Annotated in this window: 54 protein-coding genes (1 of these 54 running past the window's edge); 39 read left to right on the forward strand and 15 right to left on the reverse strand. The window is 66.1% G+C overall.

Translation table 11 applies throughout. The features are described from left to right. Positions 1–56 precede the first annotated feature (56 nt). Complete coding sequence (locus RMO95_RS08330; RefSeq protein WP_310450150.1) at positions 57–854, reverse strand: IclR family transcriptional regulator; 798 nt, start codon at positions 852–854, stop codon at positions 57–59. Between the two features lie 132 nt (positions 855–986). Here RMO95_RS08330 and RMO95_RS08335 point away from each other — a divergent pair, with 132 nt between their 5' ends. The 4 genes from RMO95_RS08335 to RMO95_RS08350 are packed head-to-tail and all read left to right on the forward strand — an operon-like array spanning position 987 to position 4,804. Then, positions 987–1,721 carry a (Fe-S)-binding protein gene (locus RMO95_RS08335; RefSeq protein ID WP_310450151.1) on the forward strand — a complete coding sequence of 245 codons (735 nt, stop codon included), beginning with the start codon at positions 987–989 and terminating at the stop codon, positions 1,719–1,721. Further along, positions 1,721–3,145 carry a LutB/LldF family L-lactate oxidation iron-sulfur protein gene (locus RMO95_RS08340; RefSeq protein WP_310450152.1) on the forward strand — a complete coding sequence of 475 codons (1,425 nt, stop codon included), beginning with the start codon at positions 1,721–1,723 and terminating at the stop codon, positions 3,143–3,145. The genes RMO95_RS08335 and RMO95_RS08340 overlap by 1 nt, the downstream gene beginning before the upstream one ends. After that, positions 3,142–3,801, forward strand: a complete 660-nt coding sequence (locus tag RMO95_RS08345; RefSeq protein ID WP_310450153.1) for a lactate utilization protein C — start codon at positions 3,142–3,144, stop codon at positions 3,799–3,801. Before RMO95_RS08340 ends, RMO95_RS08345 begins: the two co-directional genes overlap by 4 nt. A 1-nt stretch (position 3,802) precedes the next feature. Beyond that, complete coding sequence (locus RMO95_RS08350) at positions 3,803–4,804, forward strand: thioredoxin family protein (RefSeq protein ID WP_310450154.1); 1,002 nt, start codon at positions 3,803–3,805, stop codon at positions 4,802–4,804. 58 nt (positions 4,805–4,862) lie between these two features. On the opposite strand, the gene RMO95_RS08355 is transcribed toward RMO95_RS08350, so the two are convergent. The 7 genes from RMO95_RS08355 to RMO95_RS08385 form a co-directional block, all read right to left on the reverse strand. Next, positions 4,863–7,616: an HAD-IC family P-type ATPase gene (locus RMO95_RS08355; RefSeq protein WP_310450155.1), complete on the reverse strand. Its 2,754-nt coding sequence runs from the start codon at positions 7,614–7,616 to the stop codon at positions 4,863–4,865. A 69-nt stretch (positions 7,617–7,685) separates the two neighbouring features. Then, positions 7,686–8,759 (reverse strand): ATP-binding protein, encoded by a 1,074-nt coding sequence (locus RMO95_RS08360; protein ID WP_310450156.1) that lies wholly within the window; start codon positions 8,757–8,759, stop codon positions 7,686–7,688. Next, entirely contained in the window at positions 8,756–9,463 is a 708-nt protein-coding gene (locus tag RMO95_RS08365; RefSeq protein ID WP_310450157.1) for a response regulator, read from the reverse strand. Before RMO95_RS08365 ends, RMO95_RS08360 begins: the two co-directional genes overlap by 4 nt. Further along, complete coding sequence (locus RMO95_RS08370; RefSeq protein WP_310450158.1) at positions 9,444–10,001, reverse strand: cytochrome b/b6 domain-containing protein; 558 nt, start codon at positions 9,999–10,001, stop codon at positions 9,444–9,446. The genes RMO95_RS08365 and RMO95_RS08370 overlap by 20 nt, the downstream gene beginning before the upstream one ends. Before the next feature lie 8 nt (positions 10,002–10,009). Further along, positions 10,010–10,468, reverse strand: coding sequence for a diheme cytochrome c (locus tag RMO95_RS08375; protein WP_310450159.1), 459 nt, complete (start codon positions 10,466–10,468; stop codon positions 10,010–10,012). Between the two features lie 13 nt (positions 10,469–10,481). Further along, positions 10,482–10,862, reverse strand: coding sequence for a DUF1924 domain-containing protein (locus tag RMO95_RS08380; protein ID WP_310450160.1), 381 nt, complete (start codon positions 10,860–10,862; stop codon positions 10,482–10,484). Between the two features lie 77 nt (positions 10,863–10,939). Continuing rightward, positions 10,940–12,658, reverse strand: coding sequence for a cation:proton antiporter (locus RMO95_RS08385; RefSeq protein ID WP_310450161.1), 1,719 nt, complete (start codon positions 12,656–12,658; stop codon positions 10,940–10,942). An 85-nt stretch (positions 12,659–12,743) separates the two neighbouring features. On the opposite strand from RMO95_RS08385, the gene RMO95_RS08390 reads away from it, so the two are divergent. The 3 genes from RMO95_RS08390 to RMO95_RS08400 are packed head-to-tail and all read left to right on the forward strand — an operon-like array spanning position 12,744 to position 15,176. Next, complete coding sequence (locus tag RMO95_RS08390; protein WP_310450162.1) at positions 12,744–14,462, forward strand: DUF1538 domain-containing protein; 1,719 nt, start codon at positions 12,744–12,746, stop codon at positions 14,460–14,462. Next, the gene (locus tag RMO95_RS08395; protein WP_310450163.1) at positions 14,459–14,830 is read left to right on the forward strand and encodes a P-II family nitrogen regulator; all 372 of its coding nucleotides are present in this window, start codon (positions 14,459–14,461) and stop codon (positions 14,828–14,830) included. Before RMO95_RS08390 ends, RMO95_RS08395 begins: the two co-directional genes overlap by 4 nt. After that, positions 14,823–15,176 carry a hypothetical protein gene (locus tag RMO95_RS08400; RefSeq protein WP_310450164.1) on the forward strand — a complete coding sequence of 118 codons (354 nt, stop codon included), beginning with the start codon at positions 14,823–14,825 and terminating at the stop codon, positions 15,174–15,176. Before RMO95_RS08395 ends, RMO95_RS08400 begins: the two co-directional genes overlap by 8 nt. A gap of 34 nt (positions 15,177–15,210) precedes the next feature. On the opposite strand, the gene RMO95_RS08405 is transcribed toward RMO95_RS08400, so the two are convergent. Further along, positions 15,211–15,633 (reverse strand): universal stress protein, encoded by a 423-nt coding sequence (locus tag RMO95_RS08405; RefSeq protein WP_310450165.1) that lies wholly within the window; start codon positions 15,631–15,633, stop codon positions 15,211–15,213. A 160-nt stretch (positions 15,634–15,793) separates the two neighbouring features. Between RMO95_RS08405 and RMO95_RS08410 the strand changes: the two genes are divergently transcribed. The 22 genes from RMO95_RS08410 (at position 15,794) to RMO95_RS08515 (ending at position 40,226) form a co-directional block, all read left to right on the forward strand. After that, entirely contained in the window at positions 15,794–17,248 is a 1,455-nt protein-coding gene (locus RMO95_RS08410; RefSeq protein WP_310450166.1) for a citrate transporter, read from the forward strand. Positions 17,249–17,384: 136 nt separating this feature from the next. Beyond that, on the forward strand, positions 17,385–18,266 hold the full coding sequence (gene htpX, locus RMO95_RS08415) for a protease HtpX (protein WP_310450167.1): 882 nt from the start codon (positions 17,385–17,387) through the stop codon (positions 18,264–18,266). Positions 18,267–18,358: 92 nt separating this feature from the next. Further along, positions 18,359–19,624: a cation:proton antiporter gene (locus RMO95_RS08420; RefSeq protein WP_310450168.1), complete on the forward strand. Its 1,266-nt coding sequence runs from the start codon at positions 18,359–18,361 to the stop codon at positions 19,622–19,624. Positions 19,625–19,687: 63 nt separating this feature from the next. After that, on the forward strand, positions 19,688–20,536 hold the full coding sequence (gene asd, locus RMO95_RS08425; RefSeq protein ID WP_310450169.1) for an archaetidylserine decarboxylase: 849 nt from the start codon (positions 19,688–19,690) through the stop codon (positions 20,534–20,536). Between the two features lie 350 nt (positions 20,537–20,886). Continuing rightward, positions 20,887–21,333, forward strand: a complete 447-nt coding sequence (gene mraZ / locus RMO95_RS08430; protein ID WP_310450170.1) for a division/cell wall cluster transcriptional repressor MraZ — start codon at positions 20,887–20,889, stop codon at positions 21,331–21,333. 9 nt (positions 21,334–21,342) lie between these two features. After that, positions 21,343–22,377 (forward strand): 16S rRNA (cytosine(1402)-N(4))-methyltransferase RsmH, encoded by a 1,035-nt coding sequence (rsmH, locus tag RMO95_RS08435; protein ID WP_310450171.1) that lies wholly within the window; start codon positions 21,343–21,345, stop codon positions 22,375–22,377. Next, positions 22,378–22,650: a cell division protein FtsL gene (ftsL, locus tag RMO95_RS08440; protein ID WP_310450172.1), complete on the forward strand. Its 273-nt coding sequence runs from the start codon at positions 22,378–22,380 to the stop codon at positions 22,648–22,650. Positions 22,651–22,657: 7 nt separating this feature from the next. After that, positions 22,658–24,391 (forward strand): penicillin-binding protein 2, encoded by a 1,734-nt coding sequence (locus tag RMO95_RS08445; protein WP_310450173.1) that lies wholly within the window; start codon positions 22,658–22,660, stop codon positions 24,389–24,391. A 5-nt stretch (positions 24,392–24,396) separates the two neighbouring features. Continuing rightward, positions 24,397–26,205 (forward strand): UDP-N-acetylmuramoyl-L-alanyl-D-glutamate--2,6-diaminopimelate ligase, encoded by a 1,809-nt coding sequence (locus RMO95_RS08450; protein WP_310450174.1) that lies wholly within the window; start codon positions 24,397–24,399, stop codon positions 26,203–26,205. Further along, the gene (murF, locus tag RMO95_RS08455) at positions 26,202–27,584 is read left to right on the forward strand and encodes a UDP-N-acetylmuramoyl-tripeptide--D-alanyl-D-alanine ligase (protein ID WP_310450175.1); all 1,383 of its coding nucleotides are present in this window, start codon (positions 26,202–26,204) and stop codon (positions 27,582–27,584) included. Before RMO95_RS08450 ends, murF begins: the two co-directional genes overlap by 4 nt. After that, positions 27,574–28,743: a phospho-N-acetylmuramoyl-pentapeptide-transferase gene (gene mraY, locus RMO95_RS08460; protein WP_310450176.1), complete on the forward strand. Its 1,170-nt coding sequence runs from the start codon at positions 27,574–27,576 to the stop codon at positions 28,741–28,743. Before murF ends, mraY begins: the two co-directional genes overlap by 11 nt. After that, positions 28,743–30,152, forward strand: a complete 1,410-nt coding sequence (murD, locus tag RMO95_RS08465) for a UDP-N-acetylmuramoyl-L-alanine--D-glutamate ligase (RefSeq protein WP_310450177.1) — start codon at positions 28,743–28,745, stop codon at positions 30,150–30,152. Before mraY ends, murD begins: the two co-directional genes overlap by 1 nt. Beyond that, positions 30,149–31,312, forward strand: a complete 1,164-nt coding sequence (gene ftsW / locus RMO95_RS08470; protein ID WP_310450178.1) for a putative lipid II flippase FtsW — start codon at positions 30,149–30,151, stop codon at positions 31,310–31,312. Before murD ends, ftsW begins: the two co-directional genes overlap by 4 nt. A gap of 79 nt (positions 31,313–31,391) precedes the next feature. Further along, a complete protein-coding gene (murG, locus tag RMO95_RS08475; RefSeq protein WP_310450324.1) occupies positions 31,392–32,444 on the forward strand; it encodes an undecaprenyldiphospho-muramoylpentapeptide beta-N-acetylglucosaminyltransferase in 1,053 nt (350 codons plus the stop codon). Then, complete coding sequence (gene murC / locus RMO95_RS08480; RefSeq protein ID WP_310450179.1) at positions 32,441–33,829, forward strand: UDP-N-acetylmuramate--L-alanine ligase; 1,389 nt, start codon at positions 32,441–32,443, stop codon at positions 33,827–33,829. The genes murG and murC overlap by 4 nt, the downstream gene beginning before the upstream one ends. Continuing rightward, on the forward strand, positions 33,822–34,745 hold the full coding sequence (murB, locus tag RMO95_RS08485) for a UDP-N-acetylmuramate dehydrogenase (protein ID WP_310450180.1): 924 nt from the start codon (positions 33,822–33,824) through the stop codon (positions 34,743–34,745). Before murC ends, murB begins: the two co-directional genes overlap by 8 nt. Next, positions 34,745–35,653, forward strand: a complete 909-nt coding sequence (locus RMO95_RS08490) for a D-alanine--D-alanine ligase (protein ID WP_310450181.1) — start codon at positions 34,745–34,747, stop codon at positions 35,651–35,653. Before murB ends, RMO95_RS08490 begins: the two co-directional genes overlap by 1 nt. Beyond that, entirely contained in the window at positions 35,646–36,437 is a 792-nt protein-coding gene (locus RMO95_RS08495; protein WP_310450182.1) for a cell division protein FtsQ/DivIB, read from the forward strand. Before RMO95_RS08490 ends, RMO95_RS08495 begins: the two co-directional genes overlap by 8 nt. A gap of 127 nt (positions 36,438–36,564) precedes the next feature. After that, positions 36,565–37,794, forward strand: coding sequence for a cell division protein FtsA (gene ftsA / locus RMO95_RS08500; protein WP_310450183.1), 1,230 nt, complete (start codon positions 36,565–36,567; stop codon positions 37,792–37,794). Between the two features lie 27 nt (positions 37,795–37,821). Continuing rightward, on the forward strand, positions 37,822–39,012 hold the full coding sequence (gene ftsZ / locus RMO95_RS08505) for a cell division protein FtsZ (protein ID WP_310450184.1): 1,191 nt from the start codon (positions 37,822–37,824) through the stop codon (positions 39,010–39,012). 102 nt (positions 39,013–39,114) lie between these two features. Further along, a complete protein-coding gene (gene lpxC / locus RMO95_RS08510; RefSeq protein ID WP_310450185.1) occupies positions 39,115–40,029 on the forward strand; it encodes a UDP-3-O-acyl-N-acetylglucosamine deacetylase in 915 nt (304 codons plus the stop codon). Positions 40,030–40,043: 14 nt separating this feature from the next. After that, positions 40,044–40,226: a hypothetical protein gene (locus tag RMO95_RS08515; protein WP_310450186.1), complete on the forward strand. Its 183-nt coding sequence runs from the start codon at positions 40,044–40,046 to the stop codon at positions 40,224–40,226. On the opposite strand, the gene RMO95_RS08520 is transcribed toward RMO95_RS08515, so the two are convergent. Then, positions 40,216–40,608, reverse strand: a complete 393-nt coding sequence (locus RMO95_RS08520; protein ID WP_310450187.1) for a DciA family protein — start codon at positions 40,606–40,608, stop codon at positions 40,216–40,218. The genes RMO95_RS08515 and RMO95_RS08520 overlap by 11 nt on opposite strands. 136 nt (positions 40,609–40,744) lie before the next feature. Between RMO95_RS08520 and RMO95_RS08525 the strand changes: the two genes are divergently transcribed. The 4 genes from RMO95_RS08525 to RMO95_RS08540 all read left to right on the forward strand — a co-directional run bounded on the left by RMO95_RS08525 (position 40,745) and on the right by RMO95_RS08540 (position 46,445). After that, positions 40,745–41,689 (forward strand): M23 family metallopeptidase, encoded by a 945-nt coding sequence (locus RMO95_RS08525; protein WP_310450188.1) that lies wholly within the window; start codon positions 40,745–40,747, stop codon positions 41,687–41,689. A 246-nt stretch (positions 41,690–41,935) separates the two neighbouring features. After that, complete coding sequence (secA, locus tag RMO95_RS08530; protein ID WP_310450325.1) at positions 41,936–44,659, forward strand: preprotein translocase subunit SecA; 2,724 nt, start codon at positions 41,936–41,938, stop codon at positions 44,657–44,659. A 20-nt stretch (positions 44,660–44,679) separates the two neighbouring features. Continuing rightward, positions 44,680–45,768, forward strand: coding sequence for an S-methyl-5-thioribose-1-phosphate isomerase (locus RMO95_RS08535; protein ID WP_409574937.1), 1,089 nt, complete (start codon positions 44,680–44,682; stop codon positions 45,766–45,768). Next, positions 45,765–46,445 carry a class II aldolase/adducin family protein gene (locus RMO95_RS08540; RefSeq protein ID WP_310450190.1) on the forward strand — a complete coding sequence of 227 codons (681 nt, stop codon included), beginning with the start codon at positions 45,765–45,767 and terminating at the stop codon, positions 46,443–46,445. Before RMO95_RS08535 ends, RMO95_RS08540 begins: the two co-directional genes overlap by 4 nt. 19 nt (positions 46,446–46,464) lie before the next feature. Here RMO95_RS08540 and RMO95_RS08545 read toward each other — a convergent pair whose 3' ends face one another. Further along, positions 46,465–47,463 carry a class 1 fructose-bisphosphatase gene (locus RMO95_RS08545; RefSeq protein WP_310450191.1) on the reverse strand — a complete coding sequence of 333 codons (999 nt, stop codon included), beginning with the start codon at positions 47,461–47,463 and terminating at the stop codon, positions 46,465–46,467. A gap of 151 nt (positions 47,464–47,614) precedes the next feature. Here RMO95_RS08545 and RMO95_RS08550 point away from each other — a divergent pair, with 151 nt between their 5' ends. The 3 genes from RMO95_RS08550 to RMO95_RS08560 all read left to right on the forward strand — a co-directional run bounded on the left by RMO95_RS08550 (position 47,615) and on the right by RMO95_RS08560 (position 52,054). Then, positions 47,615–51,241 carry a PAS domain S-box protein gene (locus tag RMO95_RS08550; RefSeq protein WP_310450192.1) on the forward strand — a complete coding sequence of 1,209 codons (3,627 nt, stop codon included), beginning with the start codon at positions 47,615–47,617 and terminating at the stop codon, positions 51,239–51,241. Between the two features lie 133 nt (positions 51,242–51,374). Continuing rightward, on the forward strand, positions 51,375–51,638 hold the full coding sequence (locus RMO95_RS08555; RefSeq protein ID WP_310450193.1) for an AbrB/MazE/SpoVT family DNA-binding domain-containing protein: 264 nt from the start codon (positions 51,375–51,377) through the stop codon (positions 51,636–51,638). Next, entirely contained in the window at positions 51,635–52,054 is a 420-nt protein-coding gene (locus RMO95_RS08560; protein ID WP_310450194.1) for a type II toxin-antitoxin system VapC family toxin, read from the forward strand. Before RMO95_RS08555 ends, RMO95_RS08560 begins: the two co-directional genes overlap by 4 nt. A 90-nt stretch (positions 52,055–52,144) precedes the next feature. Here the strand turns inward: RMO95_RS08560 and RMO95_RS08565 are convergent, their stop codons facing one another. The 4 genes from RMO95_RS08565 to RMO95_RS08580 form a co-directional block, all read right to left on the reverse strand. Continuing rightward, a complete protein-coding gene (locus RMO95_RS08565) occupies positions 52,145–52,435 on the reverse strand; it encodes a HigA family addiction module antitoxin (protein WP_310450195.1) in 291 nt (96 codons plus the stop codon). A gap of 12 nt (positions 52,436–52,447) precedes the next feature. Further along, the gene (locus tag RMO95_RS08570; protein WP_310450196.1) at positions 52,448–52,729 is read right to left on the reverse strand and encodes a type II toxin-antitoxin system RelE/ParE family toxin; all 282 of its coding nucleotides are present in this window, start codon (positions 52,727–52,729) and stop codon (positions 52,448–52,450) included. A gap of 122 nt (positions 52,730–52,851) precedes the next feature. Beyond that, positions 52,852–53,682: an orotidine-5'-phosphate decarboxylase gene (gene pyrF, locus RMO95_RS08575; protein ID WP_310450197.1), complete on the reverse strand. Its 831-nt coding sequence runs from the start codon at positions 53,680–53,682 to the stop codon at positions 52,852–52,854. Next, positions 53,679–55,475: a glutamine--tRNA ligase/YqeY domain fusion protein gene (locus RMO95_RS08580; RefSeq protein ID WP_310450198.1), complete on the reverse strand. Its 1,797-nt coding sequence runs from the start codon at positions 55,473–55,475 to the stop codon at positions 53,679–53,681. Before RMO95_RS08580 ends, pyrF begins: the two co-directional genes overlap by 4 nt. A 60-nt stretch (positions 55,476–55,535) precedes the next feature. Between RMO95_RS08580 and crcB the strand changes: the two genes are divergently transcribed. The 3 genes from crcB to RMO95_RS08595 form a co-directional block, all read left to right on the forward strand. Further along, positions 55,536–55,919, forward strand: a complete 384-nt coding sequence (crcB, locus tag RMO95_RS08585) for a fluoride efflux transporter CrcB (RefSeq protein WP_310450199.1) — start codon at positions 55,536–55,538, stop codon at positions 55,917–55,919. Positions 55,920–55,994: 75 nt separating this feature from the next. Next, positions 55,995–56,216, forward strand: coding sequence for an addiction module protein (locus tag RMO95_RS08590; RefSeq protein WP_310450200.1), 222 nt, complete (start codon positions 55,995–55,997; stop codon positions 56,214–56,216). Beyond that, positions 56,213–56,270: the 5' end (the start) of a type II toxin-antitoxin system RelE/ParE family toxin gene (locus tag RMO95_RS08595; RefSeq protein WP_310450201.1), read on the forward strand. The gene runs 239 nt beyond the window's last position; 58 of the gene's 297 nt are visible here — the first part of the coding sequence; it begins with the start codon at positions 56,213–56,215; its stop codon lies beyond the right edge, outside the window. Before RMO95_RS08590 ends, RMO95_RS08595 begins: the two co-directional genes overlap by 4 nt.

A 56,270-nucleotide genomic window follows, 5' to 3' on the forward strand; every position in this document is an offset into this window, starting at 1 on the left:
AGAAATTCAACGTCAAAACCGATCGCTCAGACTCAAACCTGGATTGGAATGGACTATTATTGGCGTCCGGCGGCCGGCGTGTAGCCTATGGCCAGCGAAATGGCGTCGGCGGTTTCCTTGACCAGCGCGGCCCAGTCCGCGCTGTGGCGCTCGGCCGGGGCCGAAACCGAGAGCCCGGCGACCAGTTCGCCGGCATCGTCGCGCACCGGCGCGGCGATGCAGCGCAGGCCCTGTTCGATTTCCTCGTTGTCGAAGGCCACGCCGTGGCGACGCGCGCGCTCGACTTCGCGTTCCAGCGCGCCGAGCGTGGTCAGCGAGGTCGGCGTATAGCCGGGCAGGCCGGTGCGCTTGGCGTACTCGCGCAGTTTTTGCGGGCCGTCTTCGGCCAGATAGAGTTTGCCCACGGCCGTGACATGCAGCGGCGCGCGGGCGCCGACCAGATGTACCACGCGCACCGAGGAGCGGCCGCTGGAGGTGCGTTCCACATAGACGATTTCGTCGCCCTGGCGCACGCCCAGATTCACGCTTTCCCCGAGTTGCTGGTGCAGGCGCTGCATCAGCGGCATGGCAGCCTGGCCGATGCTGATGCGCGACTTGACCACGTTGCCCAGTTCCAGCAGGCGGATGCCGAGCCGGTAGGTGCCGGGATCGGCGCGTTCGACGAAACCCGACGTGGCCATGGCGGCCAGGATGCGATGTGCGGTAGATGGATGCAGACCCGTCTCCAGCGCCAACTGCTTGAGGCTGACCGGATCGTGATGATAGGAAAGGACATCGAGCAGTTTCATCATGCGCTCGATGACCTGGATACCGCTGCGGGCTTCCGGCGCGGCATCTGCAGGCTTATGCGGCACGGCATTCTCTTCTTGGGAACGGGACTTCGGATACTATAACAAATGCCTTCGTTGGCGATCGGCGACTATTTGCTTTGCATGCCTGGGATCCCGCTTCGGAGGCAGGCGACAACAACATAACGGAGTGAGTCCATGGCAAGGGTGCGCGTAGGGCTGTTTGTGACCTGTCTGGTGGATCTGATGCGCCCGCGCATCGGCTTTGCCGCCCTGAAACTGCTGGAGACTGCCGGCTGCGAGGTGATCGTGCCGGAGAGCCAGACCTGCTGCGGCCAGCCGGCATGGAATTCGGGCGATGCGCCGGGGGCCGTGGCGCTGGCGAAGAAGACCATCGCCGAATTCGAGGGTTTCGACTATGTCGTCTCGCCTTCCGGCTCCTGCGGCGACCACATTCGTACCGAATACCCGACCCTGCTGGCCGCCGAACCCGAATGGCGCGACCGTGCCACGGCGCTCGCCAGCCGCACTTATGAACTGACCGATTTCCTGGTCACGGTGCTGAAGGTGGGCAGCGTGCCGGGCGACCATGAAGGCAGCATCACTTATCACGATTCCTGCACCGGCCTGCGCAGCATGGGCATCAAGCAACAGCCGCGTGCGTTGCTGGCGACGATGAAAGGCGTCGAACTCAGGGAGATGAACGGCTGCGAGGAATGCTGCGGTTTCGGCGGCACTTTCTCGGTCAAGTTCGGCGAGGTCTCGGCGGCGATCGCCGAGCGCAAGTGCGACAACGTGCTGGCCAGCGGCGCCAGGGCCGTGGTCGGCGGCGACCTCGGTTGCCTGCTGAACATCGAGGGCAAGCTGCGGCGCATGGGTGACGAGAACACCAAGGTGCTGCATGTGGCGGAAATCCTGGCGGGAGACGCGTAATGGAAATCAAGTCCATGCGCTTCAAGGCCAATGCCGCGGGTTCCTTGGCCAACGTAGTGCTGCAGGGCAACCTGAAAAATGCCAAAGGCAAGTTCGTGACCAAGCGCGCCGAGGCGCTCAAGGATCTCGACGATTTCGAGGGCACACGCGACGCGGCGGTGGCGATCCGCAACAAGGTCATCGACAACCTCGACCTGTGGCTGGAGCGCTTCGAACAGAAGGCGCAGGAGACCGGCGCCACGGTCATGTGGGCCAAGGACGGCGCCGAGGTCTGCCGCCTGGTGACGGAAATCGCCCGCAAGCACGGCGTGACCAAGGTCACCAAGTCGAAGTCGATGCTCTCGGAAGAGGCCGGGCTCAACCAGGCGCTCGAAGCGGCCGGCATCCAGCCGGTGGAGACCGATCTCGGCGAATACATCCTGCAGGTCGACAACAACGAGCCGCCCAGCCACATCATCGCGCCGGCGGTGCACAAGAGCCTCGACGACGTCGCCGACCTGTTCCACAAGGTCCATGGCACGCCGCGCAAGACCGAGATCCCGGCGCTGACGCGCGAAGCCCGCGAAGTGCTGCGCGGACATTTCCTGTCGGCCGAGATGGGCCTCTCGGGCGGCAATTTCCTGGTTGCCGAGACCGGCTCGGTGGCGCTGGTGACCAACGAGGGCAATGGCCGCATGGTCACGACGATGCCCAAGGTGCATGTGGTCATCACCGGCATCGAGAAGGTGATTCCCACCCTGGAGGACTTGTCGACCCTGATGCGGCTCTTGCCGCGTTCGGCCACCGGGCAGTCGATCTCCAACTACTTCTCGATCCTGACCGGGGTCAAGAAGCCGGACGAACACGACGGACCCGAGCACCTGTATTTCGTGCTGGTCGACAGCGGCCGTGCCGACGTGGTGGGCACTGACTTCCACGCCATGCTGCGCTGCATCCGCTGCGGCGCCTGCATGAACCATTGCCCCGTGTATCAGACCATCGGCGGCCACGCCTACGGCTGGGTCTATCCGGGGCCGATGGGCTCGGTGCTGACGCCGCTGTATGCGGGCATGGAGAATTCGATCGACCTGCCCCATGCGGCGACGCTGTGCAACCAGTGCGGCGTTGTCTGTCCAGTGAAAATTCCGCTGCCCGACCTGTTGCGCAAGTTGCGCGAAAAGCAGACCGAGCGCGGGCTGCGGCCGCTGACCGAGCGCATCGGCCTGCGCCTGTGGGCCTGGGTCGCGCAACGGCCGAAGCTCTATGCGCTGGGGGCGAGCCTTGGCGCACGCTACCTGAAATGGCTGGCCGGCGATGCGGATCGCATTCGCCTGTTGTCGACAGCGCCGGAATGGACCCTGGGGCGCGATTTTCCGGCGCCGCAGGGCAAGACCTTCCGCGAGCTTTATGCGGCGCGGCAGAAGACGGCAAAGGAGTCGACATGAGTTCCCGCGAAGACATTCTCGGCCGCGTGCGTGCCGGGCTCCAGCGCAACGCCGGCAATGCCGCGGTCGGCCGCGAGGTGATGGCCGCTGCCCTGTCCGGCCGTGTCCAGGGGCCGAAGCCGGCCATGGACACCACGCCGCAGGCGCTGCTGGAGCGCTTCCGCGTCAAGTCGGAAGCGCAGTCGAGCACCGTCGATATCGTTGCTGCGGTGGACGATGTGCCGGCCGCGATCGCGCGTTATCTGACGGCCATGAATCTGCCGACAACGGCGGTCGCCCAGCCTGCGCTGGCGACGCTGGACTGGGCGGCAGCGGGGCTCTCGGTCGAGGCGCGCGGCGCGCGCGATGCCGATATGGTGGGCATCACCGGCTGTTTCTGCGCCGTCGCCGAAACCGGCACGCTGATGATGTGTTCCTCGCCCGCTACGCCCGCTGCCGTCAGCCTGCTGCCGGAAACCCACATCGCGATCGTGCATGCTACGCGCATCCTGCCCTACATGGAGGATGCCTGGGATCTGGCGCGCAAGGAACTCGGCACACTGCCGCGCGCCGTGAATTTCATCTCCGGGCCGTCGCGCACCGGCGACATCGAGCAGACCATCGTGCTCGGCGCGCACGGGCCCTACCGCGTGCATCTGGTGATCGTGGAGGCCTGAGATGCGCAGGCTGCTGATTCTTGTTGCCCTGTTTTTCGCCGTGGCGCCAGCGCCAACTCTTGCCCAGATCGGCGATGAAGTCCTTCCACCGGTATTTGTCGAAACCCTGCTCGAACTGCCCGACGATGCGGCGCAGGCCGCCAAGTCGGGCAAGCGCTTGTTGCTCTACTTCGGCCAGGTCGGCTGTCCCTACTGCAAGGAGCTGATGCAGACCAGCTTCACGCAGAAGGCCATCGTGGACAAGGTGGCCAAGCACTTCCTGCCGATCGCCTTCAACCTGTTCGGCGACCGCGAAGTGACCTGGTTCGACGGCAAGGTCCGCAGCGAAAAGGAGTTCGCCAAATTCCTCAAGGTGCAATTCACGCCGACGCTGCTGCTGCTCGACGAGAAGGGCAACATCATTGCGCGCATCAACGGCTATTACCCGCCGCATCGCTTCTCCGCCGCGCTCGACTATTCGGTGAAACGTCTGGAAGGCAAGTTGCCCTTCGCCGAGCACATGCAGGCTGTGCCGCAGAAAGGCGCCAGCGCCACGCTCAACGAGCAGCCCTTTTTCATGAAGCCGCCCTTCGATCTCGCGCGCAAGACGGGCGGCAAGCCGCTGGCGGTGCTGTTCGAAACGCGCCACTGCGCGCCCTGCGATGAATTGCACAAGGAAGGCTTCAAGCGCGCCAAGACGCAGGCGGCGCTGTCGCGCTTCGATGTCGCGCGCTTTTCGCTGTCCGGTCGCGAGACGCTGGTCACGCCTGACGGGCGCAGCACGACGGCAGAAGCCTGGGGCAAGGAACTCAAGATCAGTTACACGCCAAGCGTGGTGTTCTTCGATGACCGCGGCCGCGAAGTGTTTCGCCTCGAAGCCTACCTGCGGCCCTTCCACTTCACCTCGTCCTTCGAGTACGTCTCCAGCGGCGCCTACAAGAAGGAGCCCGAGTTCCAGCGCTTCCTGCAGAACAAGGCCGAGCACATGAAGCAGGCCGGCGAAAAGCTGGACTTGTGGAAGTAGGAGCGAGCTCGCTCGCGATCAGCGCTGATCGCCAGCAAGCTGGCTCCTACGGGTTCGATCAGCGCCGCCGCAGGCGCTTTTCGATCTCGATGATCAGCATCGCCACCAGTGCGATGACGGCGATCTCGCCCCAGGCGCGGGCGTCGATCGGCGCGGTGGCGAAGGCGGCATTGAGCGGCGCCCAGTAGGTGATCGCCAGCTGCAGCGCGAGCTGCAGGCCGGCGCCGGCCCATATCCACGGATTCGAGAAGGCGGCGACGGCGGTGACCGGCAGGCGCAGCGAGCGGCAGTTGAACAGATAGACGGTTTCGATCGCGACGAACACGTTCATCGCGATGGTGCGCGCTTCGGCCATGGACTGGCCGCGCTCGCCGGCCAGCAGGAACATGCCGAAGGAGCCGGCCAGCATCAGGCTGCCGACCAGCACGATGCGCCCTATCAGCACGCCATCGAGCACCGGCGATCCCGGCGGCCGCGGCGGCCGGTGCATGATGCCGCGCTCGGCCGGCTCGAAGGCCAGCGGCAGTCCGAGCAACACCGCGGTGGTCATGTTGATCCAGAGGATCTGCAGCGGCGTGATCGGCAGCGTGACGCCGGCGACGATGGCGGCGAGGATCACCAGGCCCTCGCCGAAGTTGGTCGGCAGGGTCCAGGTGATGAACTTCACCAGGTTGTCGTAGATGCCGCGGCCTTCCTCGACCGCCGCCTCGATGGTGGCGAAGTTGTCGTCGGTCAGCACCATGGCCGCCGCCTCCTTGGCCACGTCGGTGCCGCCCAGACCCATGGCGATGCCGATATCGGCCTGCTTCAGCGCAGGTGCGTCATTGATGCCGTCGCCGGTCATCGCCACCACCTCGCCCTGCGCCTGCAGCGCGCGCACCAGGCGCAGCTTCTGTTCCGGTTCGACGCGGGCGAAGACATCGACCCTGAGCGCCGCCGCCTTGAGCGCCTGATCGTCCAGGCGCGCCAGGTCGCGACCGGTCAGCACCTCGGCGCTATGGGCGTCCTTGACGATGCCGATCTGCGCGGCAATCGAGCGCGCCGTTTCGGCGTGATCGCCGGTGATCATTTTCACCACGATGCCGGCTGCATGGCAGGTGCGCACTGCGCTGATGGCGCGCGCGCGCGGTGGGTCGATCATGCCGACCAGGCCGAGAAATACCAGGTCGTTGCCGATCGCCGCTTCGTTCAGGCGTTCACCGGCGGCCAGATGGCGTCGCGCCAGGGCCAGCACGCGCAGACCGCGCGCCGCCATCAACGCGCTGACGGCTTCCAGTGCCGCGGTTTCCAGCGCCGTTTCGCTGCCGTCGGCGGCGAGCATGGCGCGGCAGGCGGGCAGCAGCTTTTCGATGGCGCCCTTGACGTAGGCCACCGCCTGGCCCTCGATCTCGTGCAGCGTCGCCATGGTCTGTCGCGCCGAGTCGAAGGGCAGTTCGTCGCGGCGGGGAAACACGCTGCGCAATGTCGCCTCGTCCAGCCCCCCCTTCTTCGCCACCACCAGCAACGCCGCCTCGGTCGGGTCGCCGGTGATTTGCCATTGTCGATGCTCGTGATACAGCGCCGCGTCGTTGCACAGCACTCCGGCCAGCAAGGTTTCGTGCAAGGCCATCTCAAGAGTTGTGTCGCCGGCTGAGCCGGAGACGGTATCCCTTGCGGATGGCGCTGGCGCTACGGCGCTGCCCCCGTGGTGCAGCAACTCGCCTTCCGGCTTGTAGCCCTGGCCACTGGCGATAAAGGCTTCGCCACCGGCCCACAGCTCGGTGACGGTCATCGCGTTTTCGGTCAGCGTGCCGGTCTTGTCCGAGCAGATCACCGTGGTGCTGCCCAGGGCTTCCACGGCGGGCAGATGGCGGATGATGGCGCGCCGCTTGGCCATGCGGCCGACGCCGATCGCCAGGGTGATGCTCATCGCGGCCGGCAGGCCCTCGGGAATCGCGCCGACGGCCAGCGCCACGGCCGCCATCAACATATCGGTCATCATCTGGCCTCTGGCCACGCCGATGACGAAGGTGAGTGCGGCCAGGCCGAGTATCACCCACAGCAGCAGCCCGGCGAACTCGCCCATTTTCTTCGTCAGCGGTGTGGCGATTTCCGGCGCGCTGGCGATCAGGCCGGAGATGCGGCCGGTCTCCGTGGCGTCGGCGGTGGCGACCACCAGGCCGTGGCCCTGGCCGGCCACCACCGTGGTTCCGGCATAGGCCATGTTGCGGCGATCGGCGAGCGCAGTGTCTTCCGGCAGTTCCTCATGATGCTTGTCGATCGGCGCGGCCTCGCCGGTGAGCTGGGCCTCGACGGTGCGCAGCTGCTTGCCTGAAATGATGCGCAGATCGGCCGGCACCTTGTCGCCGGCGGTGAGCCAGACCACGTCGCCCGGCACCAGGTGCACTGCGTCGATGCGCCGTCGGCGACCCGCACGCAACACCGTGACCTCGGTCGCCAGAGCCTGCGCCAGCGCCGCCAGGGCGGCCTCGGCCTTGCTCTCCTGCAGATAGCCGATCACCGCGTTGATCACCACCACGCCGAAGATGACCGAGCTGTCGACCCATTCGCCGAGCATGGAAGTGACGATGCCGGAGCCGATCAGCACCAGTACCAGCGGCTCTTTCAATTGGGCGAGGAAGCGCGTCAGAGCACTGCGTCCCGGCTGCTGGCTGGGACGGTTGGGGCCGTGGCGCAGCAGGCGCTCCGCCGCCTCCGCTTCGCCCAGGCCATGTTCCGGGGCCACACCATGCTGGACCAGGGCTTCGGTGGCCGGCAGGGCGTGCCACTGCAACCTGTCGCGTTCCGTCGACGGCGAGGGAGATGTCATCATCGATTCAATTATGCACCGATGATTCGACCGGGGCGCTTGCGGCCGGCCGCCGCAGGCGGCCCGGGCTGGCTAAACGACCGGCAGCAGCACCCGCAGCGCGGTACCCGTGTCGGCCGGCCCAGGACCGATGTCGAGCGTGCCGCCATGAAGTTCGGCGATGCGTGCGACGATGGACAGCCCGAGTCCGCTGCCCGAAGAGTTGGTGCTGGCACTACGGTAAAAGCGTTGCCGCACCCGCTCGCGCTGGTCGGCGGCAATGCCGCAGCCGTTGTCGCTGACGGTCAGCGCGGCGCGTTTGTCCGCGGCCTCGATGGACACTTCGACGCGCGTGGCGCCGCTGTGGCGCAAGGCATTGTCCACCAGGTTGCGCAGCAGCACTTCGAGCAGCAGCGCATCGCCCTGCACGCGCGCGTCGCCCTCGCGCAGCGAGAGTTCGCAGCCGCGTTCGATGGCTTCGCCCGCGCTCATGGCGAGGACGGCTTCGGCGATCGGCCGCAGCGCCACTTCCTGCATCGTTTGCGGCGTGCCGGCGTCCAGCCGCGCCAGGGTGAGCAACTGCGCCACCAGGTGGGTGGCACGGTCGCAGCCGGCGATGATCTGCTCCAGGGCATGCCGCCTTTCGGCGTGATCGACGGCAGCCAGCGCGACCTGCGCCTGCGCCTTCAGCGCGGCCAGCGGCGTGCGCAGTTCGTGGGAAGCGTCGGCGGTGAAGCGGCGTTCGTTGTCGAGCGCCCGCACGATGTCGGCAAACAGGCGGTTGAGCCGGGTCACCAGCGGAGCGACCTCGGCGGGAAGGCTGGCGTCGGGCAGCGGATCGAGCCGGTCGGCGGCGCGCGCCTCGACGTCGCGCGCGAGCTGGCGCAGGGGCGCCAGCGCATAGCCGATGGCAATCACCAGCAGTAGCGCCAGCGCGGGCAGGGCGTAGAGCATGGGCTTGAGCAGTTGCTCGGCGATTTCGGCGGCGACCTCGTCGCGCTCCGTGGCAAAGTGCGCGGCCGAAGTGCTCGGCGGGTGGGCCAGCAGCTCTTTCAGTTCATGGCGGGCTTCGCGCCAGGTGGCGAAGGCAGTCAGCAGCCAGACCAGGGCGACCGCCAGCAGGGTCAGGCCGACCAGCCGGGTGCGCAGGGAGAAGGGGCGTCTCACGACGGGGTGCCGGTCGGAGTGCCGGTCGGAGTGACGGCCGGGGTGACGTTCTTGGGCACGGCGTAACCGACGCCGCGCAGGGTGCGGATGGCGTCTGCACCAAGCTTGCGCCGCAGGTGATGGATGTAGACCTCGACCGTATTGCTGCCAATTTCATCGCCCCAGGCATACAGGTGCTGTTCCAGCTGGGCGCGCGACAGTGCGCGCCCGGGCTGCTGCATCAGGGCGTGCAACAGCGCGTATTCCTTGGCCGAGAGCTCGACTTCGCGGCCGCCGCAGGCGACGTGCCGCGTCGATGGATCGAGGGTGATGCCGGCTGCGGCCAGCACCGGTGCCGGCTGGCCCCCGGCGCGGCGCAACAGGGCGCGCAGGCGCGCCGTCAATTCACCCAGGTCGAAGGGCTTGACCAGGTAGTCGTCGGCACCGGCATCGAGACCGCGGATGCGGTCATCGACGGTGTCGCGCGCAGTGAGGATCAGCACCGGCAGGGTCTTCTGTTTCGCGCGCAGGTGGCGCAGCACTTCGAGTCCGTCGCGGCGCGGCAGGCCGAGGTCGAGTACCACCGCCGCGTAATCCTCGGTCATCAGCGCCGTCTCGGCACTGACGCCGTCGCGCACCCAGTCGACGGCGTGGTCGGCCTGACGCAGGCCGACCTGCAGCGCGTCGCCGAGCAGGGCATCGTCTTCAACCAGCAGGATTCTCATGGTTCATGCGCCGCATCTTCTTCCAGCCCGTGATCATAGCCAGCACGAGGTTCTCGTGGTGCAGCCAACTGCTGACGATGACGCCGGCAATGTGTATGCCGACGATCGCCATCATGCCATTGGCGGCGCCTTCATGCAGTTCTTCCATGAAGTGGCCGCCGACGTCGTCATACACGGCCCAGCCGCTGGCCGCGGCGACCATGCCGAAGCCGAGCAGCAGGAATATCGCCACGGCGCCGGCCGGATTGTGCCCGACATAGTGCTGCGGCTTGCCATCGATCAGCGACTTCAGGTAGTCGATCAGCTTGCGCGGCGTCGGCAGGAATTCGGCAAAGCGCGAATAGCCGCCGCCGACGAAGCCCCACAGCAGCCGAAACACGATCAGGCCTGCCAGCGTATAGCCGGCGATGACGTGGATGTCGCGCAGCCTTTCCGATTCCGACGTTAGGAAGGCGGTGGCAAAACTCGCCACCAGCGACCAGTGGAAGATTCGCGTCGGCAGGTCCCAGACGCGGACGGACTTGGTATCGGCATGCATGGCGGACCTCACTTTGGAATTTGAACCCAGCGCTCGCTGTACTCGCCCGCGGCCGCCCTGGTATGGCAGGCGCCGCAGTTGGCCGGGCTCTTGATCGAAGCGCGCTGCCAGGTGGCGGCCGGCACCTCGCGGTGCTTTTTGTCGAAGCGCGCGGTCTGCGTGATGCGCAGCAACGGCTTGCCCTGCGCATCGCGGGTGTCGCCGGTCTTGCGGCCGCCGGCATTTGCCAGCAGAAAGTTGGTGATGGCGACACGGCGCTTGTCGTCGATGCTGGCGTCCGAGCCGAAGTGGTGCGACAGGTCGCCCATCATGGCGCGCCACGAATCGGCATGCAGCATCTGCGGCGGATAGGCCATGTGGCAGGAGCTGCATTCTTCTTCGAAGGCGGCGTGCTTCGGCAGGCTGTAGCTGTCGGCCTGGGCCGTCAGCGCGACCAGCAACAGGGCGGCGGGGAGAAGTTTTTTCATCGCGGTCTCCTGATCACCTGAGGCTCAGCAGCCAGGCCATGACATCGGCCTTTTCCTGGGCGCTGCAGACGCGATTCAGGGTGTCGTTGCAGTTGCGGCGGAACCACTTGTCCACCTTGGCGGCATCGGTGAAGCGCTCGGCATTGGCCGCCGGCGCCAGCGGCGTGATGGCCTTCTCGGTCTTGGCGTGGCGGCCGGCCTGGGTCGGCTTGTCGGTGTGGCAGGAGGAGCAGCTCCACTCGCCGCCTTGCTTGCTGGTGAAGAAGCGCGCGCCGCGCTGGGCGGAGGCGGCAGTGCCGGCCTCTTTCTCGAAGCGCGTCAGGAAGTCGCGCGGGGTTTCGGCCGAGGCAGTCGCCGCGAACAGCGTGGCCGCAATGATGAGCAGGTGTCGCATCGGAATCTCCATGAGTGTTGAGTGAGACGAATCATGGAGGGCACCGCTTAAACGGCGCTTAAGGTCGACGGTTCGAGTTACTTCTTCGGCGCCTTGTAGAAGTCGCGCAGCGAGGCGTAGCGTTCGGCGCGCACCGAGCGCACATGCTGGATCGCGTTCTTCATCGGGATGCCGGCCTGGACCAAGGTCTCGGCGGCGATCAGCAGGCTGCTTTCGAGCACTTCGGGAATCACCTCGGTGGCGCCGGCGGCCTTGAGGCGGGCGACATCCTTGTCGTCGGTGGTGCGCACCACGATGGGAATCGCCGGCCGGGTGCTGCGCACGATGCGCACCACGCGTTCGGCCGAGCGTGCGTCGGGGTAGCTGACGACCACCGCGCGGGCGCGGGAAATGCCCGCTGCCTGCAATACCTCGGGCCGGTCGGCATTGCCGAAAACGACGTTGATGCCATGCATGCGCGCCTCGGCGATGCGTTGCGGGTCCACGTCGAGGGCGATGAAGGGAATTTCTTCGATGGTGAGGAATTCGGCGATGCGGCTACCGGTGCGACCGTAGCCGCAGATCACCACGTGCTGGCCGAGGTCGAGGCTATGCACGGCGATGTCGTGGATCGCGGTGGCCTTGTGCGCCCAGTCGCCGCGCCCCAGGTCGCCCGACAGTCGCGCCGCGCGTTCGATCAGGAAGGGCGCGATGAACATCGACAGCAGCATGGCCGACAGCGTGATCTGGAACACGCCGATGCTGATCAGCTGCAGTTGCAGCGCCAGCTGGATCAGGACCAGACCGAACTCGCCGGCCTGCGCCAGTTGCGCCGAGGTACGCAGGCTGGTGGTCAGCGGCGTTTTCGCCACGCGCGTGATGATCAGCATCACCACCGCCTTGCCGCCGATCAGCAGCGCCACGGCCAGCGCCAGCTTGTGGCCATTCGCCAGCACATACCGGAGGTCGAGCATCATGCCGATGGTGACGAAGAACAGGCCGAGCAGGATGTCGCGGAATGGCCGGATGTCGGCCTCGACATGGTGGCGATAGGCCGTCTCGGATATCAGCATGCCGCCGACGAAGGCGCCGAGCGCAAGCGACAGCCCGCTCTGGGCGGTCAGGAAGGACAGGCCGACGACGATCCAGAGTGTCGTCAGCACCAGCAGTTCGCTGGACTTGTATTGCGCGGCCGCATCGAAAATCCGTCCGATCAGTCTCTGTCCTGCCCAGATCAGCAGTGCCAGCACGGCGACCGCCTGCGCCGCGGCTACCGCCAGCGAGCGCAGCAGATCGTCGCCCGAGGCGGCCAGCGCCGGCAGCAGGATCAGGCAGGGCGCCACGGCGAGGTCCTGGAACAGCAGCACGCCCATGGTCTGTCGTCCGGAGCGCGAATGCAGTTCGAAGCGTTCGGAGAGCATCTTGGCGACGATCGCGGTCGAGGACATCGCCACCGCCAACCCGACCGCGACACTGCTGCGCCAGCCCTGATCGTAGGCCAGCGCGGTCACCAGGCCGGTGCCCAGCGCGGTCAGCAGCATCTGCGCCGAGCCGAAGCCGAACACCAGTGCGCGCATCGCCTGCAGGCGTTTCAGGCTGAATTCGAGGCCGATCGAAAACATCAGGAAGACGATGCCGAACTCGGCAAAGCTGTCCACCTCGGCGCTTTCCGTCAGCCGCGCCAGGCCATGCGGCCCCAGCGCGATGCCGATCACCAGGTAGGCCAGCATCGAGGGCAGCTTGTAACGGCGCGCAACGGCGACGGCGCCGACCGCGGCGCTGAGCAGAAGCAGGATCCAGAGCAGGTTGGAGTGCATGGCAGGATAATAACGCGAGCCTGCACTTGTCATGTCGGCATGGGTAGAATGCGGCCAATCGATCCCGTATTTCGCTGCCCACGCCATGACCGAAAAGGTTTCGCAACGCCGCCTGCGTTATGGCGAATTCCTCAGCGCCGTGCGCGTCAAGCAGCGCCGCGTGAGCTACCGCGACGTGCATGCCGATGCGGGGCGCAGGCCCAGGCCGCGGCGCTTGCGCCTGCTCGATGTGCATCGCCTGCTGACGCCCTACGTCAGCGTGCGTTTCATGGAGCAGTTGCGGGCCGTGGTGCCGCTGGCGCTGTTCCTCGCCCTGTTCCAGATCGCCGCGCTGCGCGTCGACGTGGAGCAGGGGGAACTGATCACCTTCGGCATGCTGGCGGTGATGCTCGGCCTGATGCTGTTCATGGACGGCGTCAAGTACGGGCTGATGCCGTTTTCCGAGAACATCGGTTTCAATCTGCCGAATCGCGCCGCGCCCGCGGTGGTACTCGGCTTCGCCTTTCTGCTGGGCGGCATCGCGACCTTCGCCGAGCCGGCGATCGGCGCCTTGCGTGCGGCGGGCGGCGGCGTCGATCCCGTGCGCGCGCCCTGGCTGCATCTGCTGCTGACGCGCTATCCCGACCGGCTGGTGCTGGCTGTCGGCATCGGCGTCGGCCTTGCCGTGGTGGTCGGCATGTTGCGTTTCTTCTTCGCCTGGCGCATGAAGACGCTGATCATCGCCACCCTGCTGCCCTGCCTGGTGCTCACGGTGTATGCCGGACTCGACCCGCGCCTGGCGCCGATCATCGGCCTGGCCTGGGATTGCGGCGCGATCACCACCGGCCCGGTGACGGTGCCCCTGGTGCTGGCGCTGGGCATCGGGGTCGCCGCCGCGGCCGGGCAGGAGGACAACCCGCTGGCTGGCTTCGGCATCGTCACCCTGGCTTCGCTGTTCCCGGCGATCGCGGTGATGCTGGTCGGCATCGGCCTGGTGGCCGAAATACCCGACCCCGCTGCCATGCCGCCGATAGTTGGCGCTGACGCCACGGCGGCATGGTGGGATCAGACTCCCGTGGCGGAGCTGATTGCCGCCTTGCGCGCAATCGGCCCGCTGATCCTGCTGCTCTGGCTGGCGCAGCGCTTTCTGCTCGGTGCGGCGGTCAAGCAGCGCAACCTGGTGGTCTACGGCGTGGTGGTGGCGGTGCTCGGCATGGCCTTGTTCAATCTGGGGCTGACGGTGGGCCTGATCCCGCTCGGCAACCAGGCCGGGGCCACCGTGCCGGCGGCCTTCAGCGCGGCGGCGGGCGGCGAGGCGCTGTATCCCTATCCGCTCGGCATCGGCCTGACGCTGATCTTTGCCGTGACCCTCGGCTATGGCGCCACGGTTGCCGAGCCGGCGCTCAATGCGATGGGGGTTACGGTGGAAAACCTGACCGACGGTGCCTTTCCCAAGAAGTTGCTGATCCAGGCCGTGGCGGTCGGCGTCGCGCTGGGCATTGCGCTGGGCGTGGCGAAAATCATCTTCGGCTGGTCGATGCTGCCGCTGTTGCTGGGCGGCTATACGGTCGCGCTGGCCGGAACGCTGTGGTCCAGCGAGGAGTACGTGGCGCTGGCCTGGGACAGCGCCGGCGTCACTACCGGTCCGGTCACCGTGCCGCTGGTGCTGGCCCTCGGTCTCGGCCTGGGCCAGGCGGTGGGCGCCGCGGAGGGCTTCGGCATCCTCGCCATGGCCTCGTTCGGCCCGATCATCTCGGTGTTGCTGGTGGGCCTCTGGATTCGTCGCAGCGCGGAAGTCGCTGCACGGGGAGAAAGCTGGACATGAAACAACGTGACGAAATCGTGGTGCTGACCGATGCGGTGCTGATTACCTGCATCGTGCAGCGCGGTGTGGCCGATACCGTGGTCGATGCGGCGACCGAGGCCGGGGCGCAGGGCGCGACGATCTTCTATGCGCGCGGCACCGGCGTGCGGCAGAAGCACCTCGGCGTGCTCGGCATCACGGTGAATGCCGAGAAGGAAGTGATCTACATCGTCGCCCCGGCCGATCACGCCGATCACATCTTCGAGAGGGTGTTTGTCGCCGCCAAGCTGGATACGCCGGGCATGGGCATGATCTACATGTCGCCGCTGGAAAAAATGGCGACCTACGTGCCGCCCGAAGTCGCCGCGCGCTTCGGTCATCATGACTGAAGACCGGCTGCCGCCACTGCGCGGCGACTACCGCATCATCACCTGCGTGATGCCGGCCGGGCGCGGCGCCGAAGTGCTGGAAGCCCTGCGCCGCGAGCAGGGCGTGGTCAGCGCCAGCATCCACCACGCGCGCGGCATCGGCACCCAGAGCCTGCGCCATCGCGTGTATTCGGATGAGAAGCAGGTACTGACTGCGGTGGTCGCGGCGCAGCAGGGCGATGCGGTGTTCGAGCTGATCTACTTCGCCGCCGGGCTCAATGCGCCGCATGCCGGCATGGTGATGATGGGCCATGCCTTCCGTGCCGCGGGACTGGCGGCGCCGGCACCCGCCGAAGACGTGCAATAGCCCCGCAGAGGATTTACTGCGGAGGACGGTGCGCTTACTTGACCACCGTCACCGGGCAGGGCGCGTGGCGAATCACCTGCGCGGTCACGGACCCCACCAATGCGCTGGTCAGTGCACCGGCGCCGTGCGAGCCCATCACGATGGCCTCGCATTGACGTTCGCTGGCGATGCGGGCGATGCTGGCGGCGACTGGGCCGAGCACCACTTCGGGCACGCAGGCGACACCCGCCGCGTCGAGCAAGGCCCGCGCCGATGTCATGGCGTCGCCGCCGCGGGATTCCTGCATGGCGTCGATTTCACGCGCCGGCATATGGCCGCGGAGTTCCGGCGCATCGATCGGCTCCTGGACGTTGAGCAGCAGGATCTCATAGTCGGCGCAACCGTGCACCATTTGGATGACATGCCGGGCGACGCGGGTGGAATGCTCGGAACCGTCCACCGGGAGCAGTATTTTCATGGGCGAACCTTGATTTTCTGGGATGGCCGAGTTTAGCGCATTCCGGGCACGGCATCGGCGTTGCCGGGGCAGTGCCAATACGCCGCAATCGCTTTCAGGGGGGCTGTTCGCGGCCGGTGGGCTGCTACAATCCGCCGTCAAGAAAAGATTGGAGTGGCAGATGATTGTCTTGCATCGCATGATCGCGTCTCTGGCCTGGGCGGGGCGCCCGCTGTTTCTCGCGGGTTTGCTGCTTGCGGCATCGGCGGCACAGGCCGCTGAGGGCGTCGTGACGTCCCCGGCCTTGTTCGGCATCCCCGTCGATTTCATCCTGTTCGGCGCGACGCTGCTCGGCGTGGCGCTGTTCCACCATTACGTGCTGCAGGTGGCGCTGACTGGACTGGTCACGATCACAACCTACAAGATCCTGTTTACCGGATTCAAGACCGGTGCCGGCATTGCCGGCTTCGGCGCGCACATGGGGCACGAATGGGTGTTGCTGGTGAACCTGCTCGGTCTGCTGGTCGGCTTCGCGCTGCTGGCGCGTCATTTCGAGGACAGCGGCGTACCCGAGGTGCTGCCCAAACTGCTGCCCGAAGGTTGGCTGGGACCCTTCATGCTGCTGGTGATCATCTTCGTCTTGTCGGGCTTCCTCGACAACATCGCCGCGGCGCTGATCGGTGCCACGGTGGCGGCCAGCGTGTTCAAGCGCAAGGTGCATATCGGCTACCTCGCGGCCATCGTCGCCGCCTCGAATGGTGGCGGCGCCGGCTCGGTGGTCGGCGACACGACGACCACCATGATGTGGCTCGATGGCGTCAGCCCGCTCGACGTGGTGGAAGCCTATGTGGCTTCGGCCGTGGCGCTGGTGGTATTCGGCATTCCGGCGGCCTTGCTGCAGCACAAGCACATGGCCATCAGCCGTGATTTCAAAGCTTCCCACCACATTGACTGGGCGCGCGTCGGCATCGTGGTTTTCATCCTGGTCGGCGCCATCGTCGCCAACGTCACCGTGAATCTGAAATTCGCCGCGCTGGCCGAGCACTTCCCTTTCCTCGGCGTCGCCGTCTGGGTCGCGCTGCTGCTCGCGGTGCCGGTGCGCAAGCCGGAATGGAGCCTGGTCCCGGGCGCCTTCAAGGGTTCGGTGTTCCTCCTGTCGCTGGTCACCTGCGCCTCGATGATGCCTGTGGAAGAACTGCCGCCGGCGTCCTGGCCCACGGCGCTGGCGCTGGGCTTCATCTCCGCCGTGTTCGACAACATCCCGCTGACCGCGCTGGCGCTGAAGCAGGGCGGGTACGACTGGGGCTTCCTGGCCTACGCGGTGGGTTTCGGCGGATCGATGCTGTGGTTCGGTTCCTCGGCCGGCGTCGCCGTGGCCAACCTGTTCCCCGAGGCCAAGTCGGTCGGCCAGTGGCTGCGCCACGGCTGGTTCATACCGATTGGCTACGTGGTCGGGTTCTTCGCCTTGCTGGCCATCCTCGGCTGGCATCCGCACGAAAAGCACAAGGATGTGGCGCCGGCGGCGCAGGTGCAGCAGGCCGCACCTGCGGTGACGCCGGCGCCATCCGCAAGGGATACCGCCGCCGGTTCCGCCGGAGGCACAACTCCTGCAATCGGGTCGCCGGGCTACCAGTAGCCGCGGACCTCTCCCGGGATGTCGGCGGCCCCGGGTGAGGGCTCTTGAATTTTTCGTGAAGCGCAGCATCTAAGCCTGCGTGCGTGGGCGCATGTGCGCCACCGACGCCGTTCGCGTATTTCCCTGGAGAACCGCAATGAAACGCATCGTACTGTTTCTGGTCACCAACCTTGCCGTGATGCTGGTGCTGTCGATCGCCGCCAGCCTGCTGGGGGTGAACCGCTACCTGACCGCCAATGGTCTCGACATGGGCATGCTGCTGGGTTTCGCCGGCATCATCGGCTTTGGCGGCGCCTTCATTTCCCTGGCCATGTCGAAGATGATGGCCAAGTGGTCCACCGGTGCCCACGTCATCGACAGCCCGTCGACTTCGACCGAGTTCTGGCTGGTGGAAACCGTGCGCAAGCTGTCCGCCAAGGCCGGCCTGGCGATGCCCGAAGTGGCGATCTACGAGGGCGCACCGAATGCCTTCGCCACCGGTCCGAGCAAGAACAATTCGCTGGTCGCGGTATCCACCGGCCTGTTGCAGAGCATGAGCAAGGAGGAAGTCGAGGCGGTGCTGGCGCACGAAGTCAGCCACGTCGCCAACGGCGACATGGTCACGCTGACGCTGATCCAGGGTGTCGTCAATACCTTCGTCATCTTCCTGTCGCGCGTCGTCGGCTACCTGGTCGACAGCTTCCTGCGTCGCGGCGACAGCCAGTCTTCCGGCCCCGGCATCGGCTACATGATCACGGTCGTCGTCTGCGACATCCTGTTCGGCGTGCTGGCCAGCATCGTCGTCGCCTGGTTCTCGCGCCAGCGCGAGTTTCGTGCCGATGCCGGCGCCGCCGGCCTGATGGGTTCGCCGCGGCCGATGATGGCGGCGCTGCAGCGCCTCGGCGGTATCAACGTCGAGCCCCTGCCGAAGGCCCTGGCGAGTTCCGGCATCGCCGGCGGCCAAGGCCTGATGGCGCTGTTCGCCAGCCACCCGAGCATGGAAGAGCGCATCGCCGCGCTGGCCGCGCAGGGCCGGTGATTCCTTCCGCCCCGCCGCGGTCGGGCATTTTGCCGCGCGCGGCGGCGGGGTTTGCCCTTGTAGCGGCGCCTGTCTGGGCCGCAGGCGCCGAAGTGATCGGGGCCAATCTGCTCTGGCTGGCACTGATTCTGATCAGCGCCCGGCTGTTCGCGCCGCTGGCGCAGCGCCTCGGTTTCCCGGCGGTGCTGGGCGAACTGCTGCTCGGCGTGGTGCTGGGCAACCTTACCTTGCTCGGGGTCGGCGCCTTCGAATCCATCGCGCGCGATCCGGCCGTCGCCTTCATCGCCGAACTCGGCGTCATCGTCCTGCTGTTGCAGATCGGTTTGGAGACACGGCTGGCCGACCTGATCAAGGTCGGGCCGCGGGCTTTTGCCGTGGGTACGGTGGGCATCGTCGTGCCTTTTTTGCTGGGTGCGTATCTGGTGGGACCGTGGCTGCTGCCGGGGCTTTCAGCTCACGCCTACCTGTTCCTCGGCGCCACGCTGTCGGCCACCTCGGTCGGCATCACCGGCCGCGTCTTCCGCGATCTGGGCAAGCTCGACACGCCGGCGGCGCGCATCGTGCTCGGTGCCGCGGTGATCGACGACGTGCTGGGGCTGGTGATCCTCGCCGTGGTCTCCAGCCTGGTGCAGGCCGGCTCGGTCAGCGTCGGTCAGGTCGGCGGCATCATTGCCCAGGCGGTGATCTTCCTCGCCGGTTCGATCTGGATCGGGCGCCTGATCGCGCCGCATTCCAGCCGCTGGCTGGCGCAATGGGATGCCGGCCCCTCGATGCTGTTCGCCCAGGTGCTGGCCACCGGCCTCTTCCTGGCCTGGCTGGCGCATGCCATCGGCCTGGCGCCGATCATCGGCGCCTTTGCCGCCGGCCTGCTGTTCGAACCGGTATTCCTGCGCGACTTCGATCATCCTGCGATCGTGCGCGAAATCGAACCCTTGCTGCCGACGGGCGAGCCCGGCCTGGCCCAGCGCCTGCGGCCGATCCTGCTCAAGCATGGCCGCCATCAGCATGAACACATGATCGAGCCGATCGGCTACTTCTTCGTCCCGGTATTCTTCGTTCTCACCGGCATGCAGGTCGACTTGAAAACCCTGGCCGACCCGGCGGTGCTGGGAGTCGGCGCCGGCGTCACGGTGGCCGCGATTGTCGGCAAGCTGACGGCCGGCCTGGCAGCCGGATCGAACAAATGGCTGGTGGGCTGGGGCATGGTGCCGCGCGGCGAAGTCGGCCTGATTTTCGCCATGGTCGGCAAGCAGCTCGGCGTCATGAACGAGGCAATGTTCTCGGTGATCGTCATGATGGTCATCCTTACCACCCTGATCACGCCGCCGGTGCTGACGCTGTTGCTGAAGCGGCAATGATCCGCCGGCAGGTGGATCGGGCCGCGCCGCTATAATTCGCCGCTTCGTCCGCCGAGCCACGCCGTGTCCGACCGCCTTGCCGTACTGCTCCAGTATCTGCTGCCCAAACAGGCGCTCACGGCGCTGGCAGGTAAATTCGCCGGTGCCCGTGCCGGCGGACTGACGACGGCGGTGATCCGATGGTTTGTCGGCCGTTACGGCGTCAATATGGCCGAGGCGGCGAATCCCGACATTGCGTCCTACGCCAGCTTCAACGACTTCTTCACGCGCCCGCTGAAGCCCGACGCGCGGCCGTTGGCCGCGGCCGATTTCATCTGCCCGGTGGACGGGGCGATCAGCCAGTTCGGCGTGATCGATGGCGACCGCATCTTCCAGGCCAAAGGGCACGACTATTCGACGGCGGCGCTGGTCGGCGGCGATGCCGCACTTGCGGCTCGGTTCGAAAACGGCAGTTTCGCCACGCTGTATCTGAGCCCGAAGGACTACCACCGCATCCATATGCCCTGCGCGGGCCGCCTGTTGCGCATGATTCACGTGCCGGGCGACCTGTTTTCGGTGAATCCGGTAACGGCGCGCGGCGTGACCGGCCTGTTTGCGCGCAACGAGCGTGTGGTTTGCGTCTTCGAGGGCGAGTGGGGGCTCTTTGCCATGGTACTGGTCGGCGCCACCATCGTCGGCAGCATGGCAACCGTCTGGCATGGCGTGGTGAATCCGCCGCGCCCCGGTCATTTGCGGGAGTGGGGCTACGAGAATCGGCAACTTGTGTTCCGGCAAGGCGAGGAAATGGGCCGCTTCCTGCTTGGCTCGACCGTGGTGGTGATGTTTCCCAAGTCGACGCTGGAGTTCAGTGCCGGGTGGGCGCCGCAGCGGCCGATACGCCTCGGCGAGAACATGGGCGCGCGCGCGGCTTAAGCGCCCTTCGCCTCAGGCGGCTTGCGCCAGCCGCCCGGACCGGCGGCGGCCGGCGAATGCCCGACCTATTCTTGCTCGACCCGCATTGCGCCCGGTCCGTCCGACGGGCTTGGCCGGGCGCCTGAAACTCCTCATAAACCACATTCGGTTAGCTTGCTATCTATATTGATTCAATTAAATATTACCCTCACCAAATTCTTCCGTTTCGACGCCTAAGCCCTTGTTGCGTCTGGGGAAAACTTGATTGATTCTTGACCGACATCAAAAAGTGTCATAAAGTGGGATCTTGTGGGAAGTAGTGGGAAATTTTGGCCGGATGGCGGCTCGTTTTCCACCCTGGGGGAGATCCGATGTTCCAAGGTGCGGCGGCGCTGAATCTTGATGCCAAGGGCCGGATGGCCGTTCCGGCGCGGCACCGCGACGCCCTGGTGGCGGCTGGTGAAGGCCGCCTGGTGGTGACCGCCCATCCGCATCGCTGCCTGCTGCTCTATCCGCAGCCTGCCTGGGAACCGATACGCGCGCAGATTCTGGCGGCGTCGAGCCTGCAACTGGAATCGGCCATGGTGCGGCGTCTGCTGGTGGGTTTTGCCGAGGACGTCGAACTCGATGGCGCCGGGCGCCTGCTGATTTCACCGTCGCTGCGCCAATACGCCGGACTGGAAAAGGAAATCTGGCTGGTGGGCCAGGGGCGTCATTTTGAAATCTGGTCGGCCGCCGGCTGGCAGGCTCAGCAGGAGGCGATCTTCGCGGTGGGCGACAAGCTCCTGCCTCCGGGCTTGGAAAATCTTGCGTTGTGAGTGCCCGCTTTGACCGCCAATACCCACGTCAGCGTGCTGCTGGCCGAGGCGGTCGCAGCTCTGGCGATCCGATCGGGTGGGATCTATGTCGATGCCACCTTCGGCCGCGGCGGGCACAGCCGGGCGATCCTCGAATTGCTGGCAGCCGACGGGCGGCTGATCGCGCTGGATCGCGATCCGGCGGCGATAGCCGCGGGGGCCGCGCTCGTCGATCCCCGCTTCACTCTGGCGCACGCGGCCTTCAGCGAATTCGACGCGGTGCTGGACCGCTTCGGCGTGGGGCAGGTGGATGGCGTGCTGCTGGATATCGGCGTGTCGTCGCCGCAATTGAATACGCCCGAACGGGGCATGAGCTTTCGTTTCGATGCGCCGCTGGACATGCGCATGGATACGACGCAGGGGGAGACCGCCGCCGAGTTCCTGGCGCGGGCATCGCAATCGGAAATAGAAAGGGTGGTCAGAGACTATGGCGAAGAACGGTTTGCTCATGCGATTGCAAAGGCGCTTGTTGCTGCTCGGGGCGAGCACGGTATTTCAAGGACAGGAGAGCTTGCCACGCTCGTGGCGCAAGTCGTCCGCACGCGGGAGCCGGGTCAGCATCCGGCGACGCGGACCTTTCAGGCTCTACGGATTCACGTCAATCGGGAGCTTGAGGAGCTGTCGCTAGCCCTGCCCAGGGCCGTTGCACGACTGGCGCCGGGCGGGCGCCTGGCCGTGATCTGTTTTCATTCCCTGGAGGATCGCATCGTCAAACGCTTTCTGCGCGATGCGGCGCAACCCCTGCAGCCGCCCAAGGGCGTGCCGGTGCGCGCGGTGGATCTGCCGCAGCCGGTGCTGAAGCTGGTGGGCAAGGCGACCTTTCCCTCGGCCGCCGAAATTGCCGCCAACCCGCGCTGCCGCAGTGCCGTGCTGCGCGTGGCGCAGAAAGTCGGCGCCGGCGCCGGGCCGACCCAAGACGGCGCCAGTCATGAATCCGGAGCCGTGCCGCGGCGAACTTCCGTCACCCCTGCCGGCGGGCGGGGGCCGGGGGGTGGGGTCGATTAAGTGGTCCGCCTGAATTTCTTCCTGATCCTGATCGTGCTGGCCTGCGCCCTGTCGCTGGTCAGCGCCAATCATCGCTCGCGCAAGCTGTTCACCGAACTGGAAGCGGTGCAAAAACGTATGCGCGATCTGGATGTCGAATGGGGGCAACTGCAGCTGGAGCAAAGCACCGTGGCGGCGCATGTCCGGGTCGAGAAGGCCGCGCGCGAAAAGCTGGGCATGAAACAGCCGGCGCCGGGGCAGATCATTTCCGTCGAAGCGGCGCCGGGGAATTAAGGTGGCCATGAAACCGATCAAATTCAGCAAGAGCCCCCTGCTCTCGGAGCGCCTGCCGCCCTGGCGGCAACGCCTGGTGCTGGTGGTCTTGCTCGGCGCCTTCGGCGTGCTGATCGGGCGCTCGCTCTACCTGCAGGGTTTCAACAACGAATTTCTCGGCGACAAGGGGCGCGCCCGCTTCGAGCGCGTGATCGACATTTCCGCCACGCGCGGGCGCATCACCGACCGCCACGGCGACGTGCTGGCGGTGTCGACGCCAGTACGTTCGATCTGGGCGATTCCGGAAGACGCCCAACTGACGCCGGCCCAGGCGCGCAACCTGGCCGCCCTGCTCGACCTGGACGTGCGCGAGCTGAATCGCAAGCTCGGCTCGGAGGCGGATTTCACCTATGTCAAACGCCAGTTGCCGCCCGAGCTGGCGGAGCAGGTGATGGCCCTGAAGCTGCCCGGCATCCACCAGAAGAACGAATACCGGCGCTACTACCCGGGCGGCGAGGTGATGGCGCACATGCTGGGCTTCACCGGTGTCGAGGACGTCGGCCAGGAAGGCATCGAACTGGCCTTCAATGGCCAGCTTGCCGGCAAGCCCGGCAGCCGCCGCGTGATCAAGGACCGGCGCGGCAATGTGGTGGAGGATGTCGAAAGCAAGCGCCCGCCGCTGGAAGGCAAGGATATCGTCCTCGCCCTGGATTCGAAGGTGCAGTACCTGGCCTACAGCTATCTGAAGCAGGCGCTGGAGCAGCACCGCGCCAAGGCCGGCGGCGTGGTGGTGCTCGATGCCGGCAGCGGCGAAATCCTGGCCCTGGCGAACCTGCCGACCTACAACCCGAACAATCGCGTCAAGCTGGTCGGCGCCCAGCTGCGCAACCGAGCCCTGACCGATACCTTCGAGCCCGGATCGACGCTCAAGCCCTTCACCGCGGCGCTGGCGCTGGAGCAGGGCAAGGTGCGCTTCGACACGCCGATCCAGACCGCGCCGGGCAAGATGACGATAGGCTCGGCAACGATCCACGATGCCCACATGCACGGCACCCTGACCGTCGCCCAGGTGATCCAGAAATCCTCGAACGTCGGCGCGGCCAAGCTGGCCCTGGCGATGAAGGCGGAAGACATGTGGGTCATGTTCGACAGCCTGGGCTTCGGCGCGCCGCTCAAGCTCGGCTTTCCCGGCGAAGTGGGCGGCCGGCTGCGTCCGGTCAAGACCTGGCGTCCGATCGAGCAGGCCACCATGGCCTATGGCCATGGCATTTCGGTGACGCTGATGCAGTTGGCACAGGCCTATCTGGCCTTTGCCCGCGACGGCGACCTGGTGCCGATTTCGCTGGCGCGCCTGGACGTGCCGCCGCAGCGTGGCCGCCAGGTGTTCTCGGCGCAGACTGCGCGCGAGGTCCGCAGCATGCTGGAAATGGCCGTGCAGCCGGGCGGCACCGCGCCTCGGGCGCAGATCGCCGGCTACCGCGTGGCCGGCAAGACCGGCACGGCACACAAGCTGGAAGGCGGCGCCTATGCCAACAAATACATCGCCGCCTTTGTCGGCTTCGCACCGGTTTCCGAGCCGCGGCTGATCGTCGCCGTGATGATCGACGAACCCTCGGCCGGCAAGTACTACGGCGGCGAAGTGGCGGCGCCGGTGTTCGCCCAGGTCATGGCCGGCAGCCTGCGCACCCTGGGCGTGGCGCCCGACGCGCCGCAGAAGCCGCTCCTGATGACTGGCGCCGAGCCGGTCAAGGAAGAGATGTGAGCGCCATGAGCAGCCTTCCCCCCGACCCCCGTCCCGAGGAAGGGGGCGACCATGGCTCGCTGCGCTCGCAGCCAGTTGGCTGCGCCTCCTGGGGGCGGCCCGGCGGAGACGCCATGTCGATACTCGAACAGCTCACCGGCAAAGGTGTCGCGGTGACACGCCTGACCGCCGACTCGCGGCGCGTCCAGCCGGGCGACGTTTTCGTCGCCTTCCCCGGCGCCCAGGCCGACGGCCGCGACTTCATCGCCCAGGCGGTGGCGAAAGGCGCCGCCGCGGTGATCGCCGAGGCCGGCGCGAGCCCCAGCGCAAAAGTTGGCGCTGGCGATCCGCCGATCATCGAGGTGGCCGGGCTCGCGGCGCTTTCAGGCGAGATCGCGCACCTGGTGTACGGCCGTCCGTCCGAGCAACTGTGGCTGGCCGGCGTCACCGGCACCAACGGCAAGACCTCGGTATCGCAATGGATCGCGCAGGCGATGAATGCGCTGCCGTATCTGCCGCCGGGCCGCCCCAAGGCAGATACAGCCAATACTATGGAGTCGCGCAGCGACGAACAGTTGTCACCCCTTTCCATGGGGCACAGGCGGGGTTTCGCGGAGCACTGCTCCGCGCCGCCGCAGCCGGCCGGCTGTGCAAAGCCGGCCGTGGGGCGGGGGCCGGGGGAAAGGCGCCACAAGTGCGCGGTGGTCGGCACCCTGGGCAACGGCTTCCTCGAAGCGCTCGACGAGAGCCCCAACACCACGCCCGATGCCATCACGCTGCATGCGGCGCTGGCCGGTTTCGTCCTCCGCGGGGCCGATGCCTGCGCCATGGAGGTGTCGTCGATCGGCCTCGACCAGGGCCGGGTCAATGGCGCGGCCTTCGATGTCGCCGTATTCACCAATCTGACGCGCGACCATCTCGAGTACCACGGCAGCATGGCGGCCTATGCCAAGGCCAAGGGCAAGCTGTTCCAGATGCCGGGCCTCACCGCCGCCGTGCTCAACCTCGACGACCCGGTCGGGGTCGAGCTCGCCGCAATGCTCAAGAGTCGTCCGGAAAGCGCGGTACGCACCATCGGCTACACGCTGGGCGATGCCGACGGCACGGCCGTCGATGAAATCCTGCGCGCGGAAAATCTGGTCATGGGCGCCGCCGGCATCGGCTTCGAGTTGCGCGGGGTGCAATTCGGCGCGCCCGTGGTCGGCCGTTTCAACGTCTCCAACCTGCTCGCCGTGATCGGCGCCTTGCTCGCGCGCGGCGAGCGGCTGGAGGATATCGCCGCAGCGCTGGGTGGGCTGCAGCCGCCGCCGGGGCGCATGCAGGCGCTGGGCGGCATCGATGAACCGCTGATCGTGGTGGATTACGCGCATACGCCCGACGCGCTCGACAAGGCCCTCGGCGTCCTGCGCGAAACCGCGACGGCGCGCAGCGGCCGGCTGGTCTGCGTGTTCGGCTGCGGCGGCGAGCGCGATCCCGGCAAGCGGCCGCAGATGGGTGCAATCGCGGAAGCGCTGGCCGATCGCGTGGTGCTAACCAGCGACAACCCGCGCCGCGAAGATCCGCAGGCCATCCTCGACGACATCCGCGGCGGCATGAAAACCCTGCCGGAAATCCAGCCCGACCGGGGCCGGGCCATCGCCGCCGTGGTGGCCGCGGCGGACCCGCGCGACGTGATCCTGCTGGCCGGCAAGGGCCACGAGCCCTACCAGGAGATCGCCGGCGCGCGCCATGCGTTCTCCGATCTCGATGCCGCAAAGTTGGCGCTTGCCGGCCGGCGAAGCCGAATCCCCGGCAGACAGAGTCCGGCGCGGCGCCCCCCAGGAGCCGCGCGATGATGCGCCTGCACCAGGCAGCCCAGGCCATCGGCGCCGTGGCGCAGGGTGGCGACGCCGATTTCAGCGGCGTGTCCACCGATTCGCGCAGCATCGCCGCCGGCGAACTCTTCGTCGCCCTGAACGGCGACAACTTCGACGGCCACGACTATGTCGCCGACGTCCTCGCGCGCGGCGCCAATGGTGCCGTGGGCGCGCTGGTGAACTACGAATTCGCCGCGGCCCATGCCGATCTGCCGCTGCTCGCCGTGGCCGATCCGCGGCTGGCGCTGGGCGCCCTGGCGGCGCACTGGCGCCGGCGTTTTGCGCTGCCGCTGCTCGGCATCACCGGCAGCAACGGCAAGACCACGGTGAAGGAGATGTGCGCGGCGATCCTGCGTGCGCATTTCGGTAGCGCCGACGCGGTCTTGGCGACAATCGGCAATCTCAACAACGACATCGGCCTGCCGCTGACCCTGCTGCGCCTGCGCGACTCGCATCGCGCGGCGGTGATCGAAATGGGCATGAACCACGCCGGCGAAATCGACTACTTGACGCGCCTCGCGGCACCCAGCGTGGCGCTGGTGAATAACGCCCAGCGCGCGCATCTGCAAGGACTCGGTTCGGTGCAGGACATCGCGCTGGCCAAGGGTGAAATTTTTGCCGGCCTGGCAGCCGACGGCGTCGCCGTGTTCAATGCCGACGATGGCCAGGCCGACATCTGGCGCGAACTGTCGCGCGAGCGCCGCCAGCTGAGTTTCGGCCTCGAACATGCGGCGGACGTACGCGGCCAATTCGTCAGCCACGGCCTCGGCGGCGAACTGCAACTGGCCACGCCGCAGGGCACGATCACGGTGACGCTCGCCGTGCCGGGCAGCCACAATGCGCGCAATGCCTGCGCCGCGGCGGCGGCGACGCTGGCGGCCGGTGCCGCGCCGGCCGCGGTGAAGCAGGGGCTGGAGCGCTTTACCGGAGTCAAGGGCCGCCTGCAGCGGCGCGCCGGACGCAATGGCGCGCTGGTGGTGGATGACAGCTACAACGCCAACCCCGATTCGATGCGCGCCGCGATCGATGTGCTGGCCTCGGTGCCCGGCAAACGCATCCTGGTCATGGGCGACATGGGAGAAGCCGGCGCCGCGGCCGCCCAGTTTCACGACGAGATCGGCGGCTACGCCAAGAGCCACGGCATCGACCGCCTGCTCTGCCTGGGCGACCTGTCGGCTGCAGCGGCACACAACTTCGGCGCAGGCGCTCAGCACTTTGCGCGCGTCGAGGACCTGGTCAAGGCGCTGCTGGCCGAACTCGAACCGCAGACCACGGTGCTGGTCAAGGGCTCACGCTTCATGCGCATGGAGCGCGTGGTCGAAGCAATCTTGGACGAAGGAATGACGCATGCTGCTTGAACTCGCTCAATGGCTGGCCAGGGATTTCCGCGGCTTCAATGTTTTCGGCTATATCACCTTGCGCGCCGTGCTGGCGACCATGACGGCGCTGGCCATCTCCTTCGTCTTCGGCCCGGCCGTGATCCGCTGGCTGGCGGCCAAGAAAATCGGCCAGTCGGTGCGCAGTGACGGACCGCAGACGCACCTGGTCAAGGCCGGGACGCCGACCATGGGCGGCGCGCTGATCCTGATTTCGCTCGGCGTGTCCACGCTGTTGTGGGGCGACCTGTCGAATCGCTTCATCTGGATCGTGCTGATTGTCACCCTGGGCTTCGGTGCCGTGGGCTGGGTCGACGACTGGCGCAAGGTGGTGTATCGCAACCCCGACGGCTTGTCGGCACGCGCCAAGTTCTTCTGGCAGTCGGTGGTGGGCCTGGTCGCCGCGATCTACCTGGCGTTTTCGATTTCGGCGCCGAACAACGAGAAGGTGGTGCAGTTGTTCTTCCAGTGGGTGTCCTCCGGCTTCACCCTGGAACTGCCGCAGCAGACCGCGCTGATCGTGCCCTTCTTCAAGAGCGTGAGCTACCCGCTGGGCATGTTCGGCTTCATCCTGCTGACCTACCTGGTGATCGTCGGCAGCAGCAATGCGGTGAACCTGACCGACGGCCTCGATGGCCTGGCGATCATGCCGACGGTGCTGGTCGGCGCCGCGCTGGGCATCTTCGCCTATGTTGCGGGCAATTCGGTGTTCTCGAAATACCTGCTGCTGCCCTATATCCCCGGTGCCGGCGAACTGACGGTGTTCTGCGGTGCGCTGGCCGGCGCGGGGCTGGGCTTCCTCTGGTTCAACGCCTATCCGGCCGAGGTCTTCATGGGCGACGTCGGCGCGCTGGCGCTGGGCGCGGCGCTCGGCGCGGTGGCCGTGGTCGCGCGCCAGGAAATCGTGCTGTTCATCATGGGCGGCGTATTCGTCGCCGAGACGCTGTCGGTGATGCTGCAGGTCGGCTATTTCAAATACACCAAGAAGCGTTACGGCGAAGGGCGGCGCATCCTGCGCATGGCGCCGCTGCACCATCACTTCGAGCAGACCGGCTGGAAGGAGACCCAGGTCGTGGTGCGCTTCTGGATCATCACCATCCTGCTGGTGCTGTTCGGCTTGTCCACCTTGAAGATCAGGTAATGGATCTGCGCGGCAAACACGTTCTCATTCTCGGCCTCGGCGAATCGGGGCTGGCCGCGGCTTGCTGGTGCGCGCGGCAGGGTGCGCGGGTGCGCGTGGCCGACACCAGGACGGCACCGCCCTATCTGGACGAATTGCGGCACCGGGTCGCCAGCACCAACTCTCGCCCCGAGTTCATTGCCGGCGAATTCGACAAGGCGCTGCTCGATGGCATCGACCTGCTGGTGCTGTCGCCGGGGCTGTCGGGCGGCCTGATGGTGGTGATCCACGCCCGCGCCGCCGGGATTCCGGTGGTCGGCGAAATCGAACTGTTCGCCCAGGGCTTGCGCGATCTGGGCGGTGCGACCGTGCTGGCGATCACCGGCACCAACGGCAAGACCACCACCACGGCGCTGACCGGACATCTGCTGCGCGCCACGGGCAAGGCCGTCGGCGTCGCCGGCAACATCTCGCCGGCCGCGCTGACCGCCCTGATGGATGCGCAGGATGCCGATGCCCTGCCCGACTTCTGGGTGCTGGAACTCTCCAGCTTCCAGCTCGAAACCACCGAGACCCTGAATCCGGCGGCGGCAACGGTACTGAACATTTCCGACGACCACCTCGATCGCTATATCGATGTCGATGAGTACGCCTCGGCCAAGGCCAGGGTCTTCGATAGTCTTGCGGGCACGCCCGGCGTGCAGGTGCTGAATCGCAACGATCCGCGCGTCTGCCGCATGGTGCTGCCCGACCGCCAGATCATCAGCTTCGGCCTCGATGCGCCGGCCGCCGGCGAGGACTTCGGCCTGCGCCTGAGGCTGGGTGAAACCTGGCTGGTGCAGGGCAAAAAATTCCTGCTGCCGGTGGCGGACCTGCCGCTGGCCGGTCTGCACAACGCGGCCAATGCGATGGCGGCGCTGGCCCTGTGTGCCGCCATCGGCTTCGATGCCGAAACCCTGCTGCCGGCGCTGCGCAGCTTCCGCGGCCTGCCGCACCGGGTCGAAAAAATTGCCGAACTGGACGGCGTCACCTGGTACGACGATTCCAAGGGCACCAATGTCGGCGCCACGGTGGCGGCATTGACGGGACTGGGCGGCACGAATGATCGCAAGATCGTGGTGATCCTGGGAGGCGATGGAAAAGGGCAGGATTTTTCGCCGCTGCTGCCCGCGGTGGTCGAGCATGCCCGCGCCGCGGTGCTGATCGGCCGCGACGGCCCGACGATCGGCGCCGCGCTTGCCGGCGCCGGAGTCGCCGTCGAAACCGCCGACGACATGGCCGATGCGGTGCGGCGCGCCCATGCGCTGGCACGGCCGGGCGACGCCGTGCTGCTGTCGCCGGCCTGCGCCAGCTTCGATATGTTCCGCAACTACGAGCACCGGGCGCAGGTGTTCGCCGCCGCCGTGCGGGCTTTGGAGGGCAGGGCGTGAGCCGGGCCTATGCCGTGGCGGCGAACAACGCGCCGGCCGAACTCGACAACCTGCTGCTGTGGCCGGCCGTCGGCCTGCTGCTGCTGGGTCTGGTGATGGTGTATTCGTCCTCGATCGCGATGGCCGAGGGCAGCCGTTTCACCGGCAACCAGTCGGCGTATTTCCTGTTTCGCCATGCCGTCTTCCTCTGCATCGGCCTGGTGGCGGGCGTGATGGCCTTCCAGATTCCGCTGCGCTTGTGGCAGCAGGCCGCGCCCTGGCTGTTTCTGGCCGGCGTGGTACTGCTGCTGCTGGTGCTGATTCCCCACGTCGGGCGCTCCGTGAATGGCGCCCAGCGCTGGATCGGCCTCGGTCCGGTCAACCTGCAGCCTTCGGAACTGATGAAGCTGTTCGCCGTGCTTTACGCCGCCGACTACACCGCGCGCAAGCTCGGCGACATGGGCAGCTTCCTGCGCGGCTTCGGGCCGATGGCGCTGGTCATGGTGCTGGTCGGCTTCCTGCTGCTGAAGGAGCCGGATTTCGGCGCGCTGGTGGTGATACTTTGCATCGCCACCGGCATCCTGTTTCTCGGCGGCATCAATGCGCGGGTGTTCGCCGTCCTGGTGGTGGTGCTGGCGGTCAGCTTCGTCATCATGATCTGGGTTTCGCCCTATCGGCGCGAGCGCATCTTCGGCTTCATGGACCCCTGGCAGGATGCCTACGGCAAGGGCTACCAACTGTCGCATGCGCTGATCGCCTTCGGCCGCGGCGAGTGGTTCGGCGTCGGCCTCGGCGCCAGTGTCGAAAAGCTGTTCTACCTGCCCGAGGCGCACACCGATTTCCTGCTCGCGGTGATCGCCGAGGAACTCGGCTTCGTCGGCGTCTGCGTCGTGGTCGGGATGTTCGCCCTGCTGGTGCAGCGCGCCTTCGCCATCGGGCGCCAGGCGCTGGTGCTCGGCCGCGTGCATTCGGGCCTCGTCGCGCAAGGCATCGGCATCTGGCTCGGCGTGCAGGGCTTCATCAACATGGGCGTGAACATGGGCCTCCTGCCGACCAAGGGCCTGACCCTGCCGCTGATGAGCTTCGGCGGCTCAGGCATCGTCGCCAACTGCCTGGCGCTGGGAATCTTGTTGAGAGTCGACTGGGAGAATCGACAGTTGATGCGGGGGCAGCAGGTATGAAGACAAAGTTTCGGAGGAGGCTAACTTGCAAAGCAAGTTAAGGCGCGAAGCGCCGGCCGGAACCACCACTTTGTTGGTCATGGCCGGCGGCACGGGCGGCCACATCATGCCGGGGCTGGCCGTCGCCGAGCATCTGCGCGCGCAGGGCTGGCGCATTGCCTGGATGGGCAATCCGAACGGCATGGAAGCGAAGCTGACCGCCGGGCGCGGCTACGAGATGGCCTGGGTGCAGTTTTCGGCGCTGCGCGGCAAGGGCCTGTTGCGCAAGCTGCTGCTGCCCTTCAACCTGCTGCGCGGTTTCGCGCAGGCCTGGTCGCAGCTCGGCCGCATCCGCCCCGACGTGGTGCTGGGCATGGGCGGCTATGTGAGCTTTCCCGGCGGCATGATGGCCTCCCTGCGCGGCATTCCGTTGCTGCTGCACGAACAGAATTCCGTGGCGGGCCTCGCCAACCGCGTGCTGGCCGGGGTGGCGGATCGGATTTTCAGCGGCTTTCCCGATGTGCTGAGAAAAGGCACCTGGGTCGGCAATCCGGTGCGCCCGGAGATTGCCGCCTTGCCGGCGCCTGCCCTGCGCTATGCGCAGCATCAGGGACCGCTGCGGATACTGGTGGTGGGCGGCAGCCTGGGAGCGCAGGCGCTGAACGAGGTCCTGCCCAAGGCGCTGGCGCTGATCCCGGAAATCGAGCGTCCGCAGGTGGTGCATCAGGCCGGCGAGAAGCATCTGCCGCTGCTGCAAAGCCTTTACGTTTCGGCGGGGGTCAAGGCCGATTGCGTGGCCTTCATCAACGACATGGCCGGTGCCTACGACTGGGCCGATCTGGTGATCTGCCGCGCCGGCGCGCTGACCGTGGCGGAACTCGCGGCGGCCGGCGTCGCCAGTCTGCTGGTGCCCTATCCGCATGCGGTGGACGATCACCAGACCGCCAACGCGCGCTTCCTCAGCAAGGCCGGCGCGGCGATCCTGCTGCCGCAGGATCAGCTGACGGCGGAGCGCCTGGCCGAGATGCGCAGCCTGTCGCGCAGCCAGTTGGCGCAGATGGCCGAGAAGGCGCGCGAACTGGCGCGGCCCGAGGCCACGGCCGAAGTAGCGCAGGCCTGCGCCGAATTAGCCCATAAGGGGGCCAAAGCATGAAACACAAAGTCAAACGCATCCATTTCGTCGGCATCGGCGGTTCCGGCATGTCGGGCATTGCCGAGGTGCTCGCCAATCAGGGCTTCGAGGTCAGCGGTTCCGACCTCAGCGAGAGCGCGACGACGCGGCGCCTGGCGGCGCAGGGTATCCGCATCGCGATCGGCCACAACGCGGCCAATGTTGCGACCGCCGATGCGGTGGTGGTGTCCACCGCGGTGCGCGACGACAACCCGGAAGTGGTCATGGCGCGCGAGCGCCGCGTGCCGGTGGTGCCGCGCGCGCAGATGCTGGCCGAGCTGATGCGCATCAAGCAGGGCGTCGCGATCGCCGGCACCCACGGCAAGACCACGACCACCAGCCTGGTCGCCAGTTGCCTGGCCGAGGGCGGGCTCGATCCGACTTTCGTCATCGGCGGCAGGCTGAACTCGGCCGGGGCCAATGCCAAGCTCGGCAGCGGCGAATTCCTCGTCGCCGAGGCCGACGAATCGGATGCCTCCTTTCTGTTCCTCTCGCCGGTGGTCTCGGTGGTCACCAACATCGATGCCGACCACATGGAAACCTATGGCCATGATTTCGGCCGACTCAAGCAGGCCTTCGTCGATTTTCTGCATCGCCTGCCCTTCTATGGCGTCGCCGTGGTCTGCGGCGACGATTCCAACGTGCGCGAAATCATGCCGCGCGTAGCGAAGCAGATCGTCAGTTACGGCATCGACAGCGAGGCCAATTTCCGCGCCGAAGACGTGGTGGCCGACGGCGGCACCATGCGCTTCACCTGCGTGCGCACCAACGGCAAGGTCAGCCGCCTGCCCATCGTGCTCAATTTGCCGGGACGCCACAACGTGTTGAATGCGCTGGCGGCGATTGCGGTGGCCACGGAAGTTGGCGTTGGCGACACGGCGATCGTCCGCGCCCTGGCCGAGTTCCGTGGCGTCGGCCGGCGCTTCCAGCGATACGGCGAGATTGCCTGTCCGGCGGGCGGCACATTCACCCTGGTCGACGACTACGGCCACCATCCGGTGGAAATGGCGGCGACCCTGGCCGCGGCGCGCGGCGCCTTTCCCGGCCGCCGGCTGCTGCTGGCCTTCCAGCCGCACCGCTACACCCGCACGCGCGACTGCTTCGAGGATTTCGTCAAGGTTCTGTCCGGCGTCGACGCCCTGCTGCTGGCCGAGGTGTATGCCGCCGGCGAGGCGCCGATCGTCGCCGCCGACAGCCGCACGCTGATGCGCGCGGTGCGCCTGGCGGGCAAGGTCGAACCGGTGTTCGTCGAAGACATCGCGGCCATGCCCGAGGCCATACTCGGTGCGGCGCGGGACGGCGACGTGGTGATCACCATGGGCGCGGGTTCGATCGGCGGAGTGCCGGGGAAGCTGGCCGATGGCTGAGTCCCTGCGCGGTGTCATGCGCGAACACGAGCCGATGACCACGCATGTGTCATGGCGCGCCGGCGGTGCCGTGGCGCGGGCGTTCCTTCCGGCCGACCTGGCCGACCTCGCCGCGTTTCTGGGCCGTGTGCGCTACGACGAGCCGCTGCTGCTGGTGGGCCTGGGCAGCAACCTGCTGGTGCGCGACGGCGGTTTCGACGGCACCGCGATCTTCACCCATGGCGCCTTGAACATCCTGCGCCGCGAGCCGGACGGCAGCTTCTATGCCGAGGCCGGCGTCGCCTCGCCCAAGCTGGCGCGCTTCGTCGGCAAGCAAGCTTGTGCCGAGGCCGAATTCCTCGCCGGGATTCCCGGCACCGTGGGCGGCGCGCTGACCATGAACGCCGGCTGCCACGGCGGCGAGACCTGGCGCTACGTCGAGAAAGTGCTGATGCTGAACCGCAGCGGCGAACAGGTGTTGCGCGGACCGGAGGATTTCGCCATCGGCTATCGCCATGCCGGGCTCAAGAGCGCCACCGACGAGATCTTCGCCGCTGCCTGGTTCCGCTTTCCGCCCGGGGATGTCGAGGCGGCGCGCGAGCGCATGAAGGAACTGCTGGAGCGGCGCGTGGCGACGCAGCCGCTGCAATTGCCCAATGCCGGCTCGGTGTTCAGAAATCCGCCGGGCGACCACGCCGCGCGGCTGATCGAGGCCGCCGGACTCAAGGGGACACAGATCGGCGGCGCGCAGGTTTCCGAAAAGCATGCGAATTTCATCGTTAATCGCGAGGGCGCGGCGACAGCGAGTGCGATAGAAATGCTAATCGGCCGGATTCAGGCGGAAGTCGCGGAAAAGTTTGGTATCGCCCTGATACGCGAGGTGCGCATCGTCGGCGCCGTGGCGTATCCATCCGGGCACGATGGAGAAGGAGTTTGATGGATTTCGGCAAGGTGGCGGTGATGATGGGCGGCAAGTCGGCCGAGCGCGAGGTCTCGCTGAAAAGCGGGGCCGCGGTGCTGGCCGCACTGCGCTCATCCGGCGTCGATGCACATAGTTTCGATCCACAGGACAGGGCGCTCGAGGCGCTGCATGCGGAAGGCTTCCAGCGCGTGTTCATCGCGCTGCATGGCCGCGGCGGCGAAGACGGCACGCTGCAGGGCGCGCTCGACCTGCTGGAGATTCCTTACACCGGCAGCGGTGTGCTGGCCTCCGCGCTGGCGATGGACAAATGGCGCTCCAAGCTGGTCTGGCAGGCCAGCGGTTTGCCGGTGCCGGACTATGTGGTGCTCGATGCCGCCGGCGACTTCGCCGCGGTTGAGGCGCGGCTCGGCCTGCCGCTGTTCGTCAAGCCGGCCAACGAAGGCTCCAGCATCGGCATCAGCAAGGTCAAGCAGGCCGGCGGCCTGAGTGCCGCCTTTGAACTGGCGGCGCGCTACGACGCCTGCGTGATCGCCGAACGCTATCTGGCCGGCGGCGAATTCACCGTCGGCATTGTCAATGGACGGGCTTTGCCGGTGATCCGCATCGTACCGGCGACCGAGTTCTACGATTACGACGCCAAGTATTTGCGCGACGACACCGAATACAGGATTCCCAGCGGCTTGGGCGAACAGCGCGAAACCGAGATGCGCGACCTGGCCTTGCGCGCCTTCGCCGTGCTCGGCGGGCGCGGCTGGGGGCGCGTCGATTTCATGCTCGACGCCGCGGGCTGCATCTATTGCCTGGAAGCCAACACCTCGCCCGGCATGACCGATCATTCGCTGGTGCCGATGGCGGCGCGTGCGGCCGGCATTTCCTTCCCGCAACTGGTGCTCGACCTGCTCGCGGAGGCGCGTTGTGGCTAGGGTTCGCGCCGGTTCCAATGGAAGTTCGCGCGATCAGCGCGGCGGCGACGGCTTCTGGGATCGGCCGATGCTGATCAACTTGCTGGCCGATGTGCTGCTGCTGGCCGGCGGCGTCCTGCTGGCCTGGGCCGCGACCGTGGCCTTGCAGCGCCTACCGGTGCTGCCGCTGAAGCAGCTGCTGGTGGCGACGCCGCTGGATCATGTCTCGCGCGCGCAGATCGAACATACGGCGCGCAATGCGCTGTCCGGGAACTTCTTCACGGTGAATCTGGAATCCGCGCGCAACGCCTTCGAGCGCATGCCCTGGGTGCGCTCGGCCACGCTGCGCCGCGTCTGGCCGGACGGCATAGAACTGACGCTCGAAGAGCATCGCGCCGCGGCGCGCTGGACGCCGCTGGAAGGCGAGCCGCGCCTGGTCAATCAGCGCGGCGAAGTGTTCTTCGCCGCCAGCGGCGAAGCGCTGCCGGTGTTTGCCGGCCCCGAGGGCTCGGCAGCCCGCGTGCTGGAGCGCTACCGCGAGTTCGGCGCAGGTCTGGCCGCCAGCGGACGCCGGCCGGTGGCGATACACCTGTCGGCACGCGAGGCCTGGCAACTCAAGCTGGACGACGGCGTGGTGCTGGAACTGGGCCGCGATGAGCCCAAGCATCCGCTGGCCGAGCGCGTGCATCGCTTCGCCAGCCATTACGCGGCCGCAGCCAGCGCGGCCGCAGGTCGTCTGCCCGGCATCGCCGTGGTGGATATGCGTTACCCCAATGGATTCGCCCTCAGGGCAAGCAAGAGCTGATGAACCAGATGACCCCCAGCCCCCCCAGCCCCCCTTCCCAAGGAAGGGGGGTGACGGTTGTTCGCGGCCGTTGGCCGCTCCGGGTAGTTGACTTGCAGCCCCCTTGGGACGGCCCGGCGGAGGCTGCATGAAAGAAGCGAAACGCGACCTGATCGTCGGCCTCGACATCGGCACTTCCAAGATCGTCGCCATCGTCGGCGAGCTGGATGCCGAGGGCCGGCTCGGCGTGCTCGGTCTCGGCACCCAGGAATCGACCGGCCTCAAGCGCGGCATGGTGATCAACATCGAGGCCACGGTGAACTCGATTTCGCGGGCCATCGCCGAAGTCGAGATGATGGCCGGCTGCAAGGTGCGCGAGGTATATACGGGCATCGCCGGCAGCCACATCAAGAGCAAGGATTCCACGGGCATGGCCGTGGTGCGCGACAAGGAAGTCACCCAGTTCGACGTCGAGCGCGCCATCGAGGCCGCCAATGCGACCTCGATCTCGGCCGACGACCAGATCCTGCACACGCTGGTGCAGGAGTTCACCGTCGACGGCCAGGACGGCGTCAAGGAACCCATCGGCATGGATGCGCGGCGGCTCGACGTCAAGGTGCATCTGGTCACCGGCGCGGTCACCGCGGTGCAGAACATCGTCAAGTGCGTGCACCGCTGCGGCCTCGAAGTGGTCGACCTGGTGCTGCAGCCGCTGGCGTCGGGCTATGCGGTGCTGACCGAGGACGAGAAGGACGTCGGTGTCTGTCTGGTGGACATCGGCGGCGGCACCACCGATGTCGCGGTCTTCGTCCATGGCGCGATACGCCACACGGCGGTGATCCCGATCGCCGGCGACCAGCTGACCAACGACATTGCGATCGCCCTGCGCACTTCGACCCAGGACGCCGAGGACATCAAGATCCGCTACGGCGTGGCGCTGCAGCAGCTGGCCCATCCCGAGGACATGATCGAGGTGCCCGGCGTCGGCGACCGGCCGTCGACCCAGTTGTCGCGCCAGACCCTGGCCGGCTTCATCCAGCCGCGGGTCGAGGAGATTTTCCAGAAGGTGCAGGAGGAATTGCAGCGCAGCGGCAAGGAACGCCTGCTGCGCGCCGGCATCGTGCTGACCGGGGGCGCGGCACAGATGCCGGGCATGGCCGAACTCGGCGAGGAGATTTTTCACAATACCGTGAAGCTGGCGATGCCGCATTACGACGGCAATTTGCGCGATTACGTGCGCAATCCGCGCTACTCCACGGCGATGGGTTTGTTGCTGGAAGGCGTGGCGCAGCGCCAGCGCGGCATGAAGGCGCAAAGCCCGAGAAGCTTCGGGCAGGTTCTGGCGCGGATGAGGGCGTGGTTCACCAGGAATTTTTGATGCAGTTGGTCTTTTCAGGAGGCGAAAATGTTTGAACTCGAGGAAGTAGGAACACCGGAGGCTGAGGCGAGCTCGACGGTGATCAAGGTCGTCGGCGTCGGCGGCGCAGGCGGCAATGCGGTCGAGCACATGATCCGCGAAGGCGTCGGCGGCGTCGAATTCATCTGCTGCAACACCGACGCGCAGGCGTTGAAGAAAAGCACCGCCCATGTGAAGTTGCAGCTCGGCCCGGGTCTGGGCGCCGGCGGCAAGCCGGAGAAGGCCAGGGAACTGGCGGTGCTCGACCGCGAACGGATAGCCGAGGCGCTCACCGGAGCGCACATGGTGTTCATCACCGCCGGTATGGGCGGCGGCACCGGTACCGGTGCCGGACCGGTGATTGCCGAGGTCGCGCGCGAACTGGGCATCCTCACCGTGGCCGTGGTGACCAAGCCCTTCGAGTACGAGGGCAAGCGCAAGCGCCTGGCCGAAGAGGGCGTGGCCGAGTTGGCGCGCCACGTCGATTCGCTGATCATCATCCTCAACGAGAAACTCGAAGAGGTGCTGGGCGACGAGGTCAGCATGCTCGAAGCCTTCCAGGCCGCGGACAACGTGTTGCGCAATGCGGTCGGCGGCATCGCCGAAATCATCAACGTGCCGGGCCTGGTCAACGTCGACTTCGAGGACGTGCGCACTGTGATGGGCGAGATGGGCAAGGCGATGATGGGTTCCGCCGTCGCCGCCGGCGTCGATCGCGCCCGCGTCGCGGCCGAGGAGGCGGTGGCCAGTCCGCTGCTGGAAGGCATCGAGCTGTCCGGCGCGCGCGGCGTGCTGGTGAACATCACGGCCAGCAGTACCCTTGGACTCAAGGAGTACAAGGAAGTGATGAAGACCATCCGCCAATACACCGCACCGGAAGCGACGGTGATCTGCGGCGCCGTGTTCGACGAAACCATGGAAGATCAGTTGCGGGTGACGGTGGTCGCCACGGGCCTCGGCATCGTCGGTGCACGCGAAGCCGCCAAGCCCGCCATGCGCGTGGTCGAAACCGTGGGTCTGCGCACCGGCACCGACAACCTGCAGGTGTACGATGTCGGCATGAGCCAGGGCCCGATCGACCTTTCCAGCGTCACCAGCAGCGCGCGCGGCGCCCCGCGCAATGCGCAGGCCGATGCCATGGCCGCATCCGGCGTGGATAAGTACGATATCCCGGCCTTTTTGCGCCGCCAGTCGGACTGAAACCTGGTCCGGCCACCGGTTCCGGCGGGCGCCTCCTCCCGCCGGGCCGGGCGGCCGTGCTAAAATTGCGGCTCTGCACCATTCCATTTGAATGACCGTCCGATGCTTCGTCAGCGCACCCTGAAATCAGTCGTCAAGGCCACCGGCGTGGGTCTCCACTCCGGCGTCAAGGTCGCGCTCGTGCTGCGCCCGGCACAGCCGGACACCGGGGTGGTGTTCCGTCGCGTCGATCTGAACCCTCCGGTCGACCTGCGCGCCGACCCCTTCGGCGTCGGCGATACGCGGCTGGCGTCCTGCCTGGAACAGGACGGCGTCAAGGTCGCCACGGTCGAACACCTGATGTCTGCGCTGGCCGGACTCGGCATCGACAACATCTATGTGGACGTCGATGCGGCCGAACTGCCGATCATGGACGGTTCGGCTGCGCCCTTCGTCTTCCTGCTCCAGTCGGCCGGCATCGAGGACCAGAAGGCGGCGAAGAAATTCCTGCGGGTGAAGAAAGTCGTCGAAGTCAAGGACGGCGACAAGTGGGCCAGGCTGTCCCCCTACGACGGCTTCAGCCTCGACTTCTCGATCGTCTTCAATCATCCGGCCATGGATCGTGCGGCGTCGCACGCTCACATCGATTTCGCCGACCAGTCCTACTTGCGGGAAGTTGCCCGTGCCCGCACCTTCGGCTTCATGCAGGACGTGGAATCCCTGCGCGATCAGGGTCTGGCGCTCGGCGGCAGCATGGAAAACGCCATCGTGATGGATGAGTACCGAATACTCAACAGCGACGGCCTGCGTTACGCCGACGAGTTCGTCAAGCACAAGATTCTCGACGCCGTCGGCGATCTCTACCTCGCCGGACATCCCCTGCTCGCGGCATTCGCGGCCCACAAGTCGGGCCATGCGCTGAACAACCTGCTGTTGCGCGCCCTGCTGGCGGATGCCTCCGCCTGGGAACTGGTCAGCTTCCAGCGCGCCGAAGAAGCGCCGGGCAGCATCGCCCGGCTCTACCCCAAGCTCGCCTAGAGACCGGTCGGGCCATGCTCCTGCTCAGGATCATCGGCATACTTACGGCGATCACCATCGGCAGCGGCATCGTGGCCTGGCTGTTTACCCGCGATCGACGCTACCTGGTTCTGTCGGGCCGTGTCGCCCTGGGCGCGCTGATCCTCGCCCTGGTGATCCTGGTGCTGATGGCCGCCGAGCGCCTGATCATTCTTTAACGCTGCGCAACAAGCGCTCCAAGGCTTCCTTGAGGGGGGATTCCCCCGGCAGGCGCGCGGCCAGTGCAGTCAGTTCCTGCTTCTGTTTGGGGCCGGGCAGGGCGGGTCTTTGGTGTGGCTGCGGTGGCGGCGACGGGTTGCGGGCTTGCACTCGAACCTCGATTTGGGTAACCTTCGCCTCCTTATTCGACAAATCGCCGGCGAGACTAGGTCCGAATTGACGGATTTTCGCCGCGACCGCGCCGTTGGCGGCGTGGATAAAAAGTTTCCCCAGCCGGAAGTTGGCAACCCGGACATGAGGCCGGAGAGCCTCCGGCAGTGCGGCTTCCAGAAGTCGCTGGAATTGGAGCAGGCGTTGGGCGTGGGCTGCAAGCCGCGCCATGCTGTCACCGGAGGCAAGGTGTTCCTGGAGACTGCGCGCTGTCATCGGAATTGGAGTTTCAGTGTAGGCCGAGGCCGGCATTATCGGCGTTAAACACCGCGGACCGCGCTGAAACGAACCTGAAGGGAGGGAAGGGATGCATATTATTCTCGTCTCCGACCGGCTGGCAACTGCCAGAAGCATCAGGCTGACCTGGCATCATGCGATTCTTTTCGCGGGCGCCATGTTTGCCACGGTCCTCGTGCTGTCGTCGCTGTTTTCCTATGTCACCGTCCGCCATGCGGCGGAAATCCGCCTTCCCTTCCTGCAGGATATGCTGCGCGCAATAAATGCCGAGGATACCCAGCGCTCGAAGGACTTCGTCCGCGAAAACCTCAACGCCATGGCGGTCAAGCTCGGCGAGATGCAGGCGCAACTGTTGCGGCTGGACACCATAGGCGAACGGCTCGCCGGCATGGCGGGGGTCAAGCCCCAGGACTTGAAGGCATTCGAAGCCAAGCCCGATGGCCGTGGCGGGCCGCTGCTGCTACCCGCGGCGATGTCGCCGACGGAGTTGCAGCGTGCGGTCGACGCACTGGCGAATCAGGTCGAGGCGAAGTCGGATGCGATTTCCATGATCGAATCGCAGATGCTGGAAGACCGCATCAGGAAGAGCCTGCTGCCCACCAGCCTGCCGGTCGCGGCGCAATGGAATGCTTCGGCCTATGGCTGGCGAGTCGATCCCTTCACCGGCGAACGGGCGATGCACGAGGGTGTGGATTTCGTGGCTGCGCCGGGGACCGGCATCAGCGCCGCCGCCGCGGGTGTGGTGTTGACCGCCGAGCGTCATCCGCAATACGGCAATCTGGTGGAAATCGATCACGGCAAGGACTTGATCACGCGATACGCCCACGCCTCGAAGATTCTGGTCCACGCCGGACAACTGGTGAAGCGCGGCCAGAAGATCGCCGAGGTGGGTAGCACCGGACGGTCCACCGGGCCGCATCTGCATTTTGAAGTTCGCATCCGCGGTCTGGCGCAGAACCCGGATCGCTTCCTGCGCATGGCGCAGACGGGCCAGCGGTCGACTCATCGCCGCTAAGCAAGCGGGGAGCGCCCATTCCCCGCATGCTAAAATCGCATCTTTGTTTTTCCCAGCCGATTTGCGGCCGCGTACCCCATGATCACCGATTTTAGCTGCAGCATAACGCCCGCTTGCGCGGGCATTGGCTTTCTCTGAAGCCGGTTTCCGAGTGATATGAAAATGACAACCGGCTTTAGTTCCAGCATAACGCCCACATTCGCGGGCATTAGCTTTCTCTGAAGCCGGTTTCTGAGTGATATGAAAATGATAACCGGCTTTCTCAAGAAGATTTTCGGCAGTCGCAATGACCGGCTGATCAAGCAGTATTCCCAAACCGTGGCCCGCATCAACGGACTGGAAGCCGCCACCCAGCAGCTTTCCGACGAAGCCTTGCGCGCCAGGACGGAAGAATTCCGCGAGCGTCACGCCAAGGGTGAGTCGCTCGACGACCTGTTGCCGGAAGCCTTTGCCGTGGTGCGCGAGGCCAGCCGCAGGGTGCTCGGTCTGCGCCACTTCGACATGCAGTTGATCGGCGGCATGGTGCTGCATTACGGCAAGATCGCCGAAATGCGTACCGGCGAAGGCAAGACGCTGACCGCGACGCTGGCCGTGTATCTGAATGCGATTTCCGGCAAGGGCGTGCATCTGATCACGGTCAATGATTACCTGGCAAAGCGCGATGCCGAATGGATGGGGCGCATCTACCGTTTTCTCGGGCTTACCGTCGGCATCAATCTTTCGCAGATGCCGCACGATGAAAAGCAGGCCGCCTACGCCGCCGACATCACCTACGGCACCAACAACGAATTCGGTTTCGACTACCTGCGCGACAACATGGTGTACTCGGCCGACGAGCGGGTGCAGCGCGGCCTCAACTATGCCATCGTCGATGAGGTGGACTCGATCCTGATCGACGAGGCACGTACGCCGCTGATCATCTCCGGCCAGGCCGAGGATCACACCGAGCTGTATGTGCGCATGAATGCGGTGCCGCCGATGCTGGAAAAAGGCGAGGCAGCCAAGGGCGAAGGCGAGGTCGATACCGGCGACTATACGGTCGACCTCAAGTCGCACCAGGTGCTGCTGACCGAAGCCGGTCACGAGCAGGCCGAGGAGATACTGGCGCGCTTAGGGCTGCTGGCCGAAGGCAGCAGTCTTTATGAGCCGGCCAACATCCTGCTGATCCATCATCTGTACGCCGCACTGCGCGCGCACAACCTCTATCACCGCGATCAGCAGTACGTGGTGCAGGAAGGCGAGGTGGTGATCGTCGACGAATTCACCGGCCGCCTGATGGCTGGCCGCCGCTGGTCGGATGGTCTGCACCAGGCCGTCGAGGCCAAGGAAGGCGTGGCGATCCAGGCCGAGAACCAGACCCTGGCGTCGATCACTTTCCAGAACTATTTCCGCATGTACGGCAAGCTCGCCGGCATGACCGGCACGGCCGATACCGAAGCCTACGAGTTCCACCAGATCTACGGCCTCGAAACCGTGGTGGTCCCGACCAACCGGCCGATGATCCGCAAGGACGAGAACGACCAGATCTACCGCACCGCGCCGGAGAAACATGCGGCGATCATCGCCGACATCCGCGCCTGTCATGGGCGCGGACAGCCGGTGCTGGTGGGCACCACCTCGATCGAGAATTCCGAGCTGCTGTCCGAATTGCTGAATAAGGAAAAACTGCCGCACCAGGTGCTCAACGCCAAGCAGCACGCGCGCGAAGCCGAGATCGTGGCCGAGGCCGGCCGCCCCGGCATGATCACCATCGCCACCAACATGGCCGGGCGCGGCACCGACATCGTGCTGGGCGGCAACATCGAAAAGCCGACCAGCGCCATCCGCGACGACGAGGCCCTGTCCGCGGCGGAGAAGGAAGCGCGCACTGCCGCGCTCAAGGCCGAATGGCAAAAGGTGCACAACCAGGTGCTGGCCGCCGGTGGCCTGCACATCATCGGTTCCGAGCGCCACGAGTCGCGCCGCATCGACAACCAGCTGCGCGGCCGTTCCGGTCGCCAGGGCGACCCGGGTTCCTCGCGCTTCTACCTGGCGCTGGATGACTCGCTGCTCAAGATCTTTGCCGGCGAGCGTCTCAACACCATCATGGTGCGGCTCAAGATGCCCGAGGGCGAGGCGATCGAGCATCCGCTGGTCAGCCGCTCGCTCGAATCGGCCCAGCGCAAGGTCGAGCAGCGCAACTTCGACATCCGCAAGCAACTGCTCGAATACGACGACGTCTCCAACGACCAGCGCAAGGTGATCTACCAGCAGAGGAACGAGCTGCTCGACAGCGAGGACATCGCCGAGACCATCTCGGCCATGCGCCAGGGGCAGATCCACGACACCTTCCGCCTCTACATCCCGGCCGAAAGCGTCGAGGAGCAGTGGGACGTCAACGGTCTGGAAACCGTGCTGGCGGCCGAGCTGCAGCTCAAGCTGGCGGTCGCCGAGTGGATCAGGACCGAACCGCAACTCGGCGACGACGACATCCTCAAGCGCCTGCTCGATGCCGGCGACGCCGCGTATGCCGAGAAGATCGCCAAGGTCGATGCCGCCGCGTGGTCGGGCTTCGAGCGCAACGTCATGCTGCAAAGCCTCGACACGCACTGGCGCGAGCACCTGTCGGCGCTCGATCACCTGCGCCAGGGCATCCATCTGCGCGGCTACGCGCAGAAGAACCCGAAGCAGGAATACAAGCGCGAGGCTTTCGAGCTGTTCGAGGGTTTGCTGCAAACCGTGCGCAGCGAAGTCTCCAAGCTGCTGATGACCGTCGAGGTGCGCAGCGAAGAACAGATCGAAGAGGCCGAAGCGCCGCCGCAACTCGAGAACGTGCAGTACCACCATGCCGACTATGACGAAGCGCTCGGCGCGGCGGCGGCCAAGCCGGCGCTGCCGGTGGAGCGGCATGCGCCCAAGGTCGGCCGCAACGACCCCTGTCCCTGCGGCAGCGGCAAAAAATACAAGCACTGCCACGGCAAGCTGAATTGACCCGGGAACGGCATCCGACCCTGATCGAGGACGCGAGTGGTCACAATGCGTCCGTCCTGATCCTCGACCAGACGCGTTTGCCGCGCGAGGCGGTCATGCTGCGGCTGGCGTCGCTGGAGGACGCAGTCCAGGCGATCCGCGTCATGCAGGTGCGCGGCGCGCCGCTGATCGGCGCCACCGCCGCCTACGGCGTCGCGCTCGGCCTGGCCGACGACGCCGGCGATGCGCGCCTCGCCTACGTGATCGAAACCCTCGCCGCGACACGGCCGACCGCGGTCAATCTGCACTGGGCCCTGGCGCGCATGCGGCGCGTGCTGCAAGAGTTGGCGCTGGCGACACGGCGTGAAGCTGCCTGGAACGAGGCGCGCGCCATCGCGAATGAAGACAAAGAGGCAAACGCGGCCATAGGGCAGCACGGCTTGCCGCTGATCGCGCGCATCCGCAACGCGACGGCCCGATCCAACCATTCCCTTCCGCAGGAAGGGCTGACGTCATCGCCTTCCCCGCCTGGCGGGGGAGGTCGGGAGGGGGTGCGCGCATATTGTGACGGTGACGTAGTCAACGTCATGACCCATTGCAACGCGGGCCGTCTGGCGACCGTCGAGCACGGCACCGCCCTGGCGCCGGTGTACGCCGCGCACGCCGCCGGCATTCCCGTGCATGTCTGGGTCTCCGAAACCCGGCCGCGCAACCAGGGCCTGCTGACCGCCTGGGAACTTGCCGAGGCCGGTGTGCCGCATACCCTGATTGCCGACAATGCCGCCGGCCTGCTGCTGATGCAGGGCAAGGTCGATCTGGTGATCGTCGGCGCCGACCGCATCGCGGCGAATGGCGATACGGCGAACAAGATCGGCACCTATCTCAAGGCGCTTGCCGCGCGGGCGCATGGCGTGCCGTTTTATGTGGCGGCGCCGCTGTCGACCATCGACTTCGCCTGCGCATCGGGCGCGCAGATCCCGATCGAGGAGCGCGCCGCCGACGAACTCGGCGCCGGTGAGGTGCCGGTGGCCAACCCGGCTTTCGATGTGACCCCGGCCGCGCTGATCGGCGGCATTATTTCCGAGCGAGGCATCGCCGCCGCGGATGCGCTGGCGCAGTGGCGGCCATGAGCGCGATCAACATCGATCTCGCTGGAAAAGTGCTCGCCACGGCGCGCGCGATGAATGCCTCCGGCATCAATCGCGGCAGCGCCGGCAACGTCAGTGCGCGCTGCGACGGCGGCTTCATGATCACGCCGACCGGCATGGCCTATGACGCCTGCGAGCCTGCCGACATGGTGAGAGTTGGCGCTGACGCGCTCTGCGTACCTGGGATTCCGCTTCGCGGGCAGGTAACGGCGAGCGGCCGCCGCAAGCCCTCGTCGGAGTGGCGTTTCCATCGCGACATCTACGCCGCGCGGCCCGAGGCGGGCGCCGTGGTGCATACGCATTCGCCCTTCGCCACCGCGCTGGCCTGCCAGCAGCAGGGCGTGCCGGCCTTTCATTACATGGTGGCGCGTTTCGGCGGCGCTGATGTGCGCTGCGCGGCCTACGCCACCTTCGGCAGCCAGGAGTTGTCCGACGCCATCATCGCCGCGCTCGACGCTCGCAGCGCCTGCCTGATGGCGCATCACGGCATGGTGGTGTTCGGCCGCGACTGCGATCAGGCCCTGGCGCTGGCCGTGGAACTCGAAACGCTCTGTGAGCAGTACTGGCGCGTGCTGCAACTGGGTGCGCCGAAGCTACTTGCCGCCAAGGAAATGGATTGCGTCTTGGCGAAGTTCGCCAGCTACGGCCAGCAGGATTGAGAGAAGCTCCGGGCGCCGCCTAGGCGGCGTGGTAGGACGTCACCCGCTCGACTTCATTTTTCGAGCCGAGGATCACCGGCACGCGCTGGTGCAGCTTCTCCGGCTGGATGTCGAGGATGCGCCGCCGCCCGTCGGTGGCCGCGCCGCCCGCCTGTTCGACGATCATGGCCATCGGATTGGCTTCGTACATCAGGCGCAGCTTGCCGCCCTGGGCGCGCGTCTTGCTGTCGACCGGGTACATGAAGATGCCGCCGCGGCTCAGGATGCGATGCACGTCGGCCACCATCGAGGCTACCCAGCGCATGTTGAAGTCTTGTCCGCGCGGGCCGTCCTTGCCGGCCAGCAGTTCGTCGACATAGCGCTTGACCGGGGCGTCCCAGTAGCGCGCGTTGGACGCGTTGATGGCGAATTCGCGCGTCTCCTCGGGAATCCTGACGTTGGCCTGGGTCAGCACGAAGCGGCCGAATTCGCGATCGAGGGTGAACACATTGACGCCGTCGCCCAGTGTCAGCACCAGCAGCGTGGTCGGCCCATACACGGCATAGCCGGCGCAGACCTGGCGCGTGCCGGGCTGCAGGAAGGCCTGCTCGGTCGGGTCCATGCCTTCGGGGCATTGCAGCACCGAAAAGATGGTGCCGACCGAGACATTCACGTCGATGTTCGACGAGCCGTCGAGCGGATCGAACAGCAGCAGGTATTCGCCTTTCGGGTAGCGGTTGGGGATGGCGTGCGGCAGCTCCATTTCCTCCGAGGCCATGCCGGCCAGGTGGCCGCCCCACTCGTTGGCATCGAGCAGGATTTCGTTGGAAATCACGTCGAGCTTCTTCTGCACCTCGCCCTGCACGTTGTCGCTGCCGGCGCTGCCCAGCACGTCGGCCATGCCGCCCTTGCCGATGGCGATGGAAATCGCCTTGCAGGCGCGCGAAACCACCTCGACCAGCAGTCGCAAATCGGGAGAAATCACGTTCTTGTCGCGTTGCTCCTCGATCAGGAAGCGGGAAAGAGTCATGTGGCGCATGGTTTTTTCGCGGTAGGTGGATGAAAAGAGCCGCGCATTATACCGATGCACCACCTGCATCTGGCGCGCCCACCAGCGACCCGCGCCGGGGTCATGGATGGATATGTCTTTGGTGATATTCTCGATGTTTTGGACATAGCGGCCCGCTGCAGTGAACGCCCTTTCCCTGGAATCGATTCTTACCGTCGACGTAGTGACCTGCAACGCGGCGGCGGCGCTGGGCGACGTGCTGCGCAGCATGGAGCGCGAGCGCATCAGCTGCATCGTGGTGGTCGATGAAGAGCGGCGCCCCTGCGGCATTTTCACCGAGCGTGACGCCGTGGCCTTGCTGGCCGAAGGGGTGATCGTTCAGGCAATTCCCGTGGGCGACGTGATGAGCAGCCCGGTGGTGACCCTGCCGGCCTCGGTCGATTATCACGATGCGCACTTGCACATGCTGGAGCATGGTGTGCGCCATCTGGTTGCGGTGGATGGCGACGGCCGCGTGGCGGGCGTGATATCCGAAGCGGATTTCCTGGCCCACCTCGACGACGAATACTTCCTGGAGCTGAAGACCGTCGCCACGGCGATGACGCAGGATCTCAGGGCCTTGGACCTCGGTGCCACGCTGGGCGAAGCCCTGCGCCTGATGCACCGGCGGTGCAGCGATCACGTGGTGGTGACCGAGGCCGGCGCGGCGGTGGGTATCCTGACCGATCGCGACGTGGTGCGTTGCGCCGGCGGCGGCGAGCGCCTGGGGACGCCGCTGGCCGAGGTGATGACGCGCGGCGTGCATTCCATTGCGCCGGCCCGGCCACTGCAGCAAGCAGTGCAACTGATGACGGAACTGAAGGTACGCCGCCTGCTGGTGGTCGACGATGGCCGCATGCTGGGCGTGGTGACGCGCCATGAAATCGTCCGCGCCATGCAGGGACGCCACGTCGAGGTCCTGCGCAACACCATCGCCCGTCTGCGCAGCAAGCTGCTCAAGGCCGGCGGACGTTACGCCGAGATCGGCCGCCACTTGATTCTCGGCAGCGTGTTCGACCGCATCGGCGACGGCGTGTTTCTCGCCGACGTGGCCAGCGGCGTTTATGTGGACCTCAACGACCGCGCGGTCGAGATGCTCGGCTATCCGCGCCGCGAGGTGATCGGCCGCCACGTCTGGGAGATATTGACCGGCTTCGCCGACGTGGCCGGCTGGCGCGACTGGAACGCCGGTTTGAGCGACCAGGTGCGCGTCGTCAGCACCGACTTCCGCCGCCGCGACGGCAGCCTGCTGCCGGTCGAGGTGCGTGTCTATCAGGTGCACGACGGCGAGCGTCTGCTGCACGTGGCGATCTTTCGCGATACCTCCGCCACGCTGAAAATCGAGGCCGCGCTGCGCGAGGGCGAGCGCTACTACCGTCATGTGATCGACAGCGCCACCGATGGCTATTTCGCGATCGACCACGAACGCCGCTTCATCGAGGTCAACGACACCCTGTGCCGGCTGTTCGGTTACCCCGCAGCCGAGTGGCTGGGTAAAACCCCCTTCGATTTCATCACCGAGGAGAGCCAGGCCGATCTTGCGGCGCAGATCCGGCGCATCGACACCACCGATCACCGACGGTTTCAGCTGATCGCCCGCCGCAAGAACGGCAGCACCTTTCCCATCCTGCTCAACAATTCGACGCATCGCAACGAGAAGGGCGAGGTGGTCGGCTCATTCGGCTTCATCACCGATCTCAGCCCGATCATCGAAGCGCAGCGCGCCGTGGCCGAATCCGAGCGCGAACTGCGCGGCATTCTCGACGATCTGCAGGATACCTATTACCGGACCGACCGGGATGGTCGCATCGTGCGCGCTTCGCACTCCGTCCTGCAACTGCTGGGCTATACGGCCGAGGAGGTGCTGGGCCGCAAGCTGGCCGATCTTTATTGCTCGCAGTCCGATCGCGACGAGTTTCTGGCCCGCATGCAGGCCAACGGCGGCCATATCGTCGGCGGCGAGTCGCGCTTGCGGCACAAGGACGGCCATGAGTTGTGGGTGCTGACCACGGCGCATTTCATTCACGATGCCGACGGCAATATCGCGGGCGTCGAGGGCACCACCCGCGACAATACCAGGCAGCGCCACGCCGAAGAGGAACTGCGCCTGGCGGCCAAGGTATTCGAGAGCAGCGGCGAGGCGATCATGATCACCGACACCGCGGGCCGCATGATCTCGGTCAATCAGGCATTCACCCGGGTCACCGGGTATTCCCCGGCCGATGCCGTCGGCCGCAACGCCAGCATGCTCGCCTCCGGCAACCACAACCGCGAATTTTTCCGCGACATGTGGCAGGCCCTGCTCGCCACCGGCTACTGGCAGGGCGAGATCTGGAACCGGCGGCGCAACGGCGAGGTATTCCCGGAATGGCTGGGCATTTCATCGGTGCGCGACGGCGCGGGCAGGATCACCCATTTCGTCGGCATATTTTCCGACATCAGCGAGCGCAAGGCGACCGAGGCGAAGATCGAGTTCCTCGCCCACCACGACCCGCTGACCGGCCTGCCCAACCGCCTGCTGCTCAAGGACCGCATGGAACAGGCGATCGCGCATGGTGAACGCACCGGCAGGAAGGTGGCGCTGCTGTTCGTGGATCTCGATCGCTTCAAGACCGTCAACGACTCCTACGGGCACCCGGTGGGCGACGTGCTGCTGCGCGACGCCGCACAGCGCCTGCTGGCCTGCGTGCGCGAGTCCGACACGATCAGCCGCCATGGCGGCGACGAATTCCTCGTGGTGCTGACCGATCTGCACAGTTCCGAAGTGCCGGCCCAGATCGCCGCGAAAATGATGACGGTGCTGGGCGAATCCTTCCACATCGAGGCGCACGAGGCGAAGATTTCGGCATCGGTCGGCATCGCCGTCTATCCGGAGGACGGCGACGCTTTCGACATGCTGCTGAGGAAGGCCGATACGGCGATGTACCACGCCAAGGCCGCCGGCCGCAATGCCTTCCGCTTCTATACCGAGCGCATGAATGCCGACGCGCAGGAAAGGCTGGACCTGCACAACAACCTGCGCCGCGCCCTGGAACGCGACGAATTCGTGCTGTACTACCAGCCGCTGGTCGATCTGACGAGCGGCCGCATCGTCGGCGGCGAAGCCTTGTTGCGCTGGCAGAGTCCGCAGCAGGGCCTGGTTGCGCCGGGGCATTTCATTGCCGCGGCGGAACACAGCGGCCTGATCGTGCCGCTCGGCGAATGGGTGCTGCAGGAAGCCTGTCGCGAGCTGGCGCACTGGCATGCGGCGGGGCACGCGCAGCTTTCGATGGCGGTGAATATCTCGTCCATCCAGTTTCGCCGGGGCGATGTCGAAGAGACGGTGCTGCGTGCGCTGGCCGCCGCCGGCGCGAAACCCTCGGCACTGGAACTGGAGCTCACCGAGTCGATCCTGATCGACGGCACCGAATCGGTGCTGGCGACCATGGGGCGCCTGCAGGCGCTGGGCGTGCGCCTGGCGATCGACGACTTCGGCACCGGCTATTCGAGTCTGGCCTACCTCAAGCGCTTCGCCGTGGATAAGCTGAAGATCGACCAGTCCTTTGTCCGCGACATCGTCGCCGATCCGGAGGATGCGGCAATCGTGCGCGCGGTGATCCAGATGGCCCGCAGCCTCGGCCTGCGCGTGGTCGCCGAGGGCGTCGAGACCGAAGCCGTGGCCGCCGAATTGCGCGCCATGAATTGCGACCTGGTGCAGGGCTACCACTTCGGCCGGCCGCTGCCCGCGGCGGATTTCCGTCGCCTGATCGGCATCGATCCAGGCCGGTAGAGGCTTCCCCGGCCGTGGCAGCGGCCCGGATTTGGTGGTGAGCGGGTTGAGGTGCGGCCGGCAATATTGCTCTCCCGCTTACCTGGTAAGCGACGTGCTATGCTGCAAACGTTTACTCGCTCAGGAGTTTGCCATGGCCGCCGCAACGCTTACCGAAAAAGGTCAGATCGTGATTCCCGCCGAGATTCGCGCACGTCACGGCCTGACGCCCGGCACCCAGGTCGAGTTTGTCGATGAGGGGGGCACCATCCGCCTGCTTGTCCGGCGGCGCGTGACGCCGTCCGATCCTGCGGCCGGTTATGGCCTCGTCAAGCTGAAAGCCAAGGGCAAGCCGAGGCGTCTGGCGGATTTTGATCCGGCCAGCCTGCTCAAGGGCAAGAAGGAAGCGGCGGCATGATTGCCGTTGATACGAACATCCTTGCGCGGTTTTATTGCGACGATCCGGATGACGTCGAGGCCAAGCGTCAGCGACCGCGAGCCCGGCGCGTGATGCTCGAATCCGTGGCGGTATTCGTGCCGCTGACGGTGATACTTGAATTCGAATGGGTCATGCGCGGCTTCTACGAAGTGGAGCCGAATATCTTTTGCCAGGCCATCGAACACCTGCTGGGCATGCCTCATGTGACGGTAGAGCGATGGGAGGCGGTGAAGGACGCCGTCGATCTGCATCGAAAAGGCCTCGACTTCGCCGATGCGCTGCATTGGGTATGCAGCGCGGCATGCAGCCAGTTCGTCAGCTTCGATGATCGCGGGTTCGTGCGTCGGGCGAAGCGCTTGAAGCTGGTGCCCGATGTGACGGTGCCGGGACCATGACTGCTGGGTGATGCCTGAACTGCGTGGGAGATGGCCCGGCCGCGCGCTGGGTGAAGAAGAGGCAATTACCTCTCGGTGGGGGTAATAACGCTACGCCGCCAGCCGCTGAACCTGATCAAGCGTTGCCGCCATTCCCGAACGCGCTTCTTCCAGATCGTAATCCGCCTGCAAGCCCATCCAGAAAGACTCCGAGGTACCGAAGGTCTTGGCCAGGCGCAGGGCGGTATCGGCGGAAATCGCGCGCTTGCCGAGGACGATTTCGTTGATGCGGCGTGGCGGCACGCCGATGGCGCGGGCCAGCGCGTTCTGGCTGATGTTCATCGGCAGCAGAAATTCTTCCAGCAGCACTTCACCGGGGTGGATGTTGGGCAGCTTCTTCATGACGATCCTCCGTCAGTGGTAATCGACAATTTCAACCGCCGTCGCGCCGTTGGCGTTCCAAACGAAACAAATGCGCCACTGGTCGTTGATGCGGATGCTGTGCTGGCCGCGGCGGTTGCCTTTGAGCGCTTCCAGCCGGTTGGCCGGCGGAATGCGCAGATCGGCGAGCGCGGCGGCATTGTTCAGCATACGCAGCTTGCGGCGGGCGATGTTCTGGATTTCGCCGGGGAGACGACGGGATACCCGGCCGTACCAGATGCCTTCCGTCTCCGTGCATTTGAAATCCAGAATCATGGCAAAGTATAACGTTATGCGTTATATAACGTCAAGCGTCATGCCTGCGGTCGGTGAAACTCGGAGTAGGGGTAATTACCCTCAAAAGAGGGTAATAAAGAGGGTAATGTCTTTCGCCCGACCTAGCGCCAGCGGTTGATCGCGTCGCGTGTTTCTTGCGCCACTTGTCTCGCGGCCGCGGCGTAGTCTTCGCCCTTGCCCGCATACAGGATGGCGCGCGAGGAGTTGATCATCAGGCCGGTTCCGGCAGCGGTCTTGCCCGCGGTCACGGTGGCTTCGATGTCGCCGCCCTGGGCGCCGATGCCGGGCACCAGCAGCGGCATGTCGCCGACGATCTCGCGCACGCGCGCGATCTCGCCAGGGAAGGTGGCGCCGACCACGAGTCCCAGTTGGCCGGCGTATTTGCCATCCGGGTTCCAGTCGCGAGCCACCATTTGCGCGACGAGTTCATAAAGCGCCGTATCGCCAGCGCCAACTTTCTGGAATTGCAGATCGCTGCCGCCGGGATTGGAGGTGCGGCAAAGCAGGATCACGCCCTTGTCCTTGTAGGCCAGCCAGGGCTCCACCGAGTCGCGGCCCATGTAGGGGTTCACCGTCACGGCGTTGGCCTGGTAGCGTTCGAAGGCCTCGATCGCGTACTGCTCGGCGGTGCTGCCGATGTCGCCGCGCTTGGCGTCGAGGATCACCGGCACGCCCGGATGCCTGTCGTGGATGTGGGCGATCAGCGCTTCGAGCTGGTCCTCGGCGCGACGCGCGGCGAAGTAGGCGATCTGCGGCTTGAAGGCGCAGGCGAGGTCGGCCGTGGCGTCGGCGATTTCGGCGCAGAAACGGAATATCGCGTCGGGCCGGTCCTTGAGGTGAGCGGGAAATTTCGCCGGGTCGGGGTCGAGACCGACGCAGAGCAGGGAGTCGTTCTTCGCCCAGGCTGCGGCGAGCTGCTCGGTGAATCTCATTTCTTGCTCCAGGAATCTTTCAGCGTCACAGCGCGGTTGAACACCGGCGCGCCGGGTTTCGAATCGACGCGGTCGGCGACGAAATAGCCGTGGCGCTCGAACTGGAAGCGCTCCTCGGCGGCGGCATCCTTCAGCGCCGCTTCGAGTTGCGCGCGAATGACCCGCTTCGAATCCGGGTTGAGGTCGGCGATGAAATCGCGCCCGCCTTCACCCGGCGCCTCGGCGGCGAACAGCCGGTCGTAGAGGCGTACCTCGGCGGCGTAGGAATGCGGCGCCGAGACCCAGTGGATGTTGCCCTTGACCTTGTAGTTGTCCGAACCCGGCGTGCCGGACTTCGAGTCGGCCATGTACTCGCAATGCACGGCCGTGATGTTGCCGTTTGCATCTTTGTCGCAGTCGCTGCACTTGACCACGAAGCCATAGCGCAGGCGCACGGTGTTGCCGGGGAACAGGCGGAAGTAGCCCTTGGACGGGACTTCCATGAAGTCCTCGCGCTCGATCCAGAGTTCCTTCGAGAAGGGCACCGGGCGCTTGCCCCACTCGGGCTTCTGCGGGTGGTTCGGGGCCAGGCATTCCTCTTCCTGGCCCTCGGGATAGTTGTCGATGACGAGCTTGACCGGGTCGAGCACGGCGATGCGGCGCGGCGCGGTTTCGTTGAGGTGCTCGCGCTGGCATTCTTCCAGCACGCTGATGTCGATCCAGGAATCCGACTTGGTCACGCCTATCATTTCGGCGAAGCGGCGAAAAGCTTCCGGCGTGAAGCCGCGGCGGCGCGCGCCGACCAGGGTCGGCAGGCGCGGATCATCCCAGCCGTCGACGTGTTTCTCCTCGACCAGCTGGATCAGCTTGCGCTTGGACAGCACGACGTAGGACAGATTGAGCCGGGCAAATTCGATCTGCTGCGGCAGCGGCGTATTGACGCAACCGAGCTCGGCCAGCCGCGCCAGCAGCCAGTCGTAGAAGGGCCGCTGGTCCTCGAACTCCAGGGTGCAGATCGAATGCGTGATGTTCTCCAGCGCGTCCTCGATCGGGTGGGCGTAGGTGTACATCGGGTAGATGCACCAGGTATCGCCGGTGTTGTGGTGCGTGGCGTGGCGAATGCGGTAGATGGCCGGGTCGCGCAGGTTGATGTTGCCCGAGCTCATATCCACCTTGGCGCGCAGGATGTGCGTGCCGTCGGCGAATTCGCCGGCGCGCATAGCGCGGAACAGGGCGAGGTTCTCGGCCGGCGTGCGCTCGCGATAGGGCGAGTTGCGGCCCGCCTCGGTCAGCGTGCCGCGGCTGGCGCGCATCTCCTCGGCGGTCTGCGAGTCGACATAGGCATGGCCGGCCTCGATCAGCTTCTCGGCGAAGTCGTACATCCACTGGAAGTAGTCGGAGGCGAAGTACTTGTTGTCGTGCCAATCCCAGCCCAGCCAATGCACGGCGTCGATGATGGAATCGACGTATTCCTGCTCTTCCTTCTCCGGATTGGTGTCGTCGAAGCGCAGGTGGCAGGCGCCGGCGTAGTCCTGCGCCAGGCCGAAGTTCAGGCAGATCGACTTGGCATGGCCGAAATGCAGGTAGCCGTTCGGCTCCGGCGGGAAGCGGGTTCTTATCTTCGCCTCATCCACCGTAGTGCTAGCGCCAACTTTCTGCTGCGCAGCCGGCCCGGGCTTGCCGCTCCAGCGGCGCGACGCGTACTTGCCGGCCTTGAGGTCGGCGTCGATGATGTGGCGGATGAAGTTATTTACCCGTGCGCTTGCGCCGGGTAAGGTATCCACGCGGATGGAGGGTTTTTCGATTTCGGCCATGGTTCGCGGCAGCATGATGCAAAGCGGCAATTCTACCGTTGCGACGTAAAATGCGCCCCTATGAATCTGTCCGCCCTTCTCGCCATCGGCGCCGGCGCCGTACTCGGCGCCTGGTTGCGCTACGGCCTCGGACTCTGGCTCAACCCGCTGTTCGTCGCCGTGCCGCTGGGCACCCTGGCGGCCAACCTGATCGGCGGCTATCTGGTCGGCGCGGCGGTGATGGTGTTCCACCTCAATGCCGAAATGCCGCTCGAACTCAAGCTGTTCTTCATCACCGGCTTCCTCGGCGCGCTGACCACTTTCTCGACTTTCTCCGCCGAAGTGGTGCACCTGATCCAGAACGCGCGTTACGGCTGGGCGGCGGGCGCGGCGGCCCTGCACCTGTTCGGTTCCTTGCTGATGACGGGGCTCGGCATTTACAGCATCCACAAGCTGGCGCAATAGTTGTTTGCGCCGCCTCACCAGCGCCGACTTTTGTTAGCATTCGGGGTCGGCAAGCACCAAGAGAGGAAGAAGCCAATGACTGCCATCGATATCGCGGAAATGCCGGTTTCGGAAAAGCTGAAGCTGATGGAGGCGCTTTGGGACTCGCTAAGTGCGCCGGCTGACGGGAGCTTCGAATCGCCCGCGTGGCATGAGCAGGCCTTGAAACAGGCCGAAGGTGATCTGGCGGGGAGCACCGCGCGTTTTGTGGATTGGGTTGACGCCAAAGAGCAACTGCGCAAGCGCGGCCAAGCTTGAAAATTCGCCTGCTTTCCGTGGCGCTCGACGACCTTGATGCGGGGCGCCGATTCT

It is taken from the genome of Sulfuritalea sp. (assembly GCF_031426875.1).
Taxonomy (GTDB): Bacteria; Pseudomonadota; Gammaproteobacteria; order Burkholderiales; family Rhodocyclaceae; genus Sulfuritalea.

Bases quoted from the DNA above. Each gene is read 5' to 3' on its own strand.
- RMO95_RS08335 (WP_310450151.1), top strand. From the start codon at position 987: ATGGCAAGGGTGCGCGTAGGGCTGTTTGTGACCTGTCTGGTGGATCTG.
- RMO95_RS08340 (WP_310450152.1), top strand. From the start codon at position 1,721: ATGGAAATCAAGTCCATGCGCTTCAAGGCCAATGCCGCGGGTTCCTTG.
- RMO95_RS08345 (WP_310450153.1), top strand. From the start codon at position 3,142: ATGAGTTCCCGCGAAGACATTCTCGGCCGCGTGCGTGCCGGGCTCCAG.
- RMO95_RS08350 (WP_310450154.1), top strand. From the start codon at position 3,803: ATGCGCAGGCTGCTGATTCTTGTTGCCCTGTTTTTCGCCGTGGCGCCA.
- RMO95_RS08355 (WP_310450155.1), bottom strand. From the start codon at position 7,616: ATGATGACATCTCCCTCGCCGTCGACGGAACGCGACAGGTTGCAGTGG.
- RMO95_RS08365 (WP_310450157.1), bottom strand. From the start codon at position 9,463: ATGAGAATCCTGCTGGTTGAAGACGATGCCCTGCTCGGCGACGCGCTG.
- RMO95_RS08370 (WP_310450158.1), bottom strand. From the start codon at position 10,001: ATGCATGCCGATACCAAGTCCGTCCGCGTCTGGGACCTGCCGACGCGA.
- RMO95_RS08375 (WP_310450159.1), bottom strand. From the start codon at position 10,468: ATGAAAAAACTTCTCCCCGCCGCCCTGTTGCTGGTCGCGCTGACGGCC.
- RMO95_RS08380 (WP_310450160.1), bottom strand. From the start codon at position 10,862: ATGCGACACCTGCTCATCATTGCGGCCACGCTGTTCGCGGCGACTGCC.
- RMO95_RS08385 (WP_310450161.1), bottom strand. From the start codon at position 12,658: ATGCACTCCAACCTGCTCTGGATCCTGCTTCTGCTCAGCGCCGCGGTC.
- RMO95_RS08390 (WP_310450162.1), top strand. From the start codon at position 12,744: ATGACCGAAAAGGTTTCGCAACGCCGCCTGCGTTATGGCGAATTCCTC.
- RMO95_RS08395 (WP_310450163.1), top strand. From the start codon at position 14,459: ATGAAACAACGTGACGAAATCGTGGTGCTGACCGATGCGGTGCTGATT.
- RMO95_RS08400 (WP_310450164.1), top strand. From the start codon at position 14,823: ATGACTGAAGACCGGCTGCCGCCACTGCGCGGCGACTACCGCATCATC.
- RMO95_RS08405 (WP_310450165.1), bottom strand. From the start codon at position 15,633: ATGAAAATACTGCTCCCGGTGGACGGTTCCGAGCATTCCACCCGCGTC.
- RMO95_RS08410 (WP_310450166.1), top strand. From the start codon at position 15,794: ATGATTGTCTTGCATCGCATGATCGCGTCTCTGGCCTGGGCGGGGCGC.
- htpX (WP_310450167.1), top strand. From the start codon at position 17,385: ATGAAACGCATCGTACTGTTTCTGGTCACCAACCTTGCCGTGATGCTG.
- mraZ (WP_310450170.1), top strand. From the start codon at position 20,887: ATGTTCCAAGGTGCGGCGGCGCTGAATCTTGATGCCAAGGGCCGGATG.
- RMO95_RS08445 (WP_310450173.1), top strand. From the start codon at position 22,658: ATGAAACCGATCAAATTCAGCAAGAGCCCCCTGCTCTCGGAGCGCCTG.
- RMO95_RS08450 (WP_310450174.1), top strand. From the start codon at position 24,397: ATGAGCAGCCTTCCCCCCGACCCCCGTCCCGAGGAAGGGGGCGACCAT.
- murF (WP_310450175.1), top strand. From the start codon at position 26,202: ATGATGCGCCTGCACCAGGCAGCCCAGGCCATCGGCGCCGTGGCGCAG.
- mraY (WP_310450176.1), top strand. From the start codon at position 27,574: ATGCTGCTTGAACTCGCTCAATGGCTGGCCAGGGATTTCCGCGGCTTC.
- murD (WP_310450177.1), top strand. From the start codon at position 28,743: ATGGATCTGCGCGGCAAACACGTTCTCATTCTCGGCCTCGGCGAATCG.
- murG (WP_310450324.1), top strand. From the start codon at position 31,392: ATGGCCGGCGGCACGGGCGGCCACATCATGCCGGGGCTGGCCGTCGCC.
- murC (WP_310450179.1), top strand. From the start codon at position 32,441: ATGAAACACAAAGTCAAACGCATCCATTTCGTCGGCATCGGCGGTTCC.
- murB (WP_310450180.1), top strand. From the start codon at position 33,822: ATGGCTGAGTCCCTGCGCGGTGTCATGCGCGAACACGAGCCGATGACC.
- RMO95_RS08490 (WP_310450181.1), top strand. From the start codon at position 34,745: ATGGATTTCGGCAAGGTGGCGGTGATGATGGGCGGCAAGTCGGCCGAG.
- ftsA (WP_310450183.1), top strand. From the start codon at position 36,565: ATGAAAGAAGCGAAACGCGACCTGATCGTCGGCCTCGACATCGGCACT.
- ftsZ (WP_310450184.1), top strand. From the start codon at position 37,822: ATGTTTGAACTCGAGGAAGTAGGAACACCGGAGGCTGAGGCGAGCTCG.
- lpxC (WP_310450185.1), top strand. From the start codon at position 39,115: ATGCTTCGTCAGCGCACCCTGAAATCAGTCGTCAAGGCCACCGGCGTG.
- RMO95_RS08515 (WP_310450186.1), top strand. From the start codon at position 40,044: ATGCTCCTGCTCAGGATCATCGGCATACTTACGGCGATCACCATCGGC.
- RMO95_RS08520 (WP_310450187.1), bottom strand. From the start codon at position 40,608: ATGGCGCGGCTTGCAGCCCACGCCCAACGCCTGCTCCAATTCCAGCGA.
- RMO95_RS08525 (WP_310450188.1), top strand. From the start codon at position 40,745: ATGCATATTATTCTCGTCTCCGACCGGCTGGCAACTGCCAGAAGCATC.
- secA (WP_310450325.1), top strand. From the start codon at position 41,936: ATGATAACCGGCTTTCTCAAGAAGATTTTCGGCAGTCGCAATGACCGG.
- RMO95_RS08540 (WP_310450190.1), top strand. From the start codon at position 45,765: ATGAGCGCGATCAACATCGATCTCGCTGGAAAAGTGCTCGCCACGGCG.
- RMO95_RS08545 (WP_310450191.1), bottom strand. From the start codon at position 47,463: ATGCGCCACATGACTCTTTCCCGCTTCCTGATCGAGGAGCAACGCGAC.
- RMO95_RS08555 (WP_310450193.1), top strand. From the start codon at position 51,375: ATGGCCGCCGCAACGCTTACCGAAAAAGGTCAGATCGTGATTCCCGCC.
- RMO95_RS08560 (WP_310450194.1), top strand. From the start codon at position 51,635: ATGATTGCCGTTGATACGAACATCCTTGCGCGGTTTTATTGCGACGAT.
- RMO95_RS08565 (WP_310450195.1), bottom strand. From the start codon at position 52,435: ATGAAGAAGCTGCCCAACATCCACCCCGGTGAAGTGCTGCTGGAAGAA.
- RMO95_RS08570 (WP_310450196.1), bottom strand. From the start codon at position 52,729: ATGATTCTGGATTTCAAATGCACGGAGACGGAAGGCATCTGGTACGGC.
- pyrF (WP_310450197.1), bottom strand. From the start codon at position 53,682: ATGAGATTCACCGAGCAGCTCGCCGCAGCCTGGGCGAAGAACGACTCC.
- RMO95_RS08580 (WP_310450198.1), bottom strand. From the start codon at position 55,475: ATGGCCGAAATCGAAAAACCCTCCATCCGCGTGGATACCTTACCCGGC.
- crcB (WP_310450199.1), top strand. From the start codon at position 55,536: ATGAATCTGTCCGCCCTTCTCGCCATCGGCGCCGGCGCCGTACTCGGC.
- RMO95_RS08590 (WP_310450200.1), top strand. From the start codon at position 55,995: ATGACTGCCATCGATATCGCGGAAATGCCGGTTTCGGAAAAGCTGAAG.